Here is a 46,434-nt window from a genome sequence, read left to right as displayed (position 1 = left end):
TCATACACAATTACTAAAGTCCATCCACCCGCTACACCTCCTGGAATTGAAAATGAACCACTACTACTACCATTTGTACTTACTCTAATATTTCCAACAAAGTAAGTTCCGTTTGGATTTGCTAAACCTGCAATTAAAGATGTTACATCAGCAAAACAGCCATAAGGACCGTGTGTTACATTTGTTTGATTAGCATCAGCAAAACCATTATATAAAACTTCATCAGCAATTACATCAACATAAGCACCACCTGGTACTCTAAACTTTACTTGATTCCAATCTGTTGCTCTTCCACTAGAAGGATCATTTCCTACATTATATCTATATGTCGCAGACCAATATAATCCTGCATGAACAATATTTGAACATGTTGCATCCGCAATTGTTAAATTTGCACTACTAGAATTAAATGTTTGAGTTGTACCATCAATATCAATAAATTGCATATTGGTTTGATCATTATAAATAGATGAATTTCCGGTAGTATTATATGCCGTATTTGGATTTGGACTTCTGTTAACAATGTTGTTAGAAATCATTGTTAAATCACCTCTTACTGTTGTTTGAAATCGAACATCAAAAGGGTTTTTAATTTGTGCTGAAGACGTAATTGTTCCTAATATTACAATTAGAATAACAACAAATTTTTGAGATAGAGTAATTTTTCTCATAGGTTATAGTATTGGTAAAATCCACATAGTTTCGGGGTACTTATTGTTGAATTTAGTTTGATATGCTTTTTTGGCAGCATCATAACTTTCAAAACGTTCTATGTAAACATAGTTCCATTGATTGCCAGATGTTTTAAATGATCCACTTTTGTTTAATCCTTTTTTCTTTAACTCATTTATGTATTTTGATGCTTTCTTTTTATCTTTATAAATAGTAGCAATTACATAATATCCTTTTTTAACTCCTGTATTTTTCTCTGGGAGTAATAAATAATTAATGTTATCGTTCTCTGCATTTAATACAAATTCTTCTAGTTTCTTAACAATCGTATTGTTAGTTTCTATTATACTTTGGTTATAAATGTTTTGTTTAAACCTGTCAATTTCTTCTTGTTCTAAGGTTTGATTTTTAAGTCTTTCAGCTTCTTCTTGTTTATCAACTTTTGGTTTTTTAGCATAAGCCGAAAATTCTTCATTACTATCTAATGTTAGGGCCAAAAATATTTCGTGAGTAGCTCCTAAATTTGTAATTTCTTTACCTAATCCTTTTTCATAATTATAACCTACAGCAATTTTTTGTGATATGTTTATTCCTAAACCACCAGAAACCCCATAATAATCACTATAAGAACCTTGTATCCAACCTGCTCTTGGAACATTATATAAAATTCCACCTGAGTAGTCAAAGTCTTTCATGGCTATATATTTTCCTCTTCCTAAAAAGGTTAAACTACTATTTTCAAATAAATTTGAAGCATTCTCCAAAGTGTATATATACGACAAATGACTTGATATCGTTTTTTCTCCAAATTTGGTTTGCATTTCACCCAACTTAAAATTATAATCCACTAAATTATCTCCGTAAACACCAAAATTAAATTTTCCCATTTGGATAGATAATCCAGGATTTAGCATTAGCATACTTGTATTATCATATTGTTCCAAATACGGATCAGCTTCACCGGTTATTATTTTACCTCTGTTTAAACCCGAATTAAAAAAGACCATATTAAATCCAAAAGACAATATAGTTTCGTCATTTAAACGGACTCCTTTTGCATAATTAGCAATAGCTCCAATGCTTTTCCAAACACCCACCTCTTGTTGATAAATTCCCAGTCCATAACCACTATTTTCATAATCGTTTCCTGAGTAATTCACCATGTATGTTATTGGTGACTCATCATAATCAAACCATTGTTTTCTATGATAAGCTACATATTCAGCTTTATGACTATTAAATATTGATAATGTAGGGTTAACTAAATTTCTATTAAAGCGCATAAAAGTCTGAGATGGCATTATAAACTCATCACTGCTATCAGTTTGAGCGTAATTCATAACACAGCTTAAGGCTAGCCCTATAATAAAAAGAAGTTTGTGTCTATTCATTCTTATTGTATTACTGATATTGTACCTTGATGTACGGTTGAATTATCACGTATTATTTTGTAATAAAAAATTCTATTGTTTTTTGAAATGGGATCAAATGGCCAATTATTCTGATAATCTTTTGTTCTATAAACAATTTGTTGATTTGATGAAAATATTACAACCTCAACATTGTTTTGATAAGCCAATTCTTCTGTAATTATCCAAGTATCGTTTTTACCATCATTGTTTGGAGTTATCGTATTTGGAATTACAGCACTAAACACTTGAGCTTGATATAACACATTGAAATTTTTAATGATTTCACACCCATTAAGTTGAGCTATTAATTGAATCGTAATTTCTTGATTAACAATAATTTCGTTAGAAGAACTTTCTAAAACGCCATCAATAAACCATTCGTAAGAATCAGCTCCAGATGCAGTTATGGTTATTTCTTCGTTTTCATTGATAAAAATATCTTCATCATAATTTGTTACTAATTGATTTTCATCTATAGTTGCAACGGCTATCAAATCTGAATTTAATTCACAGCCAAAAAGAGATATTTTTAAATAGTAATCACCTTCTAAGGTTGCAGTATAACTAGTATTTGTTCCTAAAACTGAAGCATCACCATCCATAAACCATTGATAAGTAAAAATTGGATCTGTAACAGAAGAAGTAATTGTAACATCATTATTCGTACTACACAAAACACCATCTGTTGTTAAGTTTATAATCTCGTCAATTTTTAATTTAACATCCAAATCATTAGAAGAAACTATTTGACCATCTGTAAAATTCGCAACTACACGATAACTTCCGTTTTCTGTATAATTCGCTATAGTATAACTAGATGAATTAGCTCCAATTATCACGACATTATTTTTATACCATTTATACGTTACACCAATGTTTGAAGGAACGGCAACTGTTATTAAATTCGAACTTGCTTCAAAATCTTGGACAGTTAAAATTTCTGAAAGGTTTTCACAACTTGAATAGTCAGCGTCGTGAATTATTGTTAAATTATAAGATGTATATGGAGATACTAAAGTAGAAACTTCTTTTTCAAGAATACAATCTGTATTTTGTGTTACTATTACTTTATAAGTTCCCGTTTGCGATACGGATAAAGAATTACTTATTTCTCCAGAAATTTCTACGTTGTTTTTATACCATTTATAGGTAGGACTTAAAGCATTAGTTGTACAAGTCAATGTTTTATTTTCCCCAGGCAACAAGTTAATTTCTGTCCCAGAATCTAATGAAAGAGTAAAGCTGTTTTCGGTTAGTACTAAAACGTTTGAATTAATTACACAAGCTGAATTTGAAGCTACTAATGAATAACTTCCCGCTTGTGTTGCACTATAAGTTGCGTTAGTTGCTCCACTTATAAATATATTGTTTAAATACCATTGATATGTATAACCCGAACTAGCAATCATACTTGATAAAAATAAACCAGTTGTTGGACAAATATTTGTTGCATTGCCTTGTGAGCTAATAGTTAATGTTTCAGAGGGTGTTACACTTACAGCAACAGCATTTGAATAAGAGTTATAGTTACACGTTCCATAATTTACACTAACATAATAACTTCCTGCTGCTGTAATTGGTAAGCTTGGACCTGTTTGACCTGATATAATTACACCATCTTTTTTCCAAACATATGTTAATTGCGAAAAATTTAAAGGACTATTTGGACCACTGTCAATGGTTAAATTGAAAGTAGACGTACTACAGATAGATTGATTAAAAACGTTGTTGTTAATTGTAAAAGGTTGATTGTAGACAGCGTAATTTGCCGAAAAAGCTGGACTTGAAGGACTAGTGCTTACTGGTGAAGAACTTTTTATACGAATTCTATAGTTCGTTCCATTAACATTTGTTGGAAAAGGAAAAGACACATTTACAGGAGAAGTTATTGCAGTAGAGGTTGTTAATACGGTTGGTGTAGTAAAACTTCCAGCGGCATTAGATAATTCTACAGTAAATATATTCCCTGAACCTAAATTAGAGGTAGGAGAAAATGAAAAACTAAGATTATAATTGTTAAAAGTTGTTGAAGCACATACTTGAGAAAAACCCAGTGTAGGTGTGTTTATTGTAATTTGCGCAGAGGCAACAATACAACTTATTAACAAGGCTATTGTTAAAAAAACTTTTTTGTTCAACAAAGCTAACGGGGCTATTAACTTTTGTAACATATTGATTTCTAATTTAATATAAGTGTCCGAATATTACTATTACAAATATATAAAATTTTATTAACATCCAAATATTTTTTATTAACAAATAATGTTGACAACCGTTAAAATCGATTAAAACACCCTTTTCTACGGTAAAACCACCTCTTTTAAATTGTAAAACCGTACTTTAACTATATTATATATAAAATCAATTTTTAGCCTTAATAATTTTAGTTATTTTTGCTAAAAATATACAGAAATGTCAGAACAAAAAGCATTAAATTTCATCGAACAAATTATAGAAGAAGATTTGAAAAAAGGTTTATCTAATGATAAATTACGCTTTCGTTTTCCACCTGAGCCAAACGGTTATTTACATATTGGTCACGCTAGTTCTATTTGTTTAAATTTTGGATTAGGTTTAGATTATAAAGCTCCAGTTAATCTTCGTTTTGACGATACAAATCCTGCAAAAGAAGAACAAGAATTTGTTGACGCTATCAAAAAAGATGTAGAATGGCTTGGATTTCAATGGGATAAAGAATGTTACGCCTCAGATTATTTTCAACAATTATATGATTGGACTATTGAATTAATCAAAAAAGGTAAAGCTTACGTAGATAGTCAAACTTCTGAAGAAATGGCTATTCAAAAAGGAACTCCAACACAATTTGGTACAGATTCTCCTTTTAGAAACCGAACCGTAGAAGAGAACCTTGATTTATTTGAACGAATGAAAAATGGTGAATTTCCAGAAGGAACACACGTTTTACGTGCTAAAATAAGCATGAACGCAACTAATATGTTGATGCGTGATCCTTTAATTTACAGAGTTTTACACAAAGATCATCATAGAACAGCTAACAAATGGTGTATTTATCCTATGTATGATTGGGCTCATGGTGAAAGTGATTATATCGAACAAATTTCACACTCTTTCTGTACATTAGAATTCTTACCTCATAGAGAATTATATGATTGGTTCTTAAACCAAATTTACGATGAATCTAAAGTTAGACCAAAACAACGTGAATTTGCTAGAAGAAATCTTTCTCATACTGTTGTTAGTAAACGAAAATTAGCTCAATTAGTAAGTGAAGGTCATGTAACTGGTTGGGATGATCCAAGAATGTCAACAATTTCTGGAATGAGAAGACGTGGCTATACTCCAAAAGCCATAGTAAATTTTGCAAATGCTATCGGAATTGCTAAACGGGATAATCTTATAGATGTCTCTTTATTAGAATTTTACGTTCGTGAAGATTTGAATAAAATTGCTCCTAGAGTAATGGCTGTTTTAAATCCTGTGAAGTTGATAATTACCAATTATCCTGATGGAGAAGAAGAATGGGTTGAAGCTGAAAATAATCAAGAAGAAGAAGTAATGACTTATAGAAATTTACCTTTTTCAAAAGAATTATATATCGAAAGAGAAGATTTTCAAGAAGAAGCGCATAAGAAATTTTTCCGTTTGACTTTAGGAACAGAAGTACGTCTTAAAAATGCTTATATCATTAAAGGTGAATCAGTTGTAAAAGATGTTGACGGAAATATTACTGAAATTCACTGTACTTATGATAAAGATTCTAAATCAGGAAGTGGTTCTGAAGCTAGTCAACGAAAAGTAAAAGGAACAATTCATTGGGTTTCTATAAAACACGCTGTTGAAGCTGAAGTTAGAGTTTATGACAGATTATTTACAGACGAAAACCCTGATGGAAACAAAGAAATTGATTTTAAAGAATTCATAAATAAAAACTCTTTAGAAGTCATTACTGGTTTTGTTGAACCTTCACTGGTTGAATCTAAAGAATTAGAACACTATCAATTTCAACGTTTAGGTTATTTTTGTGTGGATAGAGATTCAACGGCTGAGAAACTAGTTTTTAATAAAACAGTTGGATTAAGAGATACTTGGGCTAAAATTAGTAATCAGTAAATACATTTTTACACTCTTGCAAGAGTTCGTTTGTTTTTCCGAAGTTTATAGTTATAATCTAATACAAAATTTTTAATTTTTTCTTTGTGTTTTCTGTCTAAGTTGAATTTATCTTTTTTGCCGTTTTTTAAAATAATAACTAAATAATATTTTTTAAGAGAGAAGAGCCATTTTTTTTTAAAATTGACATATATTTTTTCAATTTCTGTTGTGTTGTAGTTGTAATTGTTTTTATTACTACTTATTTTTATAACATTATTATTCTCTATTTCTATTTTCATCTTTTTGATATTTATTTTCAAAGTAATATTACTTTTTACTAATATTTTATTAAAAAGATGAATTATAGATAACCAATCGATAATTTACTTTTTCAATAGATAAACAACAAAATTTATCATTTATCATTTATTTTTCTAAGTAAAACGATTTCGACCTAGCATAAAATTAAATAATAAAATCTACTCAAGCAATAGTTTTTGTCTATCAAAAACAACCTTCATAAATTAAATTTAAGGTGTTTTTAAATTTATTTCATCTTCTTTATTGAGTTAGTTTATTTTGTTCCAAAAACGTCTTTTATTGGCGTTTTTACCTTTTAAACAGCAATTTTCAAATTCAGATTTTAAAATTATTTGTGGTTGACTATTTTTTTCTTTATCACAAATAAAAAAGACCACTTTTTTTCAAAAGCAGCCTTTTTGTAATTTGGAATTTTAGAATTGGAATTTCTAAAACCTACCCTCCCATATTAACATCATCTTCGTTTTTCTTTCTCTTAGTTGAATTTGCTTTTTTCATTGATTCACCAACTTGATTACTTGCCGTAAAACTCGCTACCATGTTATTCAACATTTCACTTCCAGCTTGTGGCGAATTTGGTAATAAGATCAAATTACTATTTGAATCAGCACCAATTGCTTGTAAAGTGTCATAATGTTGTGTCACAACAATTAAAGCAGAAGCTTCTTGAGAGTTAATTCCAACTCTGTTCAATACATCTACAGATTCTACCAATCCACGTGCAATCTCTCTACGTTGGTCAGCAATACCTTGTCCTTGAAGTCTTTTACTTTCTGCTTCAGCTTTTGCTTTAGCTACAATTCTAATTCTTCCTGCTTCAGCTTCATATTCTGCAGCTGTTTTTTCACGATCAGCAGCATTAATTCTATTCATTGCATTCTTAACTTGAATATCTGGATCAATATCTGTAATCAGTGTGTTGATGATGTCATATCCATAACCTGACATTGCACCGTTTAATTCTCTTTTTACAGCAACGGCAACATCATCTTTACGTTCAAAAACGTCATCTAACTTTAATTTTGGTACTTCAGCACGAACTACGTCAAAAACATAAGATGTAATTTGATCATGTGGATATTCTAATTTATAAAAAGCATCGTAAACACTTTCTTGTAATACTTTAAATTGAACGGAAACTTTTAGTTTCACGAATACGTTATCTTTAGTTTTTGTTTCAATCATTACATCTAATTGTTGAATACGAAGATTTACTCTTCCTGCAACTCTATCAATAATTGGAATTTTTAATTGAAGACCAGAAGTACGAGTACTGGCAAATTTACCGAAACGTTCAATAACAGCAGCTGTTTGCTGTTTTACTGTAAAAAAGGATGAGAATAAAATGACTACTCCTAAAAATATGAAAATGTAAAGTCCGTACATAGTTTGTTTTTTAAATGGTTATGTTAATTATACGCTTAATGTTGTGAAAAGTTACAAAAAAAAATCCCGAAACTTTCGGGATTAACTTTTTTATAAGGTTTGTATCGCTTTTTCAATACGTTTATTGGTTTCTTCTTTTCCAATCATTTCAATGATATCAAACAAATGTGGTCCTTTTAAAGCACCAACCAAACTTAATCGTAAAGGTTGCATTACTTTTCCCATTCCCATTTCATTAGTTGTCATCCATTCTTTTAAAAGAGTTTCAATGTTTTGAGAAGTAAAGTCTTCAATGTTATTCAATTTAACAATCACTTTTTGCATCAATTCAGGAGTTTCTTCTTTCCAATTTTTTGATGCTTTTTCATCATATGAAGTTGGTGCTTCAAAGAAATAATCTGATAAATCCCAAAGTTCATTCACGAAATTAGCTCGTTCTTTTACTAAACCAACAACTCTCGTTATATCTAAATCTGTTGAAATTCCTTTATTTGATAACTCAACTTTAAACATTTCAGCCAATTCAGCATCATCTTTAGTAATCAAATATTGATGATTGAACCATTTGTTTTTATCTGGATCAAATTTTGCTCCTGCTTTGTGAATTCTGTTTAAATCAAAAGTGTCAACTAATTCTGCTAAGGAATATAATTCTTTATCTGTTCCATCATTCCAACCTAATAAAGCTAAAAAGTTAATTACAGCTTCAGGAAAAAACCCTTGTTCTCTATAACCCATTGATGTTCCTTCAGCAGTTTTCCAAGCTAAGGGAAATACAGGAAATCCTAATTTATCACCATCACGCTTGCTTAACTTTCCGTTTCCAACTGGTTTTAGAATTAAAGGTAAATGTGCAAATTCAGGTGCATCCCAACCAAATGCTCTGTATAATAAACTGTGCAATGGCATACTTGGTAACCATTCTTCACCACGAATTACATGCGAAGTTTCCATCAAATGATCATCCACAATATTGGCTAAATGATATGTTGGCATTCCATCACTTTTGAATAAAACCTTATCGTCTAATAAATTCGTATCAAACTTAATTTCACCACGAATAATATCTTTTAATTCTAAAATTTCATTCACTGGAGTTTTAAAACGAATCACAAAAGCATCACCATTCGCAATTCTTTTAGCCGTTTCTTCTTTTGATAAAACTAAAGAAGTATCTAATTTTTCACGATTATGCCAATTGTAAATGAATGTTTTTCCTTCAGCTTCGTGTTGTTTTCTGTGTGCATCTAATGATTCAGCCGTGTCAAAAGCATAATAAGCCCAACCGTTTTCAATCAATTGATCAGCATATTTATTATAAATTGTTTTTCGCTCACTTTGACGATAAGGTCCAAATTTTTCATTTTTTCCAACCGTTTCATCTGGAGAAATACCTAACCATTCTAAAGCTTCTAATATATATTCTTCAGCACCTTCAACAAATCTAGTTTGATCTGTATCTTCTACTCTTAAATAGAATGTACCGTTATTTTTTTTAGCAAATAAATAATTAAATAAAGCGGTTCTCACACCACCTATATGTAATCCTCCTGTTGGACTTGGAGCAAATCGTACTCTAACTGGTTTTGACATTTTTTTTCTAATTTGTTACAAAGATACAATTTGAATTTAGAAGTAAGAATTTAGATTTTAGAAAATCTGCTACTTATCAACATGATATCAAGTTAAAGTTTTGCTAATCACTATTTAGTTTTGACTAATTACATTTTAAATTGTATTTTTATCGGTTATTAACAGATTATAAACAATTTGGAAACAAAAGCTATCATTTTTGAAAAATTAGAAGCCTTTATCAAGAGGTTTTACACCAATGAACTAATAAAAGGAATTATTCTTTTTGTTGGACTTGGTTTACTATATTTTCTATTTACCATTTTAGTCGAATATTTCCTTTGGTTACCAACTTCAGGAAGAACGATTTTATTTTGGTTGTTTGTAGCTGTTCAAATTTTCTTATTAGTTCGTTTTATATTTTTTCCATTGTTTAAATTATTTAAACTTCAAAAAGGAATTAATTATGAACAAGCTTCAGTAATTATTGGAAATCACTTTAGTGAAGTCAATGATAAACTTACAAATTTTTTACAGTTATCAAATCAAACAGGATCCCAAGGTATTGGGGCGGAATTACTTTTAGCTTCAATCAATCAAAAAGCGGAAACCTTAAGTCCAATTCCTTTCTCTAATGCGATTAATTTTAATAAGAATAAGAAATTCTTGCCTTATGCCATAGTTCCAATTCTATTATTGGCTTTGTTTTTTGTGTCTGGAAATTCAAAAGTTATTTCACAAGGACTTGATAGAGTTGTTAATTACAATACAAAATATGTTCCACCTGCACCTTTTCAGTTTGTGGTTTTGAATAAAGATTTGGTAACTCAACAAAACAAAGATTTTACTTTACAAGTAAAGACTGTTGGTAATGTTATACCTGAAAATGTTTCACTTATAATAGGTGATGAAGAATATTTATTGGAAAACACGAATCCTGGAGAGTTTCAATATAAGTTTGATAATGTTATTTCGGATGTAAATTTTAGTCTGAAAGCTAACTCTATAAACTCAAAAGATTTTAATCTTAAAGTTGTTAATGTTCCTACTATCAATAATTTTGAAATGATATTAACTTATCCAAGTTATTTAAAGCGTAAATCAGAAATTATTAAAGGAACAGGAAACGCAATTGTACCAGAAGGAACAACAATTCTATGGAAATTATCAACTTTTGCTACTACTGATATTGCTTTTATTTCAAATAATAGTAAATCTGTTTACTCTTCATCAAACGGTGAGTTTAATTTCTCTAAAAATATTAGTCAAAATACTGAATATCAAATAGTAACATCAAATAAAGACGTAAAAAACTTTGAAAAACTAGATTATCAAGTAAATATCGTTAAAGATCAATATCCTTTTATAGTTGCTAATAAAGCACCTGATTCTTTAAGCCTAAAAAAGAACTTTATTATAGGTCAATTGTCAGATGATTATGGGTTGAGTAAATTACAAATTGTTTATTATCCAAAAGGAAAACCTCAAATGGTTAAACGTGGAACACTTGCAGTAAAGAATCAAACCGTTGATCAATTTGTTTATTCTTTTCCCACAGGTTTAAATGTAGAACAAGGAATTATTTATGAATACTATTTTGAAGTTTTTGATAATGATGCTTTGAATAATTACAAGTCAAGTAAGTCTTCTGTTTTTTCTCATAACGAATTAACGGATGATCAAAAACAAGATGAATTATTAAAAGATCAAAATGACAATATTAACAGTTTAGAAAAGTCATTAAATAATCAAGACAAGCAATTAAAGGAATTAGATAAACTCCAAAAAATGAAAAAGGAGAAAGCTAATCTTGACTTTAAAGATCAAAAAAAGATTGAAGATTTCATCAAAAAACAAAAATCACAAGATGATATGATGAAAGAATTTACCAAAAAACTTTCTGAAAATCTTGAGAATTTTAATCCAAAAGAAGAAGATAAACTTAAAAAAGAATTATTACGTCGTTTAGATGAAAGTCAAAAACAATCAGAAAAAAACGAAAAACTTTTAAAAGAATTAGAAGAATTACATAAGAAATTACAAGATGATGAACTGTTTGAAAAAGCAGATAAATTAAAAAAGGATTCAAAAAATCAAGCTAAGAATTTAGAGCAACTTGTAGAATTAACGAAACGTTTTTATGTTGAAAAAAAGGCTGAACAAATTGCTGATAAATTAAATAAGTTAGCAGAAAAAGAAGATAAATTAGCTAACGAAAATAAAAATAATTTAGAAGAACAGAAAAAAGTAGCTGATGAATTTGAAAAAATAAAAGAAGAGATACAACAATTGGATAAAGAAAATAAGGATTTAAAAAAACCTATGGACATTCCAAATGATAAAAACGAACAAGAAGATGTTCAAGATGATTTAGAAAAATCTGAAGAAGATCTAAAAAAGAATGACAAACCAAGCGCTTCAAAGTCTCAAAAATCTGCAGGAAAGAAGATGAAAGAAATGAGTCAGAAAATGAGCGCATCAATGGAAGGTGGAGAATCTCAACAAATGGAAGAAGACGTAAAAGCGTTACGTCAAATTTTAGATAATCTTTTAGCCTTTTCTTATGATGAAGAAGCTTTAATTCAACCAACAAAATCTTCTCAATCCCGATCTTTGGCTTTGAATAAAATCCTTAAAAAACAACAAGAACTTAAATTGCAGTTTCAACATGTGGATGATAGTATCTTTGCAGTTTCACTTCGTAACCCAATGATTTCTGAATTTGTATTAAACGAAATAGGAGAAATTCACTATAACTTAGATAATTCTTTGGAAACTTTAGCGGACAATAACGTTGCCAGAGGAGCTTCTTTACAGCAATATGTTTTATCAAGTGCAAATAAATTGGCTGACTTTTTAAGTAATGTTCAGAGTGATATGAATATGCAAATGTCTGGAAAAGGTAAAGGAAAAGGCAAAGGAATGCCAAAACCAGGACAAGGTAATCCTGGAAAACAATTATCAGATATAATAAAAAAACAAGAAGGACTTTCTGAAAAAATGAAAGAAGGAATGAAACCAGGAGAAAAGCCTGGTGATAAACCTGGTGATAAACCTGGCGAAAAATCTGGTGAAGGAAAAAAAGATGGAAAAGGTCAGGGAGAAAACGGTGAAGGAGAAGGTTCTGAGGGAAACGCTGGAAAGGTATTAGAAATCCTAAGAGAACAACAACAACTGCGAGATGCTTTACAGAAATCTTTAGAACAACAAGGTATTAATGGTAACAATGTTTTAAACCAAATGAAAGACATTGAAAAGCAATTAATCAACAAAGGTTTTAAAAATGAAACCTTACAAAAAATGCTAAATCTTAAACATGAATTACTAAAATTAGAGAATGCAATTCAACAACAAGGGCAAGATGAAAAACGTAAATCCAATACAACAGATGATAAGTTTTCTAACAACGCTTCTACCCTACCAAAGGAATTACAAGATTATATTAAAAGCATTGAGATATTAAATAGACAAAGTCTACCTTTGCAAAAAAATTACGACCTAAAAGTCAAAGAATATTTTAATAAGTAATGATTACATTTAACTACGAAAATGATTTTCTTTTAGAAGATGAATCAATTTATCAAGATTGGATATCAAGAATAATTCAATCAGAAAACAAATCAGAAGGTGAAATAAATTACATCTTTTGTGATGATGAATATTTAATAAACATCAATAATGAGTATCTGAATCATGATACTTATACTGATATTATAAGTTTTGATTATTCTGTCGGAGACTTAATTCAAGGTGATATATTTATTTCTACAGAAAGAGTTGCTGAAAATGCAATTGAGTATAATGTTCCTTTTGAAAACGAAATCAAAAGAGTCTTGTCTCACGGCATACTGCACTATTGTGGCTATAAAGACAAAACAGATAACGAAGCATTAGTAATGCGTCAAAAAGAAGATGAAAAAATTGCTTTGTTCCACGTGGAACAACAATAATCATCTATAATATAAATTTTAATGTTTCACGTGGAACAATGAGTATATTTCAAGAACAATACGATGTTATAGTAGTCGGTGGTGGTCATGCTGGCTCAGAAGCAGCGGCTTCTGCAGCAAATTTAGGTTGCTCTACTCTTCTAGTCACAATGAATCTACAAAACATCGCACAGATGTCTTGTAACCCTGCAATGGGTGGAATCGCTAAAGGTCAAATCGTAAGAGAGATTGATGCGCTTGGTGGTTATTCTGGAATTGTGTCTGATAAAACAGCCATTCAATTTAAGATGTTGAATAAATCAAAAGGACCTGCAATGTGGTCGCCAAGAGTTCAAAGTGATAGAATGCGCTTTGCAGAAGAATGGAGATTGATGTTAGAGCGAACTCCTAATTTAGATTTTTATCAAGAGATGGTTTCGGGATTGTTAATCGAAAACAACAAAATAGTGGGAATCAAAACTTCACTAGGTTTGGAGATTAAAGCTAAAACAGTTGTGTTGACAAACGGTACTTTTTTAAATGGTTTAATCCATATTGGTGACAAACAATTTGGAGGTGGTCGTGCAGGTGAAAGTGCTTCTTTTGGAATCACAGAAGATTTAGTCAAAGTAGGATTTGAATCTGGAAGAATGAAAACTGGAACGCCTCCAAGAGTAGATGGTCGTTCTTTAGATTATTCAAAAATGGCTGAACAACCAGGTGATGAAAAGCCTCATAAGTTTTCTTATTTACAAAGTATAAAACCTCTAACCCATCAAAGATCTTGTTATATGACTTATACTTCACTTGAAGTTCACGATCATCTTCGTGAAGGTTTTGACAGAAGTCCGATGTTTAACGGAAGAATAAAAAGTATAGGTCCAAGATATTGCCCATCTATTGAAGATAAAATAAATCGTTTTGCAGATAAAGACAGACATCAGTTATTTATTGAGCCAGAAGGATGGAATACAGTAGAAGTTTATGTAAATGGATTTTCTACTTCTCTTCCAGAAGATATTCAATTTAAAGCTTTGCGTTCTGTTGCCGGTTTTGAAAAAGTAAAATTTTTTAGACCTGGATATGCAATTGAATATGATTACTTCCCTCCTACACAATTAAAACACACCTTAGAAACTAAATTAGTAGAAGGATTATATTTTGCTGGTCAAATTAACGGAACAACAGGATACGAAGAAGCCGCTTCTCAAGGTTTAATGGCAGGAATTAATGCAGCATTAAAAGTTCAAGAACGTGATGAGTTTATACTAAAACGTAATGAAGCTTATATTGGAGTTTTGATTGATGATCTAATTACTAAAGGAACAGAAGAGCCTTATCGTATGTTTACTTCTCGTGCAGAGTATAGAACACTGCTTCGTCAAGACAATGCTGATTCAAGATTAACTCCTAAAGGATTTGAACTAGGTTTAGCTTCAGAAGAACGTTTAATTCGTATGGAAGAAAAATTTTCTAAGTCAGATGCAATGGTTCAGTTTTTTAGAGATACAAGTGCAAAACCTGAAGAAGCAAATCCTATTCTTGAATCTAAAGGATCGAGTTTGATGTCACAACCTGATAAAATGTTTAAAGTTTTTTCTAGACCACAAATAGATTTAGAAGACATTGTTAAGTTTGAGAAAGTTTCAGAATATATTAATACACATGTTTTGGATGATGAAATTATTGAGCAAGCTGAAATTGATGTTAAATATTCAGGTTATATAGAAAAAGAAAGATTACATGCTGACAAACTTAATCGTTTAGAAGATGCAATAATTCCAGATAATTTTGATTTTAATAAAATTAAATCAATTTCTACAGAAGCAAAAATGAAGTTTAATAAAATTCGTCCAAAGACAATTGCACAAGCTTCAAGAATTAGTGGTGTTTCACCAAGTGATATTTCTGTATTATTAATTTATATGGGACGTTAAAAAGTGCTCAGTGTTCAGTCTTTAGTAAGCAGTTCTAACTGAACACTAATTACTGAACACTGAATACTAAAAATTGTTTCACGTGAAACATACTTTGTTAACTACTACATTTACTACCTTTGTTTAAGTTTTATTTTAAAATATGAATTTCTCTCCCAACAATGTTTTTATAAAAGTTAAAGATCATTCTGTTTCAAAAGAATCATTTGATTTACTTTTAGACGAAGAATTACAGTTATTAAAAACTTCTCCTCAACCCTCTTTAGACAAACTTCCCTCCTATTATGAAAGTGAAGATTATATTTCACATACAGATTCAAAAAGAACCTTGTTTGAAAAATTATATCATTTAGTAAAAACAAATGCTTTAAAGAATAAAGTTGTATTAATTACAAAAGAAAATCCAAAAAAAGGAAATTTATTAGATATTGGTGCAGGAACTGGAGATTTTTTAACTCAGGCTAAAAATGCTGGTTGGAACTGTGTCGGAATTGAACCAAACGAAAAAGCTAAAAACATTTCAATATCAAAAGGTGTTAGTTTTACAGAAACTTTAGATGAATTAGAAAACAATTCTTTTGATGTAATTACAATGTGGCACGTTTTAGAACATGTTCCAGATTTAGAAAATCAAATTAAAACTTTAAAAAGATTGTTAAAACCAAACGGAACTATTATTATAGCGGTTCCAAATTATAAATCTTTTGATGCAAAATATTATAAAGTGTTTTGGGCAGCTTATGATGTGCCTCGACATTTATGGCATTTTTCAAAAACTAGTATTCAAAAACTTGTTGCAAAAGAGAATTTATTTTTAACAAAAGTTAAACCTATGTGGTTTGATAGTTTTTATGTTTGTCTTTTATCTGAAAAATATAAAACCGGAAAAATGAATTTCTTAAAAGGATTTTTCTACGGTTTTTTATCAAATTGCTCTGGAATCTATAAAAAAGAGTTTTCATCTCATATTTATGTGATAAAAAACACTTAAAACAGTATTTTAAACCCTTTTAAAGGCTTTTTTAGAATTATATATGCATTACGTTGCTTCAAACGAGAAGTTGTTTTAAAAATAAATTAAATATATTGTTTTTCATAAGCATTACCTATTTTAAAAAGAAAGAGTATAGTTATTTCTTATGCCTTAAAAATTAACTCTTGCATTACTATTTTCAATTGTTTACTTTTACCAAAATTTAGAAATAACGAATATGAAAAAATTATTATTTATTGCACTTGGATTTGCAATATTGTCTTGTACTAAACAAGAAGGACCTTCTGGTCTAAAAACAGCATATGTTGATACTGAAAAGTTAATGAAGGAACATCAACAAGCTATTGACATAGAAAATAAATACAAAGTAAAATCTGAAGAAATGGGACGTGAGCTTGATACAGAAGCAAAACAATTTCAATCAGATTATGAAAATGCTTTAAGACAAGCGCAAGCAAAAGGACCACAATGGGCTCAACAGAAAGCAGCAGAATTACAGCAAAGAGAACAACAATTGAATATTAAGCAACAATCAATGTATCAAGAAATTCAAACAGCAAGTAACGCTGAATTAGATTCTCTTGTAAAAGAAATTAAACTTTACATTAAAGATTACGGAAAAAAGAATAACTACGACTATGTATATGGTACCGGTTTAACTTCTCCTAGTATTTTATATGCTAAAGATTCGTATGATGTTACAGATGAGATACTTAAAACTCTTAATGATAAATATAAACCAACTGAAGCCACTAAAACAGTTGAAAAAGAAGAAGTTAAAAAATAATTTCTTTTAAAATCATTTAGAACCTCATTATTTTTTTAATGGGGTTTTTTATTTGTGTTTTTTTTATACTTTTATGGTGTTAAATATAAGCCAATGAATTCATTATCAGCCGTTGCAAGTTATACCTTGAAGTTTATTAATCAAACTAACAAATCTGTTTTTCTAACTGGAAAAGCTGGAACAGGTAAGACTACTCTACTCAAAGAAATAATCAAAACAACACATAAAAACACTGCTGTAGTTGCTCCTACTGGAATTGCTGCCTTAAATGCTGGTGGTGTAACTATTCATTCTCTTTTTCAACTGCCTTTTGGCGGTTTTATTCCAGATACAATTGCTCCGCATTTTAAAGACGCTGTTAAATTTGAGTCAAAAAGTACTCTTTCTCGTCATTTTAAAATGAGTGCTGTCAAACGAAATGTAATTCGAAACATTGAATTATTAGTTATAGACGAAGTCAGTATGTTGCGTGCAGATCTTCTAGATGCAATTGATTTCATGATGCAATCTGTTAGAAGAAATAAACTTCCTTTTGGAGGTGCACAAGTTTTATTTATAGGAGATTTACTACAGTTGCCACCAATTGTTAAACCAGAAGAATGGGACATCTTACGAAAATACTATCAAGGTAAGTTTTTCTTTCATTCTCATGTTGTGCAGCAAAATCCACCATTATACATTGAATTAGATAAAATTTATCGTCAAACTGATAGTGAATTTATAGAAGTGCTTAATAATTTACGCAATAATACTATAACTAAAGATGACTTAAGTATTCTAAATCAATTTGTTAACCCTAATTTTGATTTAAAGAAGAATGAAGGTTTTATTACACTTACAACACACAATAGAAAGGCAGATTCAATAAATAATGAAGCTTTAAATGAATTAGAAGGCAAATCTTTCACTTATAAAGCTCAAGTTATAGATGATTTTCCAGATAAAATTTATCCTGTTGAAGATAATTTAGAATTAAAGGTTGGAGCCCAAATTATGTTTATTAAAAATGATCTTTCCTTTGAGAAAAATTATTTCAACGGCAAAATGGGAACAATTAAGTATTTGTCTAAAGATGAGATAACTGTTGAGTTTCCAGAAGAGAAAAAAACAATCGACGTTGAACGATACGAATGGCAAAACATAAGGTATAAAGTTAATGAAACTACTAAAGAAATTCAGGAAGAAGTACTTGGTACATTTACTCATTATCCCATAAAATTAGCATGGGCAATAACGGTTCATAAAAGCCAAGGATTAACGTTTGATAAAGCAGCACTAGATGTCTCACGAGTTTTTCAACCTGGGCAAGCTTATGTTGCATTATCTCGTTTGAGATCTTTAAAAGGATTGGTTTTACTTGCACCAATTCAGATGAATGGACTTTCTAATGATAGTGATGTTATGCTTTACGCTGAACAAAAAGCTTCTGACGAATACATTCAGAAATCATTAGAACAAGAAACAAAAAACTATTTATTTAACTATTTAAAAGCGACGTTTGATTGGCAAGACTTAGCACAAGAATGGAGAAATCACAGATTTAGTTATAAAGAAGAAGCACCAAAATCACCAAAAGCTAAATATGCTAAATGGGCTGAAAACCAATCGAATAAAATTGATAATTTGGTTGTTCCTGCTCAAAATTTTATTAAACAATTAAGCAATATTTTCTCTAAAGAACCCTTTGAAGTTCAATACATTAATGAAAGGTTTCAAGCAGCGTACAACTATTTTTATAAAGACTTAGATAATTTTGTGTATGAATTATTACTTAAAATTGATGAAATAAAACGCATAAAAAAAGTGAAAACATTTTATGATGAATTAAATGATCTTGAAGATTCTCAAACTAAAACAATGCAACGCTTAATGAAAGCCAAATTGTTAATTGAAATGGTCGCTTCAGGAAAAGAAATTTCGAAAGAAAATCTTATTTCTGAAGAAATACTTTCCTACAAGGCTAATAAACTTAAGAAGATTAAAGATTTGAACACTGTAAAACCAGGTGTTTTTGATGTTGATCCAGATGTTTCTTATTACGAACCAAAGGTTAAAAAACCAAAAGAAAGTAAAAAGCCTACTATTGAAATCACTTTAGAATTTTGGAAGCAAAACCAAAACATAAAAGAAATTGCAACCATTAGAAAGTTAACGGAAACTACAATTAGCAGTCATTTGGCAAAGTTAATTCAACAAGATTATATTGCCATCGAAGATGTTCTTTCAGCTGAAAAAATTAAACAATTACAAGTTTTGTTTAAATATTTTAAAGGAGAAAGTTTATCAGAACTAAAAGAAACCATTGGTGACAAGTTCTCCTGGGAAGAACTTAAGTTATATAAAGCAAGTTTGAAAGAAATACTTTAGCTTTATGTACTTTATTGACTGAAAATCAATACTATCTATTTTTTATGAATTAAACGGGTCAATTTAATTGATAAATCAGTTAATATGATTTTACCGTTTCCATTCCGTTCAATATGGTAAATTGCCTCTGAAATTTCTTTAAAAATTTCGTTAATATTTCCACCATTTACAAATGGTGCGAATTTTTTCAACTCAAAACCGTCTAATCCTTCATCTAAATAGACCAAATCATCAGCTGTATAGTTCTCTAACATAGCTTGTCTAAAAAACTCAATACAATAATGTAAAAACTGCTTCTGAACTTCTCTTCCGTAGCTTGCCACTTCTTCGCTCCAACTTATTAAATCTAGAATAGAAGAAGCATTTCCTTTAGCTTTAAAGGCAGATCTAACCCATTTTACAAACCATTCCTCAAACAATTTGTCATCCTTCTCATTATTAGCTAATTTCAGAGCTTTATTAATGTCTCCTTGTGCTAAATGGGCCTGTTTTTTTGCAAGAGCATCAGGAACTCCTTTTGTCTTCAGTAAATCTTCAATTTCACGTTGTTCAGGTTTTTTAAATTCAATGATTTGGCAACGAGAAGTTATAGTTGAGATGATTTCTTCAACACTTTCGGTGACTAGTAAAAAAATTGTCTTTTGTGGTGGCTCTTCTAAAATTTTAAGAATTTTATTGGAAGTTGCCGTATTCATTTTATCAGCCATCCAAATTATCATGATCTTATAACCTCCTTCATAAGATTTCAAAGAAAGTTTTTTTACAATCTCTAGAGCTTCATCAACACCGATTTGGCCCTGTTTTTTTTCTACACCTAAATGCGTATACCAATCTTGAAGACTTCCAAAGGGTTGTTGATTAATAAACTCTTTCCATTCTTTTAGGAAATTATCACTAACAGGATGACTTTTTACATTTTCAGTTGTAGTGACTGGGAATGCATAGTGAATGTCAGGATGTGACAGTTGAATGACCTTGTTTTGACACTTTTCACAATCAAAGTTTTCAACATTTTTGTCATTACACAGTATATATTTAGCATAAGATATAGCAATTTGCAACAAACCAATGCCTTCAGGTCCAACAAAAAGCTGCGCGTGCGCAAGTCTACTACCATCAACACTTGAGGTTAAGTAATCTACCGTTTTTTTATTTCCAATTACATTTTTAAACATTATTTATGCGCTAAATTTTATATCTTGTTAATAACACAATAAAAATTGTTAACAACTCGTTCTCTGTTGTTGATAAACCAAACACTATTCTTAATAGTTTAGTAAAAGATTTAAAAACAGTTCTTTTATCATCAATTTGAGTCCACTTGCTAACAAAAAAAGTAAATGTACACAAAATTAGTTGTTAATGAATCTTTAGTATAATAATTGTAAAACTAAGTATTATGTTAAGCAAAATTTCAAATTTAGGGTTAATGTTTGCAATTCTTTTTGCAACATCTTTTTCTTATGGTCAATTACCCGTTCCTTTTAAAGTGAGATATCAATCTTATGTTAAAGGAGATATGACTGTGATTGCAAATAACATTGTAAACAGAAAAGATTATGGAAATAATCCAAACATGCCATATATGAATGCAACTAAAACAGCCAAACTTAATGACGAGTTTGAAATGTTTTACATTGATATTGATAGCGACATGTCTACTTTCAGTTCTAGTGCTGCAACATTATATCTTGAAAATGAAGAAAACAAAAAAATAGTTTATGCTGGTTTATACTGGTCTGCTACTTATAAATACAATAGCGGAATCAAAACGAAACGCAACAAATTTAAAGCATTTGACAAAAATAGAGAAGCATTTGATCAAATTAAATTAAAACTTCCTGGAGAATCTAGATATGTAGATATAAAAGGAAATATAATTTTTGATGGTTTAGACAAAAAAGGATTTGATGAAAGTGCTCCTTATGCAGTCTATGCTGACATTACTGATTTAGTAAAGCAATTAGGAAGTCCTTCAGGGGAATATACAGTAGCAAACATAAAAGCAACTCAAGGAGTTATTGAAGGTGGTGTTTCTGGTGGATGGACAATGTTTTTTGTTTTTGAAGATGATAATGAAACGGCAAAATTTATTTCTTCATATGATGGATTTGCAGGTGTAACAGATAAATCGACTGAAATATTATTTACAGGATTCAAAACTTTACCTGAAGGAAATGTTTTTGCTAAATTAGCTTGTGCCGGTTTAGAAGGAGATAATAACTTGGCTGGTGATCAACTGCAAATAAAATCTCAATTAAGTGAAATTTTTACATTATTGAGTAGCCCATTAAAATTAGAAAATAATTTTTTCAACAGTAACATTATTATAAACGACCAATATTTTACCGATAGAAATCCAAACAGTAAAAATACTTTAGGGTATGATACAAGTTTAATAACAATTGGAAATCCTGACAATTCTGTCATCCAAAATAATACAGATAATGTAACCTTAAAGCTCAAAACAGTTGGTGATAGGTACTTTATGTTCTTTAATGCTTTCAATGTAGAGGTTCAAGATGTTGATAAAGAACCAGTTATGATTGTTTCAAATAATAGTAACGAAATAGAAGCTGTTGAAGTAACTCCAATTATAGCAGAATCAGTTATTGCAGATAATACCAAACCTATAACAACAATTGTTAAAAATGAAATAAAGCCAGAAACTATAACTCCATCTAAAGAGGTTATTGTTGCTGAAACAGCTAAAGTAGAAGTTAAAGTAATAGAACCAATCAAAAAAGAAACAATAATTGTTGCTAAAGCTGATACTCCAAAAGAAAACACTAATAATGTTGTTTTAGCTCCAAAAAAAGAAGTTGTAGTTAGTCACCCAAAAGTTAAGACGGAGAACAATGAGGTTGTTGCATCAAACACAACAAATATTGACCCAGTTATGATTAGCGAGAAATTGAGCCAAGTAGCACAAAGTCAACATGGACAAAAACAAAAAATTACTGCAATTCCTGGACCAATGGTTGAGATTTACAATCAACAACGTGGATTTTATGTAATTGCAAATGTCTTTGCTGTTCATAGAAATGCGACTCGTTTTGTTGCAAAATTAAGAAGCCTAGGTATTGATGCAAATTTCTTTATCAACCCAAAAAATAATTACAGATATGTCTTTGTAAGTAAAAATGATTCGTGGTCTAGTGCTCTAAATTTATATTATTCAAATGTAAACGGAAAGTATTTTGGAGATACCTGGATAATGTTAGTAAATACAAGTCCAGATCAATTAGTAAGTAATGAACAGAATATAGATTATAATGACCCTTTTTGTCCCCAACAAAAAATGGTTGCCACGAGATCAAAAGAAGACGAACTCGTGTAAACGTTAAATTAGTATTAAAAAAAGACTCATTTGTGAGTCTTTTTTAATTTTGTATAAAAATAGATCAATTTCAATAAACTGAAAACAATAACTTCTTATGAAAACAATCAATAATTTAGACTTTAAAGGTAAAAAAGCCATTATCAGAGTAGATTTTAATGTTCCTTTAGATGAAAATTTTAATGTAACGGATGCTACACGAATTGAAGCTGCAAAACCTACCATTGATAAAATCTTGAATGACGGTGGAAGTGTAATCTTAATGTCACATTTAGGAAGACCAAAAGGGAAGGAAGAAAAATATTCATTAAAGCATATTATTGATAAAGTTTCAGAAGTTTTAGGAAGAGAAATACTTTTTGCAGAAGATTGTATTGGAAGCGATGCACACTCAAAAGCAAGTAATCTACAACCAAACCAAGTACTTCTACTAGAAAACCTTAGGTTTTACAGTGAAGAAGAAGCAGGAGATTCTGATTTTGCAAAAAAATTAGCATCGTTAGGAGATTTATTTGTAAATGATGCTTTTGGAACAGCACATAGAGCACATGCTTCAACAACTATAATTGCTAACTATTTTCCAAATGACAAATATTTCGGATTATTATTAGCCAAAGAAATTGAAAGCATCAATAAGGTACTTAAAGATTCACAAAAACCAGTTACTGCAATTTTAGGAGGTTCAAAAGTGTCTTCAAAAATTACAATTATTGAAAATATCTTGGATAAAGTTGATCACATGATTATTGGTGGAGGGATGACTTTTACTTTCATTAAAGCTTTAGGCGGAAGTATTGGAGATTCTATTTGTGAAGATGACAAACTAGAATTAGCTTTAGAAATTTTAAAACAAGCTAAAGAAAAAGGAGTACAAATTCATTTACCAGTAGACGTAATTGCTGCTGATGCTTTTTCTAACGATGCTAAAACTCAAATTATCGATGTAACTAAGATCCCAGATGGTTGGCAAGGTTTAGACGCTGGACCAAAATCGCTTGAAATTTTTGAAGAAGTAATTCTTAAATCAAAAACAATTCTTTGGAATGGACCAGTTGGTGTTTTCGAAATGCCAAGTTTTGCTAATGGAACAATTAAAGTTGGAGAATATATAGCGGCAGCGACTAAAAATGGTGCTTTCTCACTTGTTGGTGGTGGTGACTCGGTTTCAGCAGTAAAACAATTTGGTTTAGAAGATCAAGTAAGTTATGTTTCTACTGGTGGTGGAGCAATGTTGGAAATGTTAGAAGGAAAAACTTTACCTGGAATTCAAGCAATTATTCAATAATAATACTATTTTTGACTTTTTTGAGTTATCATAGATTAACAAATTACTAAATTACAAATTCCTGCAAAATGAGAATCAAAAACATTTTATGCTTACTATTACCATTAATTTCTTTTGCACAAGAAAGTGTAGAAGCCAATTTAATTGAAGAAACAGTTGCAAAAGTATCTTATTTAGATTCTTTAAAAGCGTCTTTTGTTAACCATAGCACAAGTACTTGTATTGATAGCAGATGGATGGAAGAATTATCTAACCAAGAGCTTTTTGATACAATGTATGAAGATGTTTCTGAATTAAATATTGAAGAAGCCGTTGCCTACGAAATGTCAACAGAAGTCCTTAAGAAAAGACTTAAGAAATTGGATGATAAGTCACCGTTTAATATTGAGTACAATGCTTCACTAGAAAATGTAATAAAATCATTCTTAAAAAACAGAAAACCAAGTTTTGAACGATTAATGGCTATTTCTGAATATTATTTTCCAATGTTTGAAGAACATTTAGCAAAATATGATGTGCCCTTAGAAATTAAATATTTAGCAATTGTAGAATCAGCATTAAACCCAAAAGCTAAAAGTAGAGTTGGTGCTTCTGGTCTTTGGCAATTTATGTATCCAACAGGAAAACAATTTAATTTAGAAGTCAATTCTTATGTTGACGAAAGATACGATCCTTTAAAAGCAACTGAAGCAGCTTGTCAATATTTATCAAGTTTGTATAAAATTTTTGGAGATTGGAGTTTAGTTTTAGCTTCATATAATGCTGGCCCAGGAAATGTTTCAAAAGCAATAAGACGTTCAGGAGGAAGTCAAAATTATTGGAATATTAGAAAAAACCTTCCTAGAGAAACAGCTAATTATGTACCAGCCTTTTTAGCAACAATGTACATTTATGAGTACAAAAAAGAATTAGGAATTAAACCTAAAAAAGCAGTTTTAACTTATTTCGAAACGGATACAATTAAGGTTAGAAGAGAAATGAGTTTCAAACAAGTTTCGGAATTATTTGATATTCCTCAAGATCAAGTAGAATTTTTAAACCCAATTTATAAATTAAACATAATTCCTTTTAACGAAGATAAACCACACTTTTTAAGATTACCAAAAGACAAAATCGGTTTATTTGTTTCTAATGAAGAAGCGGTTTATGCTTACATTGATTATGTAAAAAATGGTGGAGAAAAAGCACAAGATGCCATTGTTGAAATTTCAACTCCAGAGGAAACAAATGTAGTTGAATATAAAGAAACCAAAACAAAAAGTAAATTAGCTTACCATTCTGTAAGACGTGGAGAAAGTTTAGGTTTAATTGCACAAAAATATGATGTTTCTGTTACAGAATTAAAAAAATGGAATAATCTAAGGTCTTCAACAATCAAAGCCGGAAATAAATTGAAAATTTATAGTACAAAAGAAGATAATTCAAAATCTTCTAGATCTACTGGCACAACTACTTATATAGTTAGAAATGGAGATTCATTATACACTATTGCAAAAAAATATCCTGGAGTTTCTACAGATGATTTAAAAAAATGGAACGATATTAGTGGTGATAATATTCATCCCGGAATGAAATTGAAAATAAACGGGTAAATTTTTATTAAATCAACCTCAAATGAAAAAATCTATTCTACTTCTGTTTGTTTCTTTTTTATTGTTTTCTTGCAAAGAAGAAGCCTCAAATAACAAAGGACTTTCTGAATCATCAGGAAATATTAATAACGTTTCTATTTTTATTGATGAGCCACTTTGGAATGGCGAAATTGGAGATTCTTTGCGAAAAAAACTGGCTGCTCCAGTAGATGGTTTGCCTCAAGAAGAACCTTTGTTTAACATCAATCAATATCCTACAAAAATATTTGATGGTTTTGTAAAAAAAGGAAGAAATATTATTGTTGTTCAAAAAGCTGATAAAAGTGGGTTTGGAGCTTCTAAAGATTTATATGCAGCCCCTCAAAATGTTTTTTTTATATCTGGAAAAACAAATGAAGATTTATTAAAAGTTATTGAAACAAAAGCGCAAGAAATAATCAAAACGATTAAAAACGGAGAAATTATTGAGAATCAAAAACGAATGAAAAAATCATTGGTTAATGATAAAAAGATAAAAGACATGTTTGGTTTATCTATGAACATTGGTTATGGCTATGAATACGATACTGTTAAAGATAAATTTATTTGGTTGCGAAAAGAATATCAGTCAGGTTATAATAGTATTTTAATTTATGAAGTGCCTATAGAAAGTATTGAGAAAAATCAGGATATAGTTCAAAATATAATTAACATTAGAGATTCTATAGGAAAAGCTAATATTCGCGGCATGTTACCAAATACATGGATGATTACTGAAGAAGCTTATGCACCTTATTTATTTGAAACTAAATTAGACAACAAATTTACTTATTTAGCAAAAGGTACTTGGGTTTTAAAAAATGATTTTATGGCTGGACCTTTTGTGAATTACGCTATAAAAGACACTAAGAATAATCGTTATCTTGTTATTGAAGGATTTACTTATCTGCCTTCAAAAGCTAAAAGAGATCATATGTTTGAATTGGAAGCAATTATAAATTCAGCAAAAATTATAAAATAATAATTATATTATTGAAGAGCAAAGCAACTCATTTTTATAAATTGGTTTTTTGCTCTTTTTTAATTCAATGTATCGAGACATGCTAACATTTCAAATAAAGCGATTTAACGAACTTTCTATTCACGAACTATATCAATTACTTAAATTACGAAGTGAAGTCTTTGTGGTAGAGCAAAACTGCGTTTATCAAGACATTGACGGTAAAGATGAGAAAGCTTTACACGTTTTAGGGTTTTATGAAAACGAAATTGTGGCTTACACCAGATTATTCGACAAAGGATATTATTTTGACGAAGCTTCAATTGGTAGAGTAGTGGTTAGCCAAAAAGTAAGAGCAAAAAAATGGGGACACGATTTAATGAAAGTTTCTATTGATGCGATTGAAAAAGAATTCAAAACGTCAACTATTACAATTTCAGCGCAAGAATATCTAAAAAAATTCTACGAAGCACATCAATTTGAACAAACTAGCGAAATGTATTTAGAAGATGATATTCCTCATATTCAGATGAAGAGAAAGTAACGTCTTTCAATTTCTATAAACTGTTGTTTAGCGATGTTATTTCATCTTTATTTACTCATCATTTAATGATTTTTCCAAGTACTCAGTTGCTGTGATTGTAAATGCAGGTACTTTAATTAGAAATTTTAAATAAGATCTTTCATATTTTGCATAAAATTCATGTAGGAAAAAGTCTTCATGCATTCTAAAAGAGGAACACTTCTATTTTGCGCAAAGTATCGCTGATAGAATAAGTGATTAGTACAAAATTTCCATTTTTTTATGTAAGTCACTTAACACATATTGTTTTAAACCTTTTTAGCAATTGCGTTTTTTAACTTATCATTTAATCCTTCAATAAATTCCCTCTGTTTAATTAATTCGACTACATTACTTTCAAACGTTTTAATATTAGTCAATTTTGGAAATGAAATCTTTCGTTTTGCAATTGAATTTGACATTAGAATATTAACATAATTAAATGTTAGGATCAGTTTTTGATTAAAGTCAGTTTTAATAATTTTTAATCCGATTTTTTCTGCTGTTCTTGCATTTAGAAAGTAAGAAGTCCCCTTTATTTTAACAAAAGTATTATGATTTTCCTCACAGGCTTTTATTAAATTCAAAAGCCCTTCTAAATATTTTTGAAGTACAAAATTGGTTCTTTGCTTCCCACCTAATGATTTGTCTATAACAAAAACATAATCAAACAATGAACCACCGTGAATTTTAATGATTCCTTTTTCTTCTTTTTCGGTAATAAAAAGAGAAGAATAGTAAATCAATTTGCCTTTATTTTTAAGGGCTGGAATATCATAAAAGGGAGCAATTATTGAAAGAGTTATAATTATTGAAAGATAAATAAAAAAGTAAAAACCACTCAAAATTGATAATACTAAAACTATTAAATTCAAAGCGAAAGCAGCAGAGCCAATCTTCAACTGAATTTGGTTTTGTTCTTTGTTAGATTTAGAAAAGTACTTGTGATGCATTTTACATTATTGATAATATTAGTTCGCTTAGCGATTTTGGTGGATTTTGAAAACGATTACTTTTCGCTAAACGTAAAAGGGATTAAAAACGTTAATAATACTAAAACGCTCTTGTTCTATTCAAAAATTTCATTCAAAAATTTTGCTCTCAGTTTTAAGCTAGCGTTTTGTGTAAGATTAGTTGCGTGTTTCAGCAAGTAATTTAGTAAACAAATACTTGCCAGAGAAAATTCCGAAGGAATTTTCCAGATGAGAATAAGCCATAGCAATTAATTATAAACGGTGCTGTGCATTCGTTTTTTATGCGTTATACCATTTAAGCGTTTTTAGATTTTCCAATTCTATATTCTTAATCTTAAAGCTATCAATAACTTCTTTAGCCTTATTAGAGCAAATAATCATCATTGTGGTTTCAGGTATGAAAAAGTCACTACCATCCCAAGTTTTTAAGTCAAAGTTATAACCTGTCACAAAGCCACTATTCTTTGGACGAATGGGTGAACCGCAAGAAGAAGTACATTGAAATCCTTTATATCCATCTAGTTCAATATCCGACTCAATTGTGTATGTTTTCCATCCAGTTAAATCATTTGATTCAAATGATTTAAGAAGTTTAGGCGATATCAGGAAATTAAAAACGTCTTCAAAGCGAACTATATCATAAGCTTTTCTTCCTTGACTTTTTATCACTTTCAAAGGGTTAGGATTGTAAATACCTGTCTTAAGTTTTTGGTCGTCATAATCGCCAATAACCTCTACAAATAATTCTACATTGTTTGAGTTAAAGCTTAAAGAGTAAAATTCTTCTTTGTTCATGTTTTTTAATGAGGTAAAACGTTTCGCAGCTACAAGAAGTTGCGTACTTCATTTACTGACAATTACAAATACTGACAAAATTTTGTTTCAGAAATCAAAAATTCTGACAAAAACCAAGCCTAGCAATTTCTTGTAATTGCTTTTATGCACAGTTATTTTAATAGAAAAATGTCTTTATTTAAACTTTGATTAATTAATTCATTCGCAACATATGTTATATTAAATTCATCAGTGCGAATTGAGAATTTTAGATATGGTCTTTTAGAGATTCTATAAAAATCATACAAGAAAAAATCGTTATGCTGAGAGTATAATTTTTCATTAAGTTTAGGTGTTTTTTTACTGAAACAATAATTTAGAATAACGTTTTGTTGATACATACTAGTTGCTTCATATTGATAGCATTCACAATCCAAACCTATTATAATTTCATTATTGATTTTTTTCTTATTTTTTAATTCTAGGGAATTTAACTTAACATTTAAAGAATCAACATATTTTTCTTTACTTGCTATGTAAAGTACACCTTTTTTCGCCATATATAATTGATAGTCTGTGCCAAATTTATCACTATTTTTGTGAACTCTTTTGAAATCACCATTAGCTGAATAATACATTATTAAACTATCTCCATATTTTTTTTCGAGATCTTTATCAAAATCTTTTGGAGCAATTTTAGTTGTTGAAATATAAGTAGTGAATTTGATTAACCCTTCAAAATTTTTTTGAGCATTCGATTTTATACAAATAAATATTAAAATTAGGTATAGTTTGTTCATTATTAGATTTTTAGGTATAATTGTGCATAACTTGTATATTTGTATGATTTCAAAAATTAAACAATTAATCAATCTTAGTAATCACCAACTCAACTCTTCTGTCTTGTTCAGTACTATTTCCAAGTGGTTGTGTGTTTCCGTAACCGTTATAAATCAATCTTTTTTCATTAACTCTTCTAGAAATCAGATATTTATAAACTGATTTTGCTCTGTTGACAGATAATTCGCGTTTTCTGGTGTCTTTGTCAATAGCTTCTTTTTGATAAGAAGGTGTACAACAAATATGGCCTTGAACTTCAAGTTGTATTTTGGGAAAACGGTGCATTTTTATCGCAATTTTATCCAATTCTTTTTTTGCAGAAGTTGTTAGTCTACTACTTCCTCTATCAAAAAAAACTTTGTCTAATGTGATTTTGTCTCCAACAATGACATCTTTTCTCAAAACAGTATAATTTTCTGGCTTTGTTCTCTTTTCTTTAAGTAAAGGTTTAAAGTTTATTAAAACATCAACACGTCTGTTTTTGGAACGAACATCAGGAATATTTGATTCTAAATCTTCATCGATTACAATGCTTCCTTTTCCTTCAATAGAAACAATAATTTTATTTTTTATGCCATTTAACAACAATGAGTCTTTAATAGTGTTGGCTCTTTTTGTAGATAAGTCAAAATTATAAGCGTCTTTTCCTCTATCATCACAATAGCCATGAATTTGTATTGACTCTACTTTTGATGTATCAATAGTTTTAATGAATTTTTTAAGTTCTTTTTGTTGGTCTTTGCGTATGTCAAACTTGTCAAAATCAAAATAAATAGATTGTATTACTTCATCGTCTTGAGCATATGAAGTCATGATAAAAAGCAGAAAAATGTATTTAAGAAAGCGCATTATTTTTTTAATATTTTGTTATAATCTGATGTGTTTTTTAAAACGGCTTTGGCTTTGTTGATTTCAATATTGTTTTTGGCATCATAATCATACAAACCTTCTTTATATTGAAAACGAGTAATGATTTCATCGTTTAAAAGCATAATGATTTCAGCTTTATTTTTGTCAAGTTCTTTTTCGTTGCTTTTTTCAATAGCTGCTTTCAACAAATTATATTCAGACTGAATGTTTCCGTCAATATTTTCTTTTTTGGCTATTTCTAGAGTGTTTTCAAGTGCTTTTTCGGTTTCTGTGTTCATTTTGTACTGATTCTTTTTAACGAACTGTTTAAAGCCGTCAAAATCTGAATTAGTAAAAAGGACATTAGGGTTGTTTTGGTTTTTATAATAAAACTCAGTTACATAATTAAAAATAGCATCATTTGCCGTCAATGCTTTTGAAATTGTTGAAGGTTTTGTTTCTAAAACTTCCATATCTGGCATAATTCCACCTCCATCATAAACGGTTCTACCTTTTTTAGTTTTAAAAGCTGTATAATCTTTTTGGTCAGTACGAATAGCTTTTCCATTTTCATCTTTATGTGAATAATCTAAAGCCTGAATACATCTTCCTGAAGGAGTATAATATTTAGAAATTGTGACTTTTACTTGCGTTCCGTATGATAAATTCAAAGGTCTTTGTACTAAACCTTTTCCGAAACTTCTATTTCCAACCACAACGGCCCTGTCTAAATCTTGTAAAGCACCGGCAACAATTTCAGATGCTGAAGCACTTCTTCCATTCACAATAATAGCTAACGGAATTTCTAAATCAACCGGTTCGTTTCTTGTTTTATAAGTACTGTTGTGTTTTTCAACTTTCGACTTTGTAGTAACAATTGTTTCGTTTTTAGGCACAAATAAATTGCAAATATTTACAGCTTCACCCAATAAACCACCTGGATTTCCTCTTAAATCTAAAATAATTTTGGTAGCTCCTTGTTTTTTCAAATCTAATAAGGCTGCTTTAGTATCTGAAGACGCTTTTTCAGTAAATTTTGATAAAACGATATAACCAATATTGTCTTCCAATAATTTGTAATATGGAACCGCTTTTAATTCAACTTCATCTAAAATGATAGTTCCGTTCGTTTTTTTACCTTGTCGGAAATAAACAATATTTACTTTAGTATTTTTTGTTCCTTTTAGCAATTGCGATGCGTCTTCTTTAAAGTCTTTTAGTAAAACATCATCAATTTGAATGATTTCATCACCAGCTTTTAAACCAGCTTTATCTGCAGGAAAATTTTTGTAAACTTCTTTTAAAATGACTTTATCTTCTTTTCGAGTAATCATAGCTCCAATTCCAGTATATTCTCCGGTGTTGTTGATTTTGAATTTGATTACATCTTGTTCATTAAAGAAAACGGTATAAGGATCGAGCTCTTTCAACATGCTTTTTATTCCTTTATCCATCAAATCACCGGGATTAGTTTCATCCACATAATTTTGATTAACGATTTTGAATAAGTTGGTAAAAATTTCAATTTGTTTGGCTAATTCAAAGAAATCTCCTTTGAAACTAACTCCAACAAATAAAAACGAAACAGCTATAATGGGAATAATGATTCTTTTTCTAAAAATGGACTTCATAACAATAGAATTAAGTAAAATGAAATACGAATGTAATTATAATTGATCAAAAAGTAAACCAAAGTTAGGTTTTACTTAACATTTTCAATAAATTTTTGGAAAAGCTGGATAGTTTTCTCGTTAATTTCTTGATAAGTTAAGCGGTCTTTTGATTGATAAAAAAACATGAAAGCATAAGGTTTCTCTAATTTATCAACTAAGATGTATTTGTTTAAACGATAGGTTTCACGCAATAAACGTTTAAAATAATTTCGGTCAACAGCATTTTTAAAATACTTTTTTGAAACAGAAACGCCCATTTTTATTATTTCCTTTTCTTCTAAAGGATTTTCTACAAAAACCAATCGCAATGGATATTTGGAAACAGATTTTCCTTCACTAAAAAGTAAATCTATGGTGTTTTTGCTTTTAAGCTTTTCGGTTTTTGGATAAGTGAATGCCATGCAGCAAAGGTATAAAAAAAGACTTCTGTTTTACGATAGCTTTTTTCAATTTTATTGAGGTTTTTCACAAACATTGTCGTTTTATTAAACTTGAACAAATCAGCTTTTTTTATTTCTAATGATTTTTTAACTTAAAGGCAATATACAAATCAGTTCAAGTGCTTTTCTTAAAAAGGTAGTTCTTAAAACATTTTTTTGATCATATAATACTTCGAAACAGCAAAAATATTTTCTTTATATTTGAATTTAATTAATAAAAAAAACAATGGCATTACAAGAAGAACTAGAACAACAAGGAATTTGGTTATTTAGATATAGGGGTGTTCTACCCATTATCATTTTAGCTGTTGGATTACTCCTTTTTTTACAAACGGAAATGCATCCTGAGACCTTTTATTTAAAAAATTCCCCTTTTGAACTTTATTTTGAAATGTTTTGTTTGGGGGTAAGTCTTTTGGGATTATTAATTAGAATTTTTGTCATTGGATATGTTCCAAAAAACACTTCTGGTAGAACGGTAAAAACACAAGTAGCGGATAGTTTAAATACAACAGGAATATACTCATTAGTAAGACATCCATTATATTTAGGAAATTATTTTATGTGGCTAGGATTAGCAATGATGTCTGAAAACTTTTGGTTTGCAGTTGCATTTACACTTCTGTATTGGGTTTATTATGAAAGAATAATGTTCTCTGAAGAGAAATTTTTAAGAAGTAAATTTGGAGAAAATTATTTAAAATGGGCAGAAAAAGTTCCTGCTTTTGTCCCAGATTTTAAAAACTTTGTAAAACCCAATCTTACATTTAGTTGGAAAAAAGTCGTTAGAAAAGAAATTAATGGTCTTTTCCTTTTAATACTTATTTTCTTTTTTTATGATTATTTAGGAATATTAACTGAAAATCAAACCGATTTAAACCCGTTTTTATTATATAGTTTAATAATATTAATTTTTGTTATTGTTGTAATAAAAATTATTAAAAAGAAAACCGATTTATTAAAGCAAGAAAACCGGTAAACAATTTAAAATACAAAAAAATAACACCCCAAAAAGAATTTGTTTTTTGGGGTGTTATTTTTTATCAAAATACAATTTAGTTAATCATAAATATTGTTTGCTCTATCCACATCGGCCATTAATCCACTTGGATCAATAACAACTGCTTTTATAGATGATTTAGCTTTTGGAATTTCAAAAGTATATGTTGGATACGCCCAATCCCATCCGTTTAAAACGGTTCTTTTAATATCTAAATATGGATTTTCTTTTTCAAATCGCATTAAAGTATTTGGAATGTAAAATGTTTCTTTCGAACCATCTTCATAAACCACGAGTAAATCAATAGGCATTGGCATTCTTCCTTTTCGTTCTAAAGTAATAGCAGTTCTTTGAACACCATCTGTTGCACTTTCAACATTTTTAATCGCATAATCAATTGTATTTGTGGTTTGTGTCCAATCCACTAAATACCAATCTAAATTTGCTCCCGAAACTCTTTCAGCACTTCTTTTTATATCGTTAGGTGTTGGATGCGTTAATTTGTAATCGTAATAATAACGTTTGATAGTTTTCATTAAATTATCTGTTCCAATAATATAGCCTAATTGCGCTAAGAAAACTTCTCCTTTGCTATAAGCTCCAATACTATAAGACATATTATAATCATATCGATCTGCATGTGTAGAAAGCGGTTGTTCTTTTCCTGAATTGGCTAAATAGGTGTAGTTTTTATAAGCGCTTTCAAAAATATTATCTTCTTTTTCTTTTGGAGGCATAATTTCATTCATTGCTAAATCTGAAATGAAAGATGTAAACCCTTCATCCATCCATTCGTGTTTAGATTCATTTGTAGCCAATACAAATTGAAACCAAGAATGGGCAAACTCGTGCGCTGTGACACCTACTAAACTACCATAACTTCTGTTTCCAGTAATTAAAGTACACATTCCATATTCCATTCCACCATCACCCCCTTGAATGACAGAATATTGTTTGTAAGGATATGGACCTACATTTTTATTATAAAAGACTAATAATTCAGCCGTTTTTGGTTGCATTTTTTTCCAGTTTTCTATGTTTTCTGCTTTGTTTTTGTAAAGGAAATGCAGTTCCACATTATTTTCACCAATCAAAATGTCATGAACATAATCGCCGTCAGCTGCCCAAGTAAAGTCGTGAATATTTGGTGCTACGAAATGCCAAGTCAATTCTTTTGTTTTTCTAGGATACTTAACTTCAATTCCTTTTTCTTGGTAACCATGACCAATTTCGTTTTTATTTTGTAGATAACCAGTTCCACCAATAGTGTAATCTTTATCAATTGTTAGTTTTACATCAAAATCTCCCCAAACACCGTGAAATTCACGACCAATATATGGATCAGCATGCCAGCCTTCAAAATCATATTCGGCCATTTTTGGATACCATTGCGCCATGGATAAGGCTACGTCTTCTTCAGAATTCCTTCCTGAACGTCTAACTTGTAATGGTACTTGACCTTCAAATGTTAGTGAAAGGGTTGTTTTTGATTTTGGCAATAATGCTTCAACTAAAGTAACTTCCAAAACAGTTCCTACTACTTTTGTTGTTGCATTTTTTCCGTTTTGTTTAAAGTTTGAGATATTTAAATAACCAATTTCATCTGGTTTTAAAGTTTTGATTCTACTTTCTGTAACCTCTTTTTCGGCAACTTTAAACTTTCTTACCATTCGTTTGTCTGGATCAGAAATAGTTTGCAATCGAACATCCATTGCACTACCTGGTTGAAAAGCATTTGGATATAAATGATAGTATACTTTACGTAAAGTATCAGCAGAATTATTGGTATAAACTAATTCTTGTGTTCCTGTATATTGATAATTTTTCACATCCATTTTCACATCCATTTTATAGTCAACATGTTGTTGCCAATAACCAAGATTTGGATTATTTTGAGCAAATCCAATAAATGAAATAAGCGTAATTAAAAGTGTTTTTTTCATAGTGATTTATTTAAAAAAACCACAAAGCACATTACTGGTATGACTTTGTGGTTTTATATTTGAAACTTAAAAAGTTTTATTACATTTTTGAAGCCATAAGTAATGCGTTGTAAGCATTTACTATTCTTCCTGATTTAGAAATTTCAGCAAAATTTGCATCGTGTTGATCTTCTCCAGCCAAAACAGCATTTTTTAGTGGCGTTCCACTAAGTATAATAATTTGTTTTACTTGAGCAGCAGATAATTTTGGATAATAAGAACGAATTAAAGCAGCAACACCAGCAACATTAGGAGAAGCCATTGAAGTTCCTTGTAAATATCTGTAGTTATTATTTGGTGTAGTAGCATAAATTTGCATTCCTGGAGCGAAAACATCTACGTTCTTTTTTCCATAGTTTGAAAAAGGAGCCACCATATTAGAACTATAAGTTGCATTTAAAGCACCAATAATTAAAACATTATCAGAAACTTCAGGAGCGCCATCATAAGAATCACTTGGGTACTTATTTATTACATCTAAATCTTTAGCATCATTTCCAGCAGCAAAAATCACTAAAACATCTTTTTTAGCAGCGTATTTTAAAGCATCTTGAACCCATTCTTTATGAGGAGAAAAATATTTTCCAAAAGAACCGTTGATTACTTTAGCACCATTGTCAACTGCATAACGAATTCCTAAAGCTATATCTTTATCGTATTCGTCTCCATTAGGAACAGCTCTTACAGCCATAATTTCAACTAAGTTTGCAACTCCATCTCCACCAAGACCATTTCCTCTTACTTGAGCTACAATTCCAGCAACGTGAGTTCCATGTAATGCTTCTTCAGCATCTGGTCCAACTACATTATTGTTTCCGTATTTTGTGTCGTTGATGTCATTTGGATTGTCTCCAACAACTTTACGACCATCAAAATCAGGATTTAAATTATAATTTAATTGGTCATTAAAATGATCAACACCACCTTTAACTTGTTCAGAAAAATCAGCTAAAGAAACTCTTGATAAAACTCTTGTGAAGAAAGCTTTATTATTATTTATAGTTTCATTATCAGAAGTAATTCCTTTAACATCTTCTAATGTAAAGTCGTCTTTTTTAAGGTATTCTTTTAAATCTTTTACCGATTTTAAGTAACCTTCATACATTTCTTTTCCTTTAAGAGCATCTCCTCTCTCAGCATCTAATTGAGCTTTAGCTTCAACATAATCAATAGCAGTTGGGCCAGCTTTAACGACTCTTGTCATTTCTAATTGCTCGTTAACAGCATCTCCTAAGAAATTCCATCCATGAACATCATCTATGTATCCGTTATTATCGTCGTCTTTACCATTATTAGCAATCTCTTTTGGATTATTCCAAATAACTGCTTTTAAATCTTCGTGATTTATATCTACACCAGAATCAACGATTCCTACAATTACTTTTGTTCCTTTTTTTCCTTTAAGTAATTCAGCATAAGCTTTATCGACACTCATTCCAGGAACAGAGTCTTTCACTAAATCTAAATGACTCCAACGTTTTAAATCGTTTTCAGTTAATTTAGTTGTTTTTGTTTGAATAGCATCAATGTTTTCAACAGGTGTTGATACCATTTTTGAAACTCCACCACAACTAGTTAATACAAGCGCTAATGCCGCAGATACATAAAAAGGTTTAAATGTTCTCATTATTTTGAATTTATTTATAGTTATTAGACAATTATTTTTTAAAATAGTTACATGTTATAAGTCAAAAACCTCGTTACAAGTTAATATCTCATTTAGACGAATACCTTTTTCTGTTTTTTGAACAGTGATAATTTCATTATGTGCATCATGCTCTAAGATTAATTTAAAGTTTTTATCAGCAGCCATTTCAAGGAAAATTTCTTTTTCTCCAAGTGTTAACAAAGGTCTTGTATCGTAACCCATTACATAAGGTAAAGGAATATGACCAGCTGTTGGCAACAAATCTGCCACAAAACAAAAAGTTTCACCATTATAATTAATCATTGGAATCATTTGCTTTTCTGTGTGACCATCTGCAAAGAATATTCCAAAACCTAATTCAGATTTTTCTAGCAAAGCATTTTCAGGCCTATCAATAAAATTTAAATGACCACTTTCTTGCATTGGAAGAATGTTTTCATGTAAAAAAGAAGCTTTTTCTCGATTGTTAGGTTTAGTTGCCCATTCCCAATGATTTTCATTAGTCCAATATTTAGCATTTTTGAAAGCAACTTCGTAACCCGTTCTATTCTTATTCCAAATTACACTTCCTCCACAATGGTCAAAATGCAAATGTGTCATAAATACATCAGTTATATTGTCACGATGAAAACCATATTTTTCTAACGATTTATCAATAGAATGATTTCCCCAAAGCGAATAATAACCAAAGAACTTGTCAGATTGCTTGTTACCCATTCCAGTATCAATCAAAATTAAACGGTCTCCATCTTCTATTAACAAACACCTTGCGGCAATGTCAATTAAATTGTTTTCATCAGCTGGATTTGTTCTATTCCACAAAGTTTTAGGAACAACACCGAACATTGCACCGCCATCTAATTTAAAATTTCCGGCTTCAATAGGATATAATTTCATTTTAAAAATTTGATTGCAAGTTACAAAAAAAGCTATATTCAATAAAGTGTTTTATGTATAAATCTATTTTATAGTCTTATAAGTTATAAAAATGTTAGTATCCATTGTAAAAAGAGCTAAATACCTTATATTTGCCGTTAATTTAGACAAAATCAAAATAACAAATGATAAAAGTTTCTGATACAGCAAGCAAAAAAATCTTTGCTATGATGCAAGAAGATGGTTTTGACGCTACTCAAGATTTTGTTAGAGTAGGCGTAAAAAGTGGTGGGTGCTCTGGTTTGTCATACGAGTTAAAGTTTGACAAAGAATTAAGAGAAAACGATAAGGTCTTTGAAGATAATCATATAAAAATTGCAGTAGAAAAAAAGAGTTTTCTTTATTTGGCTGGAACTATATTAGAATTTTCAGGTGGATTAAACGGTAAAGGTTTTGTGTTTAACAATCCAAACGCGCAACGAACTTGTGGTTGTGGAGAAAGTTTTTCACTTTAATCATTAAAAAAACAAAATGTCAAAATATACAGAAGACGACTTAAAAGTCGAATTAGAAAATAAAGAATACGAATACGGGTTTTACACTGAACTAGAATCAGAAACATTTCCTATTGGTCTTAATGAAGACATAGTTCGTGCAATTTCTTTAAAAAAAGAAGAACCAGAATGGATGACCGAATGGCGCTTAGAATCTTTTAGGGCTTGGGAAGAAATGATTGAACCTGAATGGGCAAATGTGCATTACACAAAACCAGATTTTCAAGCCATTTCTTATTATTCGGCTCCTAAAAAAGTGGATCCAAACAAAACATTAGACGATGTTGATCCAGAATTATTAGCCATGTACAAAAAGCTAGGTATTTCTGTCGATGAACAAAAGAAAATGAATAATGTTGCTATGGATATTGTAGTAGATTCTGTTTCAGTAGCTACAACTTTCAAGAAAACGTTAGGAGATAAAGGAATCATTTTTATGAGTATTTCTGAAGCTATCAAAGAACATCCAGAATTAGTTAGAAAATATTTAGGAACGGTAGTTCCTCAAAAAGACAATTTTTATGCAGCATTAAATTCTGCTGTTTTTTCTGATGGAAGTTTCTGTTATATTCCAAAAGGAGTTAGATGTCCAATGGAGTTATCTACTTATTTTAGAATTAACCAAGCAGGAACAGGTCAATTTGAAAGAACACTTTTAATTGCGGACGAAGGGAGTTATGTTTCATACTTAGAGGGATGTACTGCTCCAAGTCGTGATGAAAATCAATTACACGCAGCAGTTGTTGAATTAATAGCTCTAGATGATGCAGAAATAAAATACTCAACTGTCCAAAACTGGTTTCCTGGAAACAAAGAAGGTAAAGGTGGAGTTTATAATTTCGTAACCAAAAGAGGCTTGTGTGAGAAAAATGCAAAAATTTCTTGGACACAAGTAGAAACTGGTTCAGCCATTACTTGGAAATATCCTTCGGTTATACTAAAAGGAGATAATTCTATCGGTGAATTTTATTCAATTGCAGTAACAAATAATTACCAACAAGCAGACACAGGAACAAAAATGATTCACTTAGGTAAAAATACTAAGTCAACCATTATTTCAAAAGGTATTTCTGCCGGAAAATCACAAAACAGTTATAGAGGTTTAGTGCAAATTTCGTCAAGAGCAGAAAATGCACGTAACTTTTCACAATGTGATAGTTTATTAATGGGAAACGAATGTGGAGCACACACTTTTCCATATATTGAAAGTAAAAACACATCATCAATTATAGAACACGAAGCTACAACTTCAAAAATTGGAGAAGATCAAGTTTTTTATTGCAACCAACGTGGAATTCCAACTGAAAAAGCTATTGCTTTAATAGTAAATGGTTTTAGTAAAGAAGTACTAAATAAGTTGCCAATGGAATTTGCTGTAGAAGCTCAAAAATTACTAGAAATTTCACTAGAAGGTTCTGTAGGATAATCAACTATTAATAAGAATATAAAACACATTCATAAAATGTTATCAATAAAAAATTTACACGCTTCAATAGAAGATAAAGAAATATTAAAAGGAATTAACCTTGAAGTAAAAGCTGGAGAAGTTCATGCTATAATGGGTCCAAATGGTGCTGGAAAAAGCACGTTGGCATCTATTATTGCAGGAAACGAAAATTACGAAGTTTCTCAAGGAACAATTGAATTAGAAGGACTAGAGATATCTGAATTAGCTCCAGAAGAAAGAGCTCATAAAGGAGTTTTCTTATCTTTTCAATATCCAGTTGAAATTCCAGGTGTTTCAGTAACTAACTTCATGAGAACAGCTATTAATGAAAGTAGAAAAGCTAAAGGTTTAGCCGATATGCCAGCCAACGAAATGCTAAAATTAATTCGCGAGAAATCTGAATTATTAGAAATTGATCGTAAATTTTTATCTCGTTCTTTAAACCAAGGTTTTTCTGGTGGTGAAAAGAAACGTAACGAAATTTTCCAAATGGCAATGTTAGAACCAAAACTAGCGATTTTAGATGAAACGGATTCAGGATTAGACATTGATGCTTTAAGAATTGTTGCAAATGGAGTAAATAAATTAAAAAGCAAAGATAATGCTGTCGTAGTAATTACGCATTACCAAAGATTGCTAGAATATATTGTTCCTGACTTCGTTCACGTATTGATGGATGGAAAAATTGTAAAGTCTGGTGGAAAAGAATTGGCTTTAGAATTAGAAGAAAGAGGATACGATTGGATTAAAGCTGAATTAGTTTAAAAATTTGTTTCAAGTTTTTTTGTTTCAAGTTAAATATTTGAAACCAAAACAACCTGAAATTTGAAACCAAAACAATGGATTTAAAAGAAAAATTAGTTTCGTCATTCATGGCTTTTGAAGAAAGAATAGACACTTCTTCAGCATTACATGATGTACGAACAAACGCTATAAAGAATTTTGAAAATAAAGGTTTTCCTTCAAAAAAGGAAGAAGCTTGGAAATATACTTCACTGAATGCAATTTTAAAAAATGACTTTTCTGTTTTTCCTAAAAAAGAAAATTCAGTGGAATTTGCTGAGGTAAAAAAATATTTTTTGCATGAAGTAGATACTTATAAAGTTGTTTTTATTGATGGAAAATTCAGTTCCTTTTTATCTGCTACAACGCATGAAGGAATTGATGTTTGTTTAATGTCATCGGCATTAACCAAGCCAAAATATAAAATAGTTATTGATGAATATTTCAATAAAATTGCTAGTAAAGATGAAACGTTAACATCATTAAATACTGCTTTTGCTCTAGAAGGAGCTTATATTAATATTCCAAAAAATAAAATCGCAGATAAACCAATCGAAATTATTTATTTTACAACTGGAGTTGAAGATGCTCTAATGGTTCAGCCAAGAAATTTGGTTATTGTTGGAGAAAATGCTCACGTTCAAATTATCGAAAGACATCAAAGTCTGAATAGTAACCCTGTTTTAACGAATTCGGTTACTGAAATATACGCTCAGAAAAGAGCTATAGTAGACTATTATAAGATTCAAAATGATAATTTAACAGCTAATTTAATCGACAATACTTATATTTCTCAAAAACAAGAAAGTAGAGCTTCAGTTCATACTTTTTCTTTCGGTGGAAACATAACTAGGAACAACTTAAATTTCTATCATTTCGGAGAACATATTGATAGCATTTTAAAAGGAATTACAATTATTGGTGAAAAACAACACGTTGATCATTACACTTTGGTACAACATGCTACACCAAATTGTGAAAGTCATCAAAATTATAAAACTATAATTGGTGATAGTGCAACTGGAGTTTTTAATGGTAAAATTTATGTTGAAAAAGAAGCCCAAAAAACAAATGCTTTTCAACAAAACAACAATATTCTACTTAGTGAAAAAGCAACTATAAATGCAAAACCACAATTAGAAATTTTTGCAGATGATGTAAAATGCTCACACGGTTGTACAATTGGACAATTAGATGAAAGTGCTATGTTTTACATGCAACAACGTGGAATTCCAAAAAAAGAAGCAAGAGCTTTATTGATGTTTGCTTTTTGTAACGAAGCTATAGAAAGCATCAAAATTCCTGAATTAAAACATAGAATTACAAAGATTATTGCTTCAAAATTAGAAGTGAAATTAGGATTTGATTTGTAGAAAAAAATCGTAATAAATAAAAAACCATCTTTTAAGGTGGTTTTTTTTGTTTTAAATCCAACCTTTCTTTATAAATTGTACTCTATTGTATAATAGTTATCAAATGAAAAATATCTTTATAATCTTTTTACTGTTTTTTTCTGTTTCTTTTTTTGGACAAAATGAAGTTGAAAATGATTCTATTCCAACTAAAGAAATTAAATTATTCAATACAAACTATAAAGAATTTGAAATCATTGGGGATGATATTTATGCAATTACAAATGGTGATAGTTTGATAAAATTTAACATTAAGACTAATGAATCTAGTTTTATTTTAAATAAAGTTCTATCAATTACTAGTAATTCAAAATATATAATTGGATTAAATAAAGAAAATAAAGTTTTTAAAATTGAAAATATAAATGATGTAAAAATCATTAACTCAGAATTGTTTAAAGGAATAAAAAAGAATAAATATTTTAAAGCCTATAAAATTTTATCTTTTAAAAATGAATATTTAATTATTTCCCAATCAGGAATAATTTATAAAAATAAACTATACAAAATAAGGAGTTGGTTGTCAAATCTTTCAGTAAGTAAAAAGAGAGGCTTTAATAAGCCAAACCTATCATTTATTGATTCTAACAATTTACTTTGGATGTGTTTTGATTTAGGTGAATTTGGCGAAGATATTGTATTCTTCGATTTGGAAAAACATAGGTATTTAGAACTAAAACATATTTTTCAAAAAGAACCTTATTTTCCAGAAAAAAGTTCAGAATATAAGTTAAAAATGATGAAAAGTTATCCAAATAAAGTAAAGCTTATAGATGACGATTTGTATTATAAATTTCCATATAATTTGCCAATTTACTGCCCAATAAAAGGTATGGCACAAAATAAAGAAGGTAAATTTTTTATTACACAAAGTTTAATGCATTTTATGCTAAGTGGAGGTTTGGTTTTTATGATCGAAAATGATAATTATACAACAAGTATTTTATTAAAAAACTTAGTTAAATATAAAGAACCTTTCTATGAAGATTTTTTAAATTTTAACGAAGCAAAAGAATACATTGGCACATGTACTTATAATAAATTTAATGACTCATTTTATTACTATTCAGACAAAGGTTTTTTTAAAATTATTGAAAGTGACAATAAAACTAAAAAAGAACTATTCTTTAAACCTAATTTAAAATGGAAATTTGGCTTGCCAAATTCTCTTGGCTACCAAATGAATGTTTTAAAATTTGAATTTATTTCAGAAAATAAAATGATATTTCTGACCTCAAATAATGGAATTGGTTATTACGATACTAATTCAGTTATATATTTTCAATAATAAAATGAAACATTTTTAATTGTTATATTTTTATCAAAAAATTGATTTTTTGTTATATTTTAAAATTTTAATGTTAAAAAGGCACTAAAAACAAGTTTATATTAAATATTTTTTATAAAAAAAGGGGTAATTGACAACATACTTCATTTTTTTATTTATTTTTACTTTCTTAAAAATATATTAAAATGCGTTTATATTTACTATTTTCATTATTGTTTACATCTTTTATGTTTGGTCAACTTAGTGATAAGCATTGGCTTCCCCCATTACATTCAAGAAGTGCTTCTAATGTTGGAGAGCATGTTGTGTATCTGTCTACACCAGTAACGACACCTTTTCAAGTAACAGTTACTAACGGTAATGGACTTGCTGTTGGAACTTATACGGTTTCTGCAGGAAATCCTGCACAATTTACAGTTGGAAATGGTCAGCCGTCTGATATGTTTGTAACTCAAGCGGGTTTACATACAGTTTCTGGCGATGATGGACTTATATTGACAGGATCGGAAATGTTTTATGTAACTTTTAAAGTTCGGTCTAGTGCTCATGGCGAAGTATTTGTTTCTAAAGGAAGAGCCGGTTTAGGTAAAGATTTTAGATTAGGTAGTGTACCTCAAAATTCGGATGATTCTAGTAGAAATTTTGTTTCTAGTTTTATGGCCACAGAAAACAATACAACGGTAACTGTTTCTGATTATGATTCTGGTGTTACTTTTACTACTCCAACTGGAACTAATAATAATGGATCTCAAACATTTACTTTACAAGCGGGCCAATCTGTCGTTTTATCTGGATATACAAATCCTGCTATACCACAAAATCTAAATGGATTTATTGGGGCTCGTTTGACTTCAACAAAACCAGTTGCTGTTACTACGGGTAATATGACTACAAATCCTGCTCCCGGTGGTAATGACATATGTTTGGACCAAATCGTTCCTATTGAACAAATTGGAATGGAATATATAGTAGTTAAAGGTAATGGAACTTCTGCAACAGAATTGCCTATAGTTATAGCAACTCAAAATAATACTCAAATATTTGTAAATGGTATTGCTGCTCCTATAGCAACCATAAACACTGGAGACTATTATATTGTTCCTTTTTCATATTATCAAGGAGCATTTAATCAAAATATGTATATTGAAACAGATAAACCAGTTTATCTGTATCAAGTTTTAGCGGGTGATATACAGACTTATACAGTAGGTTTAAATTTTATTCCGCCATTAAGTTGTTCTTACCCAAAAGTTGTTGATTTAATTCCTAGTATAAACTCTATAGGTTCATCTAATTCATTTACTTCTAATATTATTTTATTAGCTGTTGCAGGTTCTGTTGTTTCTATAAATGGAACCGTAACTACTGCTGCACCTCAAGCTGTGCTTGGTAATGCAAACTGGGTTACTTACAGAATTGCGGGTTACACAGGAAATGTAAAAGTAGAATCCACAGGTTCAACAGCGGTTGGAGTTTTTGGAGAATCAGGTACAATTGGGTTTGCAAGTTTTTATTCAGGATTTGGATCGGTAAATATTACTTATCAGCCAGGAGATGGTGCAGTTGGTCTTGAAGAATCGGATATGACAATTGCTAATGGTTTGGCACCTTGCCCTGGAGATATAAGAGTTTTAGACACAGGTTTAGATCCGGGTGATTTTACTTTTGAATGGACAGTTGATACAGGTTCTGGACCCGTAATTATGACGGGTGAAACAGGTCCTTCTTATACTGTAACAAGTCCAGGAATATATTGTGTTACTACTTCTAATGGATTTATTGGAAGTGCATGTACTCAAATAGATTGTGTAGCTGTTGAGTATCAACCGGGTTTTGTTATAAATAATAATCCAGATGATTTATTTAGTTGTGATAATAATTTTGACTTAAGTGAGAATTCTGCGACAATTTTAAATGGTTTAGATCCTTTTACCTATGATGTTCTGTTTTATGCAACTATGCAAGATGCAATTGATAATTCAAGTCAAATATCAGCACTACAAACGACTACAGCTACAGTAACAACTTTTTATGTAAGAGTTGAAAGTTTTGGTTTTACATGTGCACAAATTACTCAATTTGACGCTGTTGTTTCTCCTTGCCAAGCTAGTACACCACCAGATATGATTGTCTGTGATGATATTTCTAATGATGGTACAGAAACATTTAACTTAACAACCCAAGACGTAGCGGTTTTAGGAGGTTTAGCGGCAGCAGATTTTACAATAACTTATCATTTAGATCAGGCTGGAGCAGATGCTGACAATAATTTAGCTTTACCAGCGACTGCTTATGTTGGAGGACCAAATCAAGTGATTTATGTCCGTATGGAAAGCAATGCAAACCCTACTCAATATAGTACTTCAACATTCAATTTAATAGTTAATCCATTACCAACAGCTGCTATCGGTGCAAGTATAATTTGTTCGGGTCAAACGGCTACTGTTACAATTAGTGGAACACCTGGAGCCACTGTTAGTTATCTAGATAATTTAGGAGCTACACAAACTGTTGTTTTAAACAGTTCCGGTTCGGCAACAGTTACTACACCTGTTTTAACTTCGAATGCTACTTTCTCTCTAGTTGATGTAACTTCAGTTGAAAACTGTACACGAGCTGTAAACGGTTCGGCTACAGTAACGGTTAATCCATTACCATCTGTTTCAATTTCGACTACTACACCTT

34 protein-coding genes and 1 pseudogene are annotated in these 46,434 nt (G+C 30.0%); 19 read left to right on the top strand and 16 right to left on the bottom strand.

What is annotated here, in order from left to right:
* The 3 genes and pseudogenes from AACZ53_RS01440 to AACZ53_RS01430 form a co-directional block, all read right to left on the bottom strand.
* Positions 1–671: pseudogene (locus tag AACZ53_RS01440) on the bottom strand (hypothetical protein); the annotation flags it as partial.
* Positions 672–674: 3 nt separating this feature from the next.
* Positions 675–2,063: a PorP/SprF family type IX secretion system membrane protein gene (locus AACZ53_RS01435; RefSeq protein WP_339833888.1), complete on the bottom strand. Its 1,389-nt coding sequence runs from the start codon at positions 2,061–2,063 to the stop codon at positions 675–677.
* Between the two features lie 2 nt (positions 2,064–2,065).
* On the bottom strand, positions 2,066–4,255 hold the full coding sequence (locus AACZ53_RS01430) for a gliding motility-associated C-terminal domain-containing protein (RefSeq protein ID WP_339833886.1): 2,190 nt from the start codon (positions 4,253–4,255) through the stop codon (positions 2,066–2,068).
* 241 nt (positions 4,256–4,496) lie between these two features.
* On the opposite strand from AACZ53_RS01430, the gene AACZ53_RS01425 reads away from it, so the two are divergent.
* Positions 4,497–6,176 carry a glutamine--tRNA ligase/YqeY domain fusion protein gene (locus AACZ53_RS01425; protein WP_339833883.1) on the top strand — a complete coding sequence of 560 codons (1,680 nt, stop codon included), beginning with the start codon at positions 4,497–4,499 and terminating at the stop codon, positions 6,174–6,176.
* An 8-nt stretch (positions 6,177–6,184) separates the two neighbouring features.
* On the opposite strand, the gene AACZ53_RS01420 is transcribed toward AACZ53_RS01425, so the two are convergent.
* The 3 genes from AACZ53_RS01420 to gltX all read right to left on the bottom strand — a co-directional run bounded on the left by AACZ53_RS01420 (position 6,185) and on the right by gltX (position 9,458).
* A complete protein-coding gene (locus AACZ53_RS01420) occupies positions 6,185–6,457 on the bottom strand; it encodes a hypothetical protein (RefSeq protein WP_339833880.1) in 273 nt (90 codons plus the stop codon).
* 457 nt (positions 6,458–6,914) lie between these two features.
* Entirely contained in the window at positions 6,915–7,865 is a 951-nt protein-coding gene (locus AACZ53_RS01415; protein WP_339833877.1) for an SPFH domain-containing protein, read from the bottom strand.
* Between the two features lie 90 nt (positions 7,866–7,955).
* Entirely contained in the window at positions 7,956–9,458 is a 1,503-nt protein-coding gene (gene gltX, locus AACZ53_RS01410) for a glutamate--tRNA ligase (RefSeq protein ID WP_339833874.1), read from the bottom strand.
* A 177-nt stretch (positions 9,459–9,635) separates the two neighbouring features.
* On the opposite strand from gltX, the gene AACZ53_RS01405 reads away from it, so the two are divergent.
* The 6 genes from AACZ53_RS01405 (at position 9,636) to AACZ53_RS01380 (ending at position 19,451) form a co-directional block, all read left to right on the top strand.
* Positions 9,636–12,965, top strand: a complete 3,330-nt coding sequence (locus tag AACZ53_RS01405; protein ID WP_339833871.1) for a hypothetical protein — start codon at positions 9,636–9,638, stop codon at positions 12,963–12,965.
* Positions 12,965–13,387, top strand: coding sequence for an rRNA maturation RNase YbeY (gene ybeY, locus AACZ53_RS01400; RefSeq protein WP_339833868.1), 423 nt, complete (start codon positions 12,965–12,967; stop codon positions 13,385–13,387). The genes AACZ53_RS01405 and ybeY overlap by 1 nt, the downstream gene beginning before the upstream one ends.
* Before the next feature lie 38 nt (positions 13,388–13,425).
* On the top strand, positions 13,426–15,303 hold the full coding sequence (gene mnmG / locus AACZ53_RS01395; protein WP_339833866.1) for a tRNA uridine-5-carboxymethylaminomethyl(34) synthesis enzyme MnmG: 1,878 nt from the start codon (positions 13,426–13,428) through the stop codon (positions 15,301–15,303).
* Positions 15,304–15,445: 142 nt separating this feature from the next.
* Complete coding sequence (locus AACZ53_RS01390) at positions 15,446–16,294, top strand: class I SAM-dependent methyltransferase (protein WP_339833864.1); 849 nt, start codon at positions 15,446–15,448, stop codon at positions 16,292–16,294.
* 220 nt (positions 16,295–16,514) lie between these two features.
* Complete coding sequence (locus AACZ53_RS01385; protein WP_339833862.1) at positions 16,515–17,084, top strand: OmpH family outer membrane protein; 570 nt, start codon at positions 16,515–16,517, stop codon at positions 17,082–17,084.
* Positions 17,085–17,177: 93 nt separating this feature from the next.
* Positions 17,178–19,451 carry a helix-turn-helix domain-containing protein gene (locus AACZ53_RS01380; RefSeq protein WP_339833860.1) on the top strand — a complete coding sequence of 758 codons (2,274 nt, stop codon included), beginning with the start codon at positions 17,178–17,180 and terminating at the stop codon, positions 19,449–19,451.
* 35 nt (positions 19,452–19,486) lie between these two features.
* Here the strand turns inward: AACZ53_RS01380 and AACZ53_RS01375 are convergent, their stop codons facing one another.
* Positions 19,487–20,626, bottom strand: coding sequence for a DNA polymerase III subunit delta' (locus AACZ53_RS01375; protein ID WP_339833857.1), 1,140 nt, complete (start codon positions 20,624–20,626; stop codon positions 19,487–19,489).
* A 224-nt stretch (positions 20,627–20,850) separates the two neighbouring features.
* On the opposite strand from AACZ53_RS01375, the gene AACZ53_RS01370 reads away from it, so the two are divergent.
* The 5 genes from AACZ53_RS01370 to AACZ53_RS01350 all read left to right on the top strand — a co-directional run bounded on the left by AACZ53_RS01370 (position 20,851) and on the right by AACZ53_RS01350 (position 27,191).
* Positions 20,851–22,791, top strand: a complete 1,941-nt coding sequence (locus AACZ53_RS01370) for a hypothetical protein (RefSeq protein ID WP_339833855.1) — start codon at positions 20,851–20,853, stop codon at positions 22,789–22,791.
* Between the two features lie 97 nt (positions 22,792–22,888).
* Entirely contained in the window at positions 22,889–24,076 is a 1,188-nt protein-coding gene (locus AACZ53_RS01365; protein ID WP_339833853.1) for a phosphoglycerate kinase, read from the top strand.
* Positions 24,077–24,144: 68 nt separating this feature from the next.
* Complete coding sequence (locus AACZ53_RS01360; protein ID WP_339833850.1) at positions 24,145–25,668, top strand: transglycosylase SLT domain-containing protein; 1,524 nt, start codon at positions 24,145–24,147, stop codon at positions 25,666–25,668.
* 22 nt (positions 25,669–25,690) lie between these two features.
* Positions 25,691–26,668, top strand: coding sequence for a DUF4837 family protein (locus AACZ53_RS01355; RefSeq protein ID WP_339833847.1), 978 nt, complete (start codon positions 25,691–25,693; stop codon positions 26,666–26,668).
* Between the two features lie 79 nt (positions 26,669–26,747).
* Positions 26,748–27,191, top strand: a complete 444-nt coding sequence (locus tag AACZ53_RS01350; protein ID WP_339833845.1) for a GNAT family N-acetyltransferase — start codon at positions 26,748–26,750, stop codon at positions 27,189–27,191.
* Between the two features lie 287 nt (positions 27,192–27,478).
* On the opposite strand, the gene AACZ53_RS01345 is transcribed toward AACZ53_RS01350, so the two are convergent.
* From AACZ53_RS01345 to rnpA, 6 genes are all read right to left on the bottom strand, one after another.
* Positions 27,479–28,162 carry a hypothetical protein gene (locus tag AACZ53_RS01345; RefSeq protein WP_339833841.1) on the bottom strand — a complete coding sequence of 228 codons (684 nt, stop codon included), beginning with the start codon at positions 28,160–28,162 and terminating at the stop codon, positions 27,479–27,481.
* Between the two features lie 300 nt (positions 28,163–28,462).
* Entirely contained in the window at positions 28,463–28,978 is a 516-nt protein-coding gene (locus AACZ53_RS01340) for a hypothetical protein (RefSeq protein ID WP_339833839.1), read from the bottom strand.
* A gap of 152 nt (positions 28,979–29,130) precedes the next feature.
* Positions 29,131–29,757 (bottom strand): hypothetical protein, encoded by a 627-nt coding sequence (locus AACZ53_RS01335; protein ID WP_339833837.1) that lies wholly within the window; start codon positions 29,755–29,757, stop codon positions 29,131–29,133.
* Positions 29,758–29,821: 64 nt separating this feature from the next.
* Positions 29,822–30,646 (bottom strand): OmpA family protein, encoded by an 825-nt coding sequence (locus AACZ53_RS01330; protein ID WP_339833835.1) that lies wholly within the window; start codon positions 30,644–30,646, stop codon positions 29,822–29,824.
* Positions 30,646–32,277 (bottom strand): S41 family peptidase, encoded by a 1,632-nt coding sequence (locus AACZ53_RS01325; protein WP_339833833.1) that lies wholly within the window; start codon positions 32,275–32,277, stop codon positions 30,646–30,648. Before AACZ53_RS01325 ends, AACZ53_RS01330 begins: the two co-directional genes overlap by 1 nt.
* A gap of 71 nt (positions 32,278–32,348) precedes the next feature.
* Entirely contained in the window at positions 32,349–32,720 is a 372-nt protein-coding gene (gene rnpA, locus AACZ53_RS01320; RefSeq protein ID WP_339833830.1) for a ribonuclease P protein component, read from the bottom strand.
* Between the two features lie 265 nt (positions 32,721–32,985).
* On the opposite strand from rnpA, the gene AACZ53_RS01315 reads away from it, so the two are divergent.
* Positions 32,986–33,738, top strand: coding sequence for an isoprenylcysteine carboxylmethyltransferase family protein (locus AACZ53_RS01315; RefSeq protein ID WP_339833828.1), 753 nt, complete (start codon positions 32,986–32,988; stop codon positions 33,736–33,738).
* Between the two features lie 80 nt (positions 33,739–33,818).
* Here AACZ53_RS01315 and AACZ53_RS01310 read toward each other — a convergent pair whose 3' ends face one another.
* From AACZ53_RS01310 to AACZ53_RS01300, 3 genes are all read right to left on the bottom strand, one after another.
* A complete protein-coding gene (locus tag AACZ53_RS01310) occupies positions 33,819–35,702 on the bottom strand; it encodes a M1 family metallopeptidase (protein WP_339833826.1) in 1,884 nt (627 codons plus the stop codon).
* 79 nt (positions 35,703–35,781) lie between these two features.
* A complete protein-coding gene (locus AACZ53_RS01305; protein WP_339833823.1) occupies positions 35,782–37,368 on the bottom strand; it encodes a S8 family peptidase in 1,587 nt (528 codons plus the stop codon).
* Positions 37,369–37,422: 54 nt separating this feature from the next.
* Positions 37,423–38,286, bottom strand: a complete 864-nt coding sequence (locus AACZ53_RS01300; protein WP_339833821.1) for an MBL fold metallo-hydrolase — start codon at positions 38,284–38,286, stop codon at positions 37,423–37,425.
* A gap of 164 nt (positions 38,287–38,450) precedes the next feature.
* On the opposite strand from AACZ53_RS01300, the gene AACZ53_RS01295 reads away from it, so the two are divergent.
* The 6 genes from AACZ53_RS01295 to AACZ53_RS01270 all read left to right on the top strand — a co-directional run.
* The gene (locus tag AACZ53_RS01295; protein WP_339833819.1) at positions 38,451–38,780 is read left to right on the top strand and encodes an iron-sulfur cluster assembly accessory protein; all 330 of its coding nucleotides are present in this window, start codon (positions 38,451–38,453) and stop codon (positions 38,778–38,780) included.
* A gap of 16 nt (positions 38,781–38,796) precedes the next feature.
* A complete protein-coding gene (gene sufB, locus AACZ53_RS01290) occupies positions 38,797–40,245 on the top strand; it encodes a Fe-S cluster assembly protein SufB (RefSeq protein ID WP_339833816.1) in 1,449 nt (482 codons plus the stop codon).
* 36 nt (positions 40,246–40,281) lie between these two features.
* Entirely contained in the window at positions 40,282–41,031 is a 750-nt protein-coding gene (gene sufC, locus AACZ53_RS01285; RefSeq protein ID WP_339833813.1) for a Fe-S cluster assembly ATPase SufC, read from the top strand.
* Positions 41,032–41,105: 74 nt separating this feature from the next.
* Positions 41,106–42,422: a Fe-S cluster assembly protein SufD gene (sufD, locus tag AACZ53_RS01280; RefSeq protein ID WP_339833810.1), complete on the top strand. Its 1,317-nt coding sequence runs from the start codon at positions 41,106–41,108 to the stop codon at positions 42,420–42,422.
* Positions 42,423–42,525: 103 nt separating this feature from the next.
* A complete protein-coding gene (locus AACZ53_RS01275; RefSeq protein ID WP_339833808.1) occupies positions 42,526–43,749 on the top strand; it encodes a hypothetical protein in 1,224 nt (407 codons plus the stop codon).
* Positions 43,750–43,934: 185 nt separating this feature from the next.
* Positions 43,935–46,434, top strand: a 2,500-nt coding sequence (locus AACZ53_RS01270; protein WP_339833806.1) for a hypothetical protein, incomplete at its 3' end; no start/stop codon positions are given.

The organism is uncultured Flavobacterium sp. (assembly GCF_963975005.1).
Lineage (GTDB): Bacteria > Bacteroidota > Bacteroidia > Flavobacteriales > Flavobacteriaceae > Flavobacterium.
Note: the sequence above shows the minus strand (reverse complement) of the source record. Positions and strands in the feature narration are given on the sequence as shown.

Excerpts from the sequence above, each read along its gene's own strand:
- AACZ53_RS01435 (WP_339833888.1), bottom strand. The coding sequence starts at position 2,063 with ATGAATAGACACAAACTTCTTTTTATTATAGGGCTAGCCTTAAGCTGT.
- AACZ53_RS01430 (WP_339833886.1), bottom strand. The coding sequence starts at position 4,255 with ATGTTACAAAAGTTAATAGCCCCGTTAGCTTTGTTGAACAAAAAAGTT.
- AACZ53_RS01425 (WP_339833883.1), top strand. The coding sequence starts at position 4,497 with ATGTCAGAACAAAAAGCATTAAATTTCATCGAACAAATTATAGAAGAA.
- AACZ53_RS01420 (WP_339833880.1), bottom strand. The coding sequence starts at position 6,457 with ATGAAAATAGAAATAGAGAATAATAATGTTATAAAAATAAGTAGTAAT.
- AACZ53_RS01415 (WP_339833877.1), bottom strand. The coding sequence starts at position 7,865 with ATGTACGGACTTTACATTTTCATATTTTTAGGAGTAGTCATTTTATTC.
- gltX (WP_339833874.1), bottom strand. The coding sequence starts at position 9,458 with ATGTCAAAACCAGTTAGAGTACGATTTGCTCCAAGTCCAACAGGAGGA.
- ybeY (WP_339833868.1), top strand. The coding sequence starts at position 12,965 with ATGATTACATTTAACTACGAAAATGATTTTCTTTTAGAAGATGAATCA.
- mnmG (WP_339833866.1), top strand. The coding sequence starts at position 13,426 with ATGAGTATATTTCAAGAACAATACGATGTTATAGTAGTCGGTGGTGGT.
- AACZ53_RS01390 (WP_339833864.1), top strand. The coding sequence starts at position 15,446 with ATGAATTTCTCTCCCAACAATGTTTTTATAAAAGTTAAAGATCATTCT.
- AACZ53_RS01385 (WP_339833862.1), top strand. The coding sequence starts at position 16,515 with ATGAAAAAATTATTATTTATTGCACTTGGATTTGCAATATTGTCTTGT.
- AACZ53_RS01380 (WP_339833860.1), top strand. The coding sequence starts at position 17,178 with ATGAATTCATTATCAGCCGTTGCAAGTTATACCTTGAAGTTTATTAAT.
- AACZ53_RS01375 (WP_339833857.1), bottom strand. The coding sequence starts at position 20,626 with ATGTTTAAAAATGTAATTGGAAATAAAAAAACGGTAGATTACTTAACC.
- AACZ53_RS01370 (WP_339833855.1), top strand. The coding sequence starts at position 20,851 with ATGTTAAGCAAAATTTCAAATTTAGGGTTAATGTTTGCAATTCTTTTT.
- AACZ53_RS01365 (WP_339833853.1), top strand. The coding sequence starts at position 22,889 with ATGAAAACAATCAATAATTTAGACTTTAAAGGTAAAAAAGCCATTATC.
- AACZ53_RS01360 (WP_339833850.1), top strand. The coding sequence starts at position 24,145 with ATGAGAATCAAAAACATTTTATGCTTACTATTACCATTAATTTCTTTT.
- AACZ53_RS01355 (WP_339833847.1), top strand. The coding sequence starts at position 25,691 with ATGAAAAAATCTATTCTACTTCTGTTTGTTTCTTTTTTATTGTTTTCT.
- AACZ53_RS01350 (WP_339833845.1), top strand. The coding sequence starts at position 26,748 with ATGCTAACATTTCAAATAAAGCGATTTAACGAACTTTCTATTCACGAA.
- AACZ53_RS01345 (WP_339833841.1), bottom strand. The coding sequence starts at position 28,162 with ATGCATCACAAGTACTTTTCTAAATCTAACAAAGAACAAAACCAAATT.
- AACZ53_RS01340 (WP_339833839.1), bottom strand. The coding sequence starts at position 28,978 with ATGAACAAAGAAGAATTTTACTCTTTAAGCTTTAACTCAAACAATGTA.
- AACZ53_RS01335 (WP_339833837.1), bottom strand. The coding sequence starts at position 29,757 with ATGAACAAACTATACCTAATTTTAATATTTATTTGTATAAAATCGAAT.
- AACZ53_RS01330 (WP_339833835.1), bottom strand. The coding sequence starts at position 30,646 with ATGCGCTTTCTTAAATACATTTTTCTGCTTTTTATCATGACTTCATAT.
- AACZ53_RS01325 (WP_339833833.1), bottom strand. The coding sequence starts at position 32,277 with ATGAAGTCCATTTTTAGAAAAAGAATCATTATTCCCATTATAGCTGTT.
- rnpA (WP_339833830.1), bottom strand. The coding sequence starts at position 32,720 with ATGGCATTCACTTATCCAAAAACCGAAAAGCTTAAAAGCAAAAACACC.
- AACZ53_RS01315 (WP_339833828.1), top strand. The coding sequence starts at position 32,986 with ATGGCATTACAAGAAGAACTAGAACAACAAGGAATTTGGTTATTTAGA.
- AACZ53_RS01310 (WP_339833826.1), bottom strand. The coding sequence starts at position 35,702 with ATGAAAAAAACACTTTTAATTACGCTTATTTCATTTATTGGATTTGCT.
- AACZ53_RS01305 (WP_339833823.1), bottom strand. The coding sequence starts at position 37,368 with ATGAGAACATTTAAACCTTTTTATGTATCTGCGGCATTAGCGCTTGTA.
- AACZ53_RS01300 (WP_339833821.1), bottom strand. The coding sequence starts at position 38,286 with ATGAAATTATATCCTATTGAAGCCGGAAATTTTAAATTAGATGGCGGT.
- AACZ53_RS01295 (WP_339833819.1), top strand. The coding sequence starts at position 38,451 with ATGATAAAAGTTTCTGATACAGCAAGCAAAAAAATCTTTGCTATGATG.
- sufB (WP_339833816.1), top strand. The coding sequence starts at position 38,797 with ATGTCAAAATATACAGAAGACGACTTAAAAGTCGAATTAGAAAATAAA.
- sufC (WP_339833813.1), top strand. The coding sequence starts at position 40,282 with ATGTTATCAATAAAAAATTTACACGCTTCAATAGAAGATAAAGAAATA.
- sufD (WP_339833810.1), top strand. The coding sequence starts at position 41,106 with ATGGATTTAAAAGAAAAATTAGTTTCGTCATTCATGGCTTTTGAAGAA.
- AACZ53_RS01275 (WP_339833808.1), top strand. The coding sequence starts at position 42,526 with ATGAAAAATATCTTTATAATCTTTTTACTGTTTTTTTCTGTTTCTTTT.